We start from the raw sequence: 54,713 nt of genomic DNA, 5'->3' as shown, positions 1-54,713 counted from the left end.
CGCTACGCCAAACGCGCATCCCTCTACCAGGCCAGCCTCGTCCTCATCGCCGCCATCATCTGGCTCCCATGATCGACAGGACAGGGCCTAGACCGACCTCTCAGACGATGCGCGCGCCGTTGTCGACACCGGAGCGCGTCCCGGCCAGCGATGATCCACTCCGCCGGGACACTCCTCACCTCCTCCGGGAGACGCTCGTCCTACCGTTCCCGCGGTTCGTTGTCTCCGATCTCGACCGGTCGTGGGCTCGGCATGCCGGGGCCTACGGTGCCGGTAATCTTCTGCAGCCGGTTGGCCTGTTGCTGTTTGTCCGCAAGGAAACGCAGCGTCAGGTCGATCCCCTCGAACTCCCCGATCCAGCCTTCGGCTTGTGCTCGTTCCCGGCGCAGGACCAAGTCCTTCTCCAGTTCGGCGAGCCGGGGCAGCTTCTTCGGGTTGACGTTGAGCATCGGGCGGCGGATGCAGGCGTGCTCGTGCTGGCATGGCGTGCCGTAAGGGCGCGCACAAGACCCGAGCTCGACCTTGCGCTTGTCGAAGTGCTCCTCGAACTCGACCATCTCGTCGTCGGTCGCCGGCCGGTATTCTTCCGCCGGTCGCTGCTGGCCTCGGCGGGCGAGGAAGGCCTGGTAGTGGCGGGTTACGTCGTCGTCGAAGACGGCGACGTAACCGCGGGTGACTTGCAGGTTGAGGTGGCCGAGCAGCGCGGCGCCGATGTGGATCGGCAGGCCGTTGTTGACCAGAGCGGTGGCGAACAGCCGGCGGAAGTCGTGCGGGGTGAAGTGCAGCCCGCGGAAGGCGGGGTCGGTTTCGCCGATGATCTCGCAGCGGCGGCGGATCGTGTTGAGGACAGTGCCGGTGCTGACCACCATGCGCAGCATGCCGGTCCGGCGCTGGAAGAGGTGCGGCAGCGGGGCTGTCCACTGACGTTCGTGGCCGTCGTAGCGGGGCAGAGCCAGGACGGGCCCGTGCGCGGTCAGGCGTCGGATGAGCACGGCGATGATGTGGAACAGCTCGGCCGAAGCGCGGCCTCGGCAATCCGGCGGTTGCGCGCAACCAGGTCAGCGGGACATCTGCCGCCGCTGGATCCGAGGTCTCAGCCGTCAGGGTCGGTGGCGGGTGGACGGGCCTGGCCGGGTGGCGGGCGTGGGTAGGAACAGGTCCACCAGATCGTCGAGGCGGACCAGAATCAGCGCGCTGGTCCATCCGGCCGCGACGCTGATCAGCGCTCCCGCCAGCGGAAGCGGATGGGGCCGGGTGACCGCGACCGTCACCCCGGCAGCAGTGGTCATCGCGAGCAGGATGGTGTTTCGTGTGACGTGTCGCCACCCGAGCGGCTGTGGGGTGGCGCCGAAGCAGGCGCAGCGTGCTCCCGTGTCGTGGTGCACCGCCAGTATCACGCCGGCGGTGAGGCCCGTCAGCAGCAGGAACGTGGCGGCGAGCACGAGCGCCCCGACCGGTCGCGCGGCGGGCCAGCCGGCCGTCAGGACCACCATCGACCAGCCGGTGCCGAGTACGAGTCCGAGTTCGGTGGTCGTGACGAGAAGAGCTACCGGGCTCACCAGGCGTGCGGGCAGTAGCGGCAGCGGGCGTAGTGAGTCGGCGAACGCGCGTTGGTCCGCAGGGCTGCGTATCTTGCTCCAGCTGGAGCTGGTGAACACCCACCACAGTGCTGCCAGTAGTCCGAGCGACACGTACGACATGACGGCCTCCGTCATTCCTCCGCCGCGCTGGAGAATTTCCGCGCGCCATCCTGGTCGGTGTGGAACTGCTGGTTCCGGTGCAGGTGGCGGACGACCACCCCCAGGAACTGCCTGGTGGGGAAGAATCCGCGCTGGCGGGAGTCGAGGCTGCCGGCCGGGTTGTCGCCGAGCAGGACCAGCTGGCCGGGAGGCACTCGGCTCTGCAGCGGCCAGTGCTGGAAGGCGCACACCTCGGGCGGTACCTGGTCACCGGGCAGCGCCGCGACGCGTTTGATCATCGGTTGGCCCGGTCGGTCCGATGCGTGGTCCCGATCGATCACCACGATGTCGCCGACGTGGACGCTGCCCGTGCGGCGCCGGTCAACCAGGACCCGGTCCCCGTGCCGGTGGCCGGGTTCCATGCTGCGCCCTTCGACGGTGACCAGCAGGAACCGTCGCCGCAGCCACCAGCCGCCCAGTGCGCCGGCCAGCAGTGTCACTGCCGCAGCCCAGCAGAGCGGGATCACTCCGCCGCCTGCGGCAGTGCCGGGTCGGGTTCGCGGTAGCCGCTGGCCTGCCGGACGAACATGCGGGCGTACTGGGTGTCGGCGGCCAGCAGGTCGTCGTGTCGGCCGGTTTCGGCCACCCGACCGTCGCGTAGTACGACGATCAGGTCGGCGTCGCGGACCGCACCGAGCCGGTGGGTGATCAGCAGAGTGGTTCGGCCGGCCCGGTGCTCGCGCATGGCGTGGTGGATCTCCGCTTCGGCGTTGGGGTCGAGACCGGCGCTCGGTTCGTCGAGGATCAGCAGGTCGCAGCGGTTCCGCAGGAATGCGCGGGCGAGGGCGAGTCGTTGCCACTGTCCGCCGGAGAGGGTCACGCCTACGCGTACGGTGTTGTTCTCCGCGCCGCTCATGAAGGTTCGGCTCAGGAGCGTGTCGTAGCCGTGCGGGAGGGTGTGGAGGGTGTCGTGTATTCCGGCCAGACGGGCGGCGTTCTCGATCCGCGCCCGGTCGGGCAGGCTGTTCAGGTCGCCGAGGCCGATGTTCTCCGCTCCGGTCAGGTCATAGTGCATGTAGTCCTGGAAGGTCGCGCCGATCCGTCGGCGCAGCTCGGCGGCCGGTATGTCCCGTAGGTCCACGCCGTCCCAGCGGATGGTGCCTCGGGTCGGGTCGTAGAAGCGGCAGAGCAGCTTGACCAGGGTGCTCTTGCCGGCGCCGTTGGCGCCGACCAGGGCGAGTGCCTCGCCGTGCCGGACGGTCAGGGTGACCCCGCGCAGCACCCATGGCTGGTCATCGTCGTACCGGAACCAGACGTCGTCGAGCTCGATGCCGGTGCGCAGCGGTGGTAGGACGGCCGGCCGGTCCGGGGCGGGCAGGTCCGGGCCGGCGTTCACCACGGCCTGGTAGTGGGTGAACAGCAGCAGGTTGTGGTGGGTGGTGGTGACGTCGGTGACCAGGCCGGCCAGGCCGCCCTGGACGGCTGCCAGCGCCGCGACGAACATGGGTACGTCACCGATGGTGAGTCGGCCGGTGCCGGCGGCCTGGACCACCCAGACCAGCCCTGCTCCGGCGATGCCGGCGCCCAGTAGTCCCAGCAGGGTCTGGATGAGCGCTTCCCGCTGGTCCATGTTGCGGCGGGCATGGTCGGAACGGGTTCGTTCGGTGAGCATCCGGTCCCGCAGGAAGTCACCGATGCCGAAGAGGCGGATCTCCTTCGCCGCCTGGAGGCTGGACAGCAGGTTGCGGTAGAAGAATTCGCGCCGGTCGTAGGGGCTGACCTGCAGTGCGGTTTCGGCGCGACGGCGGGACAGCCACAGTTCGGCCAGCAGTACCGGCACCGCCCCCAGCGAGACGGCCACCGCCATGGTGGGGCTGATCGTCACGAGGGAGCCGAGGAAGCCGCTCACCACGGCGACACCGCGTAGGAGGTTCGCTGCGCCGGCGACGAGTTGTTCCGGGGTACCGGCGCCGGCCTGCTGGGCCAGTTGGAGCCGGTCGAGGAATCGGGGGTCCTCGAACCGGGCCAGCCCGGTGAAGCCGTTCACCGCGCGGTACAGCTGGTCCTGGGCCGTGCGGGCGATCCGCCGTCCCAGTTCGGCGTGCAGATACCGGAGTGGGTGGGGCATCACTCCGACGATCAGGCTGGCGCCGGCCAGTCCCAGCGCCAGACCGATGAGGTCGGCCGTTCCCGGCTGGTGGTCGACGATCCGGTCGAGGACGAGTTTGGTCAGCCAGGCGGCGGCGATCGGCAGTGCGCCGGAGAGCAGGGTGAGCACCAGCACCGCCGCCAGCACCGGCGGGGAGGAACGGGCGGCGACCGTGGTGGCGCCGATCGCGGCGCGCCACAGTGTCCCCGCCGCCGTCCTGCCGGGGTCGGTCCGCCGGCAGGAGCGGCGGCGGAGGATCGCTCGGGTCACGGTCAGGAGGCCAGCCCGGTCGCCGATGCGACCGGCGCGTCGGCGGGTGGCAGCTGGTGGAAATCGAACGAGCTGGCGACGATCTGGTTGTCCCGGACCAGGACGAAGGCCGGGTAGCCGGTCAGGGTGAACGCCTCCCCCACCGGTCCGCCGACGTCCTCGGCCAGCACTGTCCCGGCGGGTCGTAGTTCGCTGACCAGTTCGGCCGAGGTTGCCGGGTCACCGACGACCACGGCGAGGACGGTCCAGCCGGCGGCGGCGTACCGGGGGGCACCGGCCAGGAAGTCCGGCTTGCGTTCCCGGCAGGCCGGGCAGGTCACGGAGAAGAAGCCGATCAGGGCTGCGGCCCCGACCGAGTCCCGGGACACGGGCTCGCCGTCGACGGTGGTGGTGGCGAACTCCCCCACGGTGGACCCGACGGGGCGGACCAGGTCCCGTTCTGCCGGCTCGTGCAGCGGCCGGTTGAGCAGTTCGGTGTGCTGGCGCAGCCGTCGGATCATGCCGAAGGAGAGCAGCAGGTTGAACAGGCACAGCGCCGCGACTACGACCAGTGCGGTCACCAGGTACGTCATGGTTCCTCCCCGTGGGTCGATCCGGCCGCCGGCCGGTCGTCCGGTGCGATGGTGGTCATTGTTCGGTGAGCAGGGCGGCGGTCGGGAGCCGTCGGATGAGGATCGCCGGGACCAGGGCGGCGAGCACGGTCAGCAGCAGCGCCCCGGCGGTCACGGCCAGCGCCAGGACCGCCAGCCGGCCGTCGAGGTGGCCGACCAGCAGGGCCACCGATCCGAGGCCCGCCACGGTCCCGAGGACGCAACCGAGCACCCCGAGGCCGAGGGCTTCGTAGACGAGCAGCCGGTTGAGTGCGGAGTCCGGCCATCCGACGGCCCGGAGGGTGGCGAACTCGGCTGACCGTTCCCGCACGTTGAGGTAGAGCACGTCGACCACGCTGAGCAGCCCGAACAGCAGCACCCCACCGACCGCGACCAGGTCCACTCCGCGTACCTGCACCGACACGGCCTGGCCGAGCAGGGAGCCCACCATGCCATCGTGGAACGCCCAGAGCGAGGCGGCGATCAAGGTGACCGCGCCGACACCGGCGGCAAGGCTGACCGCTCCGGCGAGGGTGCGGGCGGGCGCCCGTACCAGATTGGCCACGGCGAGTCCGGCGAAGGTCCGCCGTGGGGCGGACCGTCGGGCCGGCGCGGGGGCTGCCTGGAGCGCCTCGGCTGATCGGGTGCGAGCGGCCTGGATCGCCGGTAGCACGCCGGCCACCGCGGTGAGTAGCACCGCGATCGGTATGCACAGTAGGACGACGGTGCCGGAGACCTGGACGCCGGCCAGGTGGCCGAGTGGCCCGGACAGGCCGGCGCCGAGCAGGCCCGCGGCGAGGCCGAGGGTGGTGGTTTCGGTGAGGACCAGCTGGCTCAGTCGCCAGCCGGGCCAGCCGACGCAGGCCAGTATGGCCAGTTCGCGGCGGCGGGCGCGGACGGCGGTGGACACCGCGTTGCCGACCAGCAGGGCGCAGACCACCAGTAGCAGTCCGAGCAGCATGATGTTCTTGCGGTCGACGGCCGTGACGATCTCGGCGGCCACGCCCTTGCGGGTGCGGGCCTCGGCCACGGTCAGGTCGGGACGGCCGAGATGGTTGGCGGGCAGCAGCACGGGGCTGCGTACGGTGGAGCCGCCGAGCACGATCTCGACGGTCAGTCCGGTCTGGTGGACGATCTCGTCGGCCACGAGCCGGACGCGTTCCCGGGCCACCTCGTCGAACCGGTCGATGCCCGCTACCCGGACCCGGACGGAGCTCAGCGGTGTGTCCGCCGCCGGTGACCCGACGCTCTTGTACAGGTCGTGGGTGGCGGTCAGGGTGGTCAGCAGGTGGGGTGGGCGGGGCGGGTAGCCCAGCGGGTCGTCGCCGGGTAGTAGTGGACGGTCGGCGAGCAGTTGCCGGGTACGGGGGTCGCCGCCCACCGGCGCGGCCGGGCGATACAGGTCGAGGGCCTGCTGGGCGGCGCCGCCGGCGGTGGGGAGGGCGTCGGGTGCGAAGCTGCCCACGGGGGTGATCGACCACTCCTCGCTCTGCCCGTTCAGGATGATCGGCTCTCCGGTGCCGACGCCGCCGGTGCTGAACCAGGCGTCCCGCCACAGGTCGTCGATGGCCTGGTCGGTGGAGCCGGGTTCACCGGCCCGGGGCAGTATCCGGCCGGTGCCGTCGGGTTGTGGCGTGTAGGCCGGTGGTGCGGGCCGCAGCAGGGTCTGTACGCCGGACAGGGGGGTGTTGCCGGCCAGGGCTGCGTCGAGTCGGGCCCGGTAGAGCTGTCCCAGGTCGTATGCGGCCGCCTGTGGGGGTGTCCTCGTCGAGTCGTGCAGCAGTGGCCACAGCGCTTCTGTTGTGGAGCCGGGCACCCGCCGGGCGGTCTGGCCCGTGAGTCGGGACACGGCGAGGTTCATCTGCTCGTCGACCGCGAGGTCCGTGGCGGCGAGTACCGGAAGTGCCCGGCCTGCCGGGCCGACCGGTGTGAACGGGGACGTCGATGTGCTCCTGGTTGCGGGGCCGATGGTGTCGGAGCCGGTCAGGTAGCGGCCCTGGCGTACCGCCCGGTTCAGGCCGGCCAGACGTGCCTCGGCCGCGGGGTCGATTCCGGCCACGAGCATCGGTACGACCGCGGGTAGCCGGAGCTCCAGTCGGGCGGTGGCGGGTATGGCGGCGGCGGGGCGGCCGAGTGTGATCACGGACGCCAACCGGAAGGTGCCGTCGGGGAGCAGCTGGTAAGCCTGCAGCGCGCTGATCTTGGTCCGTTGGGTGCCCGGTTCGAAGCTGCCCACGGCGGTCGCACACACCTGCAGGCGCCGCCCGTCGGGCTGCACCTCCAGGGCGCCTCCCCCACCGGTGCCCGGGCACTCGGCGGCGGAGGTGGTCTGGTCGATGCGGGTGCCGTCGGTGTAGACGAACACGCGCTGGTCGCCGCTGATCTGGGACAGTGGCAGCAGGGGGCGGCGGGACACGTACACGTAGGTGGGGGCGGCGGCGAGCGTGCTCAGCCCACGATCTGCGCTGATCCGGGGGGCGACCTCGATGACCTGCCGCTCGGCTGTCCGGTCGACCTGGTCGGTCACGTCGACCCGCAGGTCGGGTCGGATGTCGGCGAGCCCGAGGACCGCCAACGGGGCGGCCACCTCGACCCCGGGGATGCGCTCGATCCGCCGCCACTGGTCCAGAGTGATGCCGCCGTAGGCTGCGGTGGGCCGGTCCTGGTGCAGCAGACCGCCGCCGGGCCCCGACGGGTGGACCAGGATGTCGTACGACGGCCGGAATTGACCGTCGATGGAGCCGCGGGCGACCAGCCGCGAGGTGGCTGCGACACCGGTGAGCACGGTGAACCCGGTGGTCGCGACCAGCACGGCGGCGAACACCGCCAGGCTCCGGCCGCGGGTGTGCCGTAGCTGTGACCAGACCATCCGCAACATGGGTGGGAGCTTCTCCGCTCAGGCAGTACGGGCCGTCCCGGCCGACCTACGGCCGGCCGGGACGGTGTCGTAATCGCTATCGCGCGTCAGGTCAGCAGCGCGTGGTGGTGGTGCGGCAGTAGCCGCAGGTCGTACCGGTGCTGTCGCAGCCCTTGCAGCAGTCCCGGACCCGGACGTAACCGCTGGTGCAGCTGCAGTACTCCGTCCAGCAGCTGCAGGCGGTGCTGGCCGCCTGTGCCGTCAGCTTCGGAACGAACATGCTGAGTACCCGGTCCGCTGCCGCTTCGAGCATTCGTACCATTTCCACTCCTTCTGATCGAGCTGTCGATGAGCGTTGTAGAAATTCGTGACGCTGTCGGTTCCCGATCGCCTCACCCCCGTTTCCGCGCCGATGCGTCGGCGCTAGACAATCCGCCCGTCGTGAATCTCGACGGTCCGGTCGCAGCGGTCCGCGAGGGACGCCTCGTGGGTCGCCATGAGCAGGGTCATGCCGTGCTCGTCGCGCAGCCGCCAGAGCAGATCGATGATTGCGGCGCCGGTGGCCGAGTCCAGGTTGCCGGTCGGTTCATCGGCCAACAGCAGCCGGGGCCGGCCGACCAGGGCCCGCGCGATGGCGACCCGCTGCTGCTGACCGCCGGAAAGCTGTCCGGGCATGGCGCGCTCCCGGCCGGCCAGCCCCACCTCGGACAGCAGGTTCCGGGCCCGGTCGACCTCGTCGGGCCCGGCCCGGAACGGCAGCAGTGGCGAGAGAACGTTGTCCAGCGCGGACAGGGCGGGCAGCAGGTGGAATCGTTGGAAAACGAAACCGGTCCCTCTGCGGTAGTCGGCGAGCCGCCTGCCCGACAGAGCGGTCACCGCCACCTCGTCGACCTCGATGCGGCCCTCGTCGGCGCGTTCGATCGCGCCGATCAGATGCAGCAGGGTGGACTTGCCCGAACCGCTCGGGCCGGTCACCGCGACGGTGGCACCCGCCGGCACGTCAAGGGTGATCCGGTCGACGCCGACGATCGTTTCGTCGCCCGAGCGGAACCGCTTGACCAGGTCGGCCACCCGGATGGCCGCTCCCCGAGTGGTGGTTCCGCCACTGGCGCTCATCGGCCACCCGGCGACGCCAGCGCGACGGCGGTGGCCGGTCCGCGTCCGGTGCGGATTATGGATGCAGAAGCGCGCAGGAATCGAAAATGCAAGAGCAACTGTCTCATCGCCCAGCCCCCGTATTGCTCGGCATGACAAGTGAAACTACATGAGTGACGGTCGATCCATCAACCGTCACTTTCGAGAGGACGGAACGCCGCCGGCGCCGGTGGAGACCTATCCAGTTGAGTGGATCTCCGCCCTGCCGGAGCAGTGCCGGAAGGATTTACGGGCGCCTGGTTCGTGAACAGCGTACGGATGACGCCACCCTCGGGAGCGCGGAAGACCACTCAGGACCCGGTCGCCTGGTATCTGCGGAGCGCGGGGGTCTGCTGCACCGCTAGGTGACAGGTGTAGTCACGCGGCCTGACTGGCCGGCGGGTGCATGATGGTCTCGAATTCAACGGGGGTCAACCGGGACAGCGACCGCTGCCGTCTGCGGCGGTGGTAGGTCCGTTCGATCCAGGTCACGATCGCGATCCGTAGTTGCTCGCGGGTGGCCCAGGATCGTCGGTTCAGGACGTTGTTCTGCAGGAGGCCGAAGAACGATTCCATGGCGGCGTTGTCGCCGGCGGCGCCGACGCGGCCCATGGAGCCGGCCATCCGGTGACGGTCCAGAGCGCGCTGCATCTTCCTGGATCGAAACTGGGCGGCCCGCGGTCGGTGTGCAAGACACAGCCGGCCAGGTTGCCGCGGCGAGCGGCGGCGTTGTCCAGCGCGGCGACCGCGAGGCGGGACTTCATTCGGGAGTCGATGGAGTAGCCGACGATGCCGTTGGACCAGACGTCCTCGATCGCGCAGAGGTAGAGCTTGCCTTCGCCAGTGTGGTGTTCGGTGATGTCGGCCAGCCACAGCCGGTTCGGGCCGTCGGCGGTGAAGTCCCGCTGGACCAGGTCGTCGTGCACCGGCGGTCCGGCCTTGCCGCCCTTGCCGCGACGTCTGCGTTTGCCGAAGGCGCTCCACCAGCCGTTACCGGAGCAGATCCGCCACGCGGTTCGGTCGGCCATCGACTGCCCGGCGGCGCGGGCCTCGTCGACCAGGAACCGGTAGCCGAACTCCGGATCATCGCGGTGAGCGTCGAACAACGCGTTGGTCCGATACGCCGCCACCTGCTCGGCGGTCGTGACTGGTCGGGCCAGCCACCGGTAGTAGGGCTGGCGAGCGATCTTCAACACCCGGCACGTCACCGCCACGGGGATCCCGTCGGCGGCCAGCTCGCTCACGAGGGGGTAGAGCCTTTTCCCGGCAGATGCGCCTGCGACAAGTAGGCAGCGGCCCGGCGCAGGACCTCGTTCTCCTGCTCCAGCAGCCTGATCCGCTTGCGCGCTTCGCGCAGCTCGGCCGAGTCACTGCTGGCCGTCCCGGGCTCGGCGCCGGCGTCGCTATCGGCCTGGCGCAGCCACTTGAACAACGTCATCGGGTGCACCCCGAAGTCGTTGGCGATCTGCTCGACGGTCACTCCCGCCTCACGGTTACGGGCGACACGCACGACATCATCCCGGAACTCTCGGGGGTAGGGCTTGGGCACAGCGACATCCTTCCAGCCTGCCCATAGGGCAAGCCATCTCAGATGTCACCTATCGGTGCAGCAGACCCTTGCGCCGACGGCAATTGCTAGTGTCGCGAACATGGTCGCAATGCGTTGCTTCGTGATCCGTCGTCGCCGGCTTGGTTCTTCCTGTTGGTTGACAGCCATCATTGCCGTCGTTTCGGTGCCTGTAGCCATTGGTGCCCTCCATGTGCTCGAAGGTTGAGCCGACGAGGATCAGCATCCCGTGTGCGACAGCCAAGGGCCGACTCGTTGCACAGGCTGGCTTCGCTTGCAATAAATGCGTTGGGGTGTGCGGGCGGGGAAGGCAAGCGGCGCTCTGCCTACCCCGACCAGGCAACAAGGGCCAGCACCTGCGCCGACTCGTACTGCCCCGTCAGGGCCTCTCGCAGCTTCGCGGCTGCCGCACCCTGGCCGTCGGCGTCCGCAGCGCGGGCCAGCTCGTGCGCGGCGTCGGCCAGGCGTACGGCCTTCACGGCGTACGGAGGGAGGGCATGAATCTATCGTGCCAGTGGCTGGCATCTCTCGCTGATCAGCTGGCACGTCCTGACCGGCTATCCGACCGGCCAGGGTCGACCAGTGAGCACCCCCTGGCGACGCGTGGGTTCCAGGGTGAATTCCGAGCCATCGTTGCCACGCTGTCTCACGATCAGGCTGCCAGAGCGGAGTGGAAGACCTCGTGTGGTGTGCGCCAGCCGAGGTGGCCAGACGCGCCGGTGAGCGGTACGACAAGTTTGGGACCTCGGCGCCGCATGTCCGGTGGCCGATCAGCGGCGAGCTTCGGTGCGGTCGATGTCAGACCGACCTCCGCACCGCCGCAACACCGCAAGCCACCAGGAATGTGACCGCCATCAGTCCGATCCGCAGCCAGGGCACATCCCGAGTTGGCCATACGCCGATCGACATCGCCAAGGCCAGCTGTGAAAGCAGAGCCAGGCAGATAATGACGCTGAGCGACCGATAGGTGTTTCCGAAATCGGACCAGAACGCCCAGGTGCCGTAGATGGCGGGGACTGCCATCAGCAGGCTCAGGCCGATCAGTGGGACGGCCAGTCTCCATCGCATGCGGGCGTTCACCGCCCCTGCTCCCGGCCCTCGCTGGTGGCGCTGTCGAGAGGCTGCACCTCGACGGTTAGCGCCGTGCCCGCTTCACGAAGCTGCTGCGCCTGCCGTTCCCATTCGGCGCGCTCGTCCCGCGTGAGGGCGTCGCGCTCGTTCAGCGAGGCCGTGAAGGCGTCGTCTAGTGCAAGGCCGTGCCAGGAGAACGCCGCCGCCGTGCGCAGGTCCGCCTCGCCGTGCAGGACGGTGCGGGACAGGGAGCCCAGCGGGTCGTTGCCGCCGCGGTTCTTGGCGAGTGTCGTGAGGACCGCGCGGGCTAGCGGCTGTTGGTGGATTTCGTCGGTCATGGCCTATCCCTGCTGTCCGGGGTGCTGGTAGGGCGTCAGGTCGGGAAGTGCGGCGACGGCCGCGCCAGCCTGAATCATGCCAATGGTGCCGGCGATCGCCTTGAAGGTCGCCTCGGCATTGCCGTAGAAGGCAGAGATTTCGTTGTAGAGGTCGTACGCCTGCCACGCGTAGTAGGCGGCGACGCCGTAACCGACGACCGGCCCGACCCCGGTCTCGATGGTCGCTGTGCCGACGGCCGAGGCCAGGTTGATGACGATCAGGACGTCGATGAGCTTGGTGATGAGGCCGCTGACGACGTCGAAGAGTTGCTTGGCAGCCTCGGCGGCCTTTGTGTAGAGCTCGGCGTACTGGTCACAGGTCGGGTGCAGGGCCATGGCGGCGTTGCCGAGCTTGAGCTGGAACTCCTGCTCGGACTCTGCGGCCCGGCCGCGCCAGACCTCCGGTACGTCGCCGGCGGCGGTGACGAGGTTGCGGCCGACGTCGAGTAGGGCGTCGCCGATGATCCGCCAGGCTGCGGCGCAGTGGATGTAGGCGTCCCAGTCGCCGCTGAGCTGCTTGGTCCAGTCCTCGAACGGGTCGTAGCCGAACAGCCATACGCTGACTTGGCGCAGCCAGGCAGCTGGGCTGATCAGATCCGCGAGCGGGTTGATCTTCCACATCTCGACCGCGGTGGCGTAGTTGGGCGCCACCAGTTTGCTGGTCGGCTCGGCTACATCAGCGAATGGGGACCGGGGCGCGGTGGGCCACAGGTCGGGACGGCCGGTGCTGAGCGAACTCCACACCGCTGTCGGATCTTTCGCGCCCGGATAGGTCTGGTCGAGCCGGCTTGCCGAGTCCGCGTCGGAGGTGGCGTAGGTGCGCTGGGCAAGGTTGATCTGGGTGGCGGCGCCCTGGGTGACCGTCGCCAACCGTTGCAGGCCCTGCGTCATCCGGTCGTACACCAGCTTGTGGGGGCTGGCGAAGATGACGAGCAGGCCTTCCGCGCCGAAGGTCAGGTCGCAATGCCGCTTGACGTACGCGAGTGTGTCGTTGACGTCGCCGGATGCCCGATGCAACGTGTTGTACAGCCCGTTCAGGCCAGCCGGATCTACGTAGAAGCCGCTCATGTTCCCCCGTTGAACGTCGTTCGGCTCTCGTGCGAACACGAACCGTACTGGACTGTGATCAACAGCGTCAACGAGTCTCCGGCACCCAGTCATTCACCGGACACGAGGCGTCACGCGCGGGGAGGCACGGCGAGTGGCGATGGGAGGGAGAGGCGTTCAGCAACTCCTCGGAGAAGTCGGCAGCGACATCGAGATCGACTGCTGCCGCTGGTCGTGGCAGGGGCTTGGCGTGACGGCTGCGTGTAGCTGAGGAGGGAGCCTTATCGATCAGAGCGCTTCGGCCGACCGGCCTTAGCCCCCTGGTTCCTGGCAATGACATCAAGCAGAAAAGGGGTCGCCGTCCGCGACTTGAGGTGCCTCATGTTGTCGAATTTCGCTACACCGTCGGCTCCGCGCCGGACGGCAGGCCGCTGCGACCGAGCGCGATGATGGAGCACCGGTCGACGGTGGACGGCCGGACCCGCCCGGCTCACCCGATTTTCCCGCCCGCCTCCGCCTCCGTCGGCGCACCGGGCTCAGCGGATCGGTAGCGCCTTTGTGCCACCGCCCTTGATCGAGCGGGTCACCTTCAGGCCCCCCGACCAGTAGAAGCAGCGGATCCCCCGGTCACCGCGCGCCCACGCCTCCGCGGCCGGCACCAGGTACGAGGTGCCTGTGCGGTAGCGCAGCACGCCGTCGACCGGGACCTTCGCGTACCGGGCCACGAGGGCCCGGCACTTCGCGTGCACGCCGTCCTCGTCGCGGCTCGCGTCCGCGTACGAGGTGTCGGGCGCCGTCCACGAGCCGACGTACTCGAACGTGTGCGGCCGGGCGCAGCCGGTCTGCTCGAAGGCGCCGTACCGGTCCTCGTTCAGGCACCCGAAGGCCAGCGGTGACGGGCCCTTCAGCGCGTCCCGCAGGCTGCCGGTGTGCTGCACCGGGTGGTCGTCCGGATGCCGTTGCGCGGAGCCGCCGTCGGCCGTGTCCAGCTCAAAGATGTCGCACCGGAACCAGCGACTGCCACCCTGCCACCCGCCCGGAGACGGGGGCGCGACCTGCACCGTCAGGCGAGCGCCCCGCCAGTCGCCACCGACGAACGCGGTCGCCTTCGCGTCGCATTCGGCAAACGCCGGTCGCAGCACCGCCGAGCCCACCGGCGGCGGGTTTTCCCGTTCCGCTACCGCGCCCGTGAAAGTGCCCAGGTAGAAGGTCTCCAGCAGGTGCTGCCGCGTGCAGTCGACCGGCTGGTAGCTGGTCAGGTAACTCGATGGTTCGGGAATCACGTGGCAGTCGCCCACCTTCGGGGTGAACTGCACGGCCGCCGCGGCGGGCCGCCAGTCGTCGGTCAGGTCGCCGTCCAGCCCGGCCGGTGCCCCGCACCCCGCCATCGCCGTCACCGCCCCGGCCAGGGCGGCCACCGCCACCCGTACCGCCCACCGTCGCATGACACCCTCCCCGTCGTGCCGGCGCAGCATATGCCACCCGGAGGCATCGCCAGGGTCCCCGTCCGTGGTGTGACATCCGGCGGAGGCCAGGCACTGAGAGGGCGCGGGCGGCCTGTGACGACCCCGACGGCGAACGGCTCAGAGGCGGTCCCGGTCTTTCGGCACACCGCATGCTGACCACTTCCGCCCCGCGCAAGACGCTGCAGCCACTTATCTGGCTGCTCCCCACGTGCTTCCCGATCCCCGGCGGGGCTGCCGTGGGTCCCCGGCACCTAACGCTCTACTTCGCCGCGTTTTCCAAGGTGCAGCACTAGTGTCTTGTCTCTCAGCGTGACCGATGGCCAAGACGGCGGCCATGGGCCGGCGGCATGAGTACATGCCGGCTCGCCGAGGACAAGCCATCGAGACGGCCAGTGGCGTTGCCACAACGCGATGGGTTGATAGCTCAAGGTGGCGTCGACGATGTCCTCCGGGGGCGCATCGGCCAGCTCCGGTGGTGGAAAGAAGATCAGACTGCTGACTCGTGGGTACAGGACGTGACTGTGCAGCAGGCGAACGTAGTAGTCGGTGCCATCGTCGGCGCGCTGTATCCGGCGGACGATCTCGATCAGCTCGTCGCGGGTGACGTTCTCGACCTTCGGCGAAGCGGGTCGGACCGCCTCGATCGCAAAGTCCTCGACGTTACGAGACTTCCAGTAGATGCGGAAGTCGTAGGCGGTGTAGGCGTGGCCCGTGCCGGCGTTGAACGCGGCGATTGCCGAGTCGGCCGACTCGCCGCGCTCCAGCAGCTTCGCGATGGTCGCTACGGCGGTAGACAGGTCGGCGATGCGTTGCTCCGGGGCCACCAGCGGGCAGAGTTCGGGACGCAGCTCCATCAAGACATTGTCTGTGGACCGACCCGCATAATCTCCTCGGCGCACCGCCCGCCCATCAGCAGTGAGCGGAGGTCGTCGCCCGCCTGGCACTCGGAAGCCAGCATGGCAGAGGCCTTCGGATCCGCCGAAGCGGTCACCGCCCAGGAAGCCCTGGTCAGATGGCTGCCGGTGGGAAGGCGACGCCGCCGAACTCACCGACCTGGAAACGTTGCGCCAGCCGTTCCCGCACACCGATGCATTCAACCCCGCAGGCGACCTGCCGGATCCCCCCAATGAGGCGGACTTCGACTCCGAAGCCAAGTTCAACGAGGCTGAAGACGCTTACTGGCAGCAGCACGAAGCCATCGCCTTCTCGCCCGAACACTCCATCGGGCTGCTTTATCTCTGTCACCTCGGGTGCGCCTACCGCGAAGCCCTCGTCATCAGTGGACCAGCTCGCGGTCAGATGTGGGCGGACGACACCGCCAGCGACGGCGGGTTCCGGCCTCTGCGCGAGCCCGACGGGAGCCCGACGGGCTTCACGCGCTGGTACCGAGGCTGGCTCGAACAGGCCGAAGAGCAAACCCAGTCCCGACCAAGCCGGAACGCTCTGTAGCACGGACGGCGGCAGTTGAGCGCATCTGGTCGTGGCCCGCGTAAACGCTTCGCTGTAATTAGTGAGCGCCCCCAGTGTTCACTCTCCTTGATGCCCTATGCGCATGCCATGCAGAAGCGGGCGAAGGGTCGCGCGGCGAGCCGTTCATCGCCGATCGGCTGCCCGCATCGTTCGCAGACGCCGTAGGTCGCCTCGTCCACCCGACGCAGCGCGTCGTCAACGTCGGCGATTCGCTCCCGCGCCCCGGCCAGCAGCGCGGTCAACTGGGCGCGTTCGAAGCCGATGGTGGCACCCTCCGGGTCGTGCTCGTCGTCAGCATTCGAATCCCGCGATGCCAGGAACAGCGCCTCCAGATCCTGGGCCAGCGTCGCCGCCTCAGCCTCCGCCCTCGCTCGCAGCCGCAGCAGTTCATCCCGGACCATATGTGTAGCCTAACGGCCTCCAGCCAGCACAGACAGGCCATGGAGGGGACGCGCACGGGTGGCGGCATGAGCGGATGTTCCCGTGTCCGAGGCGCTTGCGGCGGTGAGGCAGCATGATCGTCGTGCAGACGGTTGTCGCGCTCCGGCGTTACCCGCTCAAGAGTGCCCGGGGTGAGGTTCTCCAGGCGGCTGATGTCGAGCAGACCGGTCTGCGCGGCGACCGGAGGTGGGTCTGTATCGACTGCCAGGAAGGGACGGTCGGCAGCGCCAAACATCCACGACGATGGGGGCGTCTGGTCGATGTCGGTACGAGCATGCGGGATGACGGCCCGGAGACGATGTTGACGCTGCATGTCGACGGCACCTCGCTGCGAGCCGGAAGCGCCGCGGCGGATGCCGCACTCAGCAACCACCTGGGCCTTCCGGTGCGGCTGAGCCGCGAGCTGCCGCCCGACGCGAGGCTGCACCGGACGTTGCCTGATGACGTCGGCATGGTGCCGGATTGGATGGCCGGTGCCCGGCCCGGTCAGGAAACCATCACGGCGATCGCGGGCGCGGGGCGGGTCGGCCGGTTCGTCGACTTCGGCGCCGTTCATATCGTGACCACCGGTGCGCTGTCTCTGCTGGGTGAGCGCATGGGAGGTGTCAGTGTGGCCGCGGCGCGGTTTCGCCCGAACCTGGTCATCGAAGCACCGCGTGACCCCGAACCGGGGCAGGAACTACGTCTGGGCGATGTCGTGCTCCGGGTGGTCCTGCCCACTCCGAGGTGCGTCATTCCCGGACTCTCCCAGGCCGAGCTGCCGGCCGACCTCTTCGTGCTGAGCGCCCTGGCCCGGCACTACCGCATCCCTGTGGCCGGGCTAGGGCGGGCAGCCTGCTTCGGGACCTACGCCGATGTCGTCCAGCCAGGCCGGCTCCGACTGGGGCAGCTCGTTCGCTAAAGACCCGTAGCTGGTCGCCGACGTCCTCTATTACGCAGATGCGGTCGTCGTAGCGACCGCTCGGCGGCAACTTGACTGCGCGACGCTGATCGCCTGCCGCCGGAAAACCGATTGGCCCCTGTTGCGCTGGCCTGCGACGATCCGCCGATGTCCCACAACACCAGGCAGCGTCGGCTTGCCGCGCTGCGCGCCTGCGACCAGATCCTTTCCGGCATCCGGCCCACGACCATGAGGGAGCGGCTCGCGGACATGGACGCAGGTGGTGATCTGGACGGTCAGCCCGACTTCTACTGCGACGGCCCGGTGACCATGCTGGAAGAACGCGTGGCGAATTTGCTGGGAACCGAGGCCGCCGTCTTCTTCCCCACCGGCACGATGGCCCAGCAGGTCGCGCTGCGCTATGGCGCTGACCGCAGCGGGCACCCGACGGTCGCTCTCCACCCGCTCGGCCACCTAGAGGTGGACGAACGGCATGCCTACGCCCACCTGAGCGGCCTGCGCAGTACCTGGCCGACCACCGCGCCCCGCAACCCCACCGCCGAGGAGATCACCGCGCTCGCCGAGCCCGTGAGCACCGTCGTCATCGAACTCCCGCTGCGCGATGCCGGCTTCGTCCTCCCCTCCTGGGACGAGCTCGCCGCCGCATCCGCCGCAGTGCGCGCCATCGGTGCACGCGTACATTTCGACGGCGCCCGAATCTGGGAATCCACCCCACACCTGGCGCACACCCTCAGCGAAATCGCCGACCTCGCCGACAGCACCTACGTCTCGTTCTATAAGACGATCGGCGGTATCAGCGGGGCCGCGCTCGCGGGCACCACGCAGCTCGCCTCCTACGCCCGCATCTGGCGGCACCGCTACGGCGGCGAGGTGTTCCAGCAGTGGCCAGCCGCTCTGAGCGCACTCGCCGGTCTGAACAGGGAGCTGCCGCGCATCCCCGAGTATGTGCGGCACGCGCGGACAGTCGCCGCGGCACTCACCGCGCTTCCCGGCGCGCGGGTGTATCCAGAACCTCCGCACACCCATCGATTCCGCCTCTGGCTACCCCACCGGGCGCAAGCGCTCAACGACGCTGCGCTGGCACTCGCCGAGGAGGAAAAGGTGTGGTTTGTCGCCGGCTGGCAGGAAACAAACCTACCGGGCATGGCGATGACCGAGATTACGGTCGCCGCGCCCGCCCTCGAGTGGACCACCGACGACATCGCCGAGGCTGGTGAGCGCTTCCTTGGCCGCGTCGTCGATCATTGACCATCACGTGCCTGCCACAGCGGTGCTCGGCGAACTCGCGCATCTACGCTGCGGCCAACACGTCGATCACCTACCGGCGACCGCCGGCGAATTGGCCCCAGTACAGGTGCCCTCATCTCGGCAAATCCGTGCACGTGATCATGACCTCGGGAAACATGGCTACGAGCTCGGGCACCAGATCGATCATGGCGTCGGTCGGACCGATGCCGTTGGCCGCGTCGGCGCTATCGTGCACCGCATGCGCGTTCCCGGTTGGCTCGACGACACCCGGACCTCCTACGACACCGTGGCGGTCAGCTACGCCGACCTGCTCCGCGACGCCCTCGCCCGCGAACCGTTCCAGCGGGGCATCCTCGCTCTCTTCGCCGAACTGGTCCGCGCCCAAGGGAACGGGCCGGTCGCCGATGTCGGCTGCGGCCCCGGCCGGATCACAGCCCACCTGTACAGGATCGGCCTGGACGCGTTCGGCATTGACCTGTCACCCGCGATGATCGACGTGGCCCGTCGGGACCATCCCGGCCTACGCTTTGAGGTCGGCTCCATGACGCGCCTCGAACTGGCCGACGATTGCTTGACCGGCCTGCTCGCCTGGTTCTCCCTGATCCACGTCCCCGACGACGAGGTCCCAACGGTCGTCGCCGAGTTCCACCGGGTGCTGCGGCCCGGCGGGGTCATGCTGCTCGGGTTCCACGCCGGTAATGGCAGCCGGCTCAAGACGGAGGGCTACGGGGGACACCCGATGAACGTCTACGTGCACCGCCGCCCACCGCACCGGGTCGCGGCCTGGCTGGACGCCGCCGGCTTCACCGTCGAAGCCGAGATGATGCACCGTCCTGCCCCGGACGTCGAGGGCGGGTTCGTCTTCGCCTACCGGTGAGATGGCCGGCGCGAGCGCCGCCGGACCCACGACGGCGACCGCGACCATCGGCTCGAAGCGTGCCATCCACCGGCCGAACCCCCACATCGAGAGCGCCACCGCCATCGTGTACCCGTAGGGCGCCGCCGCGTGTGGGCGCCGGTCACGTCAGCCAGCAGATTCGCCGTGCCAGAAGAATCAGTAGCAGCGTGCCGAACGCGAGCGGCGCGACGACCGGCCTGATCAGGATTGCAGCGGCGGGTGCGCACCTGGGCGACGTCACCGCTTCCGTCCGTCGCGTGAGCCGGTCGCGCAGTGCGCACCAGGCGGTGTCGGCAAGGGCTCGGGCCGGGTCACTGGGGGGATCAGTTCGCCGATTTTGTCGCCGTAGCGCTCGCGGTGGTGCGCACGCCCTCGTAGAGCTGTGAGCCCTTTTTCGGCGAGGCGGAGCATGGCTGTACGCATGCGTGGTCGGCAACCAGATGAGGATGGAGTAAGCCGGGCCTGTATGGTGGGCTGCCCTTGCGGCCCGGCTAACCGTGTTGTGGCTCGGCCGGCAGCGGGGCCAAGCCGACGGTGAGGCCGGGGCGGGCCAGCACCGTCCCGTGTCGGTGCGCGGTGGCATGATGCTCGGCATGTCCAGCCAGATCGATCTTGCGGCGGCGGCCCGTGAGCACCTACCGGCTGACGTCGCCGACACGTGGTTGTCGCTGCTGCGGCCGGGAATTCGGCTGATCAGTGCCGATGACGGCGACAGGGCTGCGGTCGGATACCTGGGCGGTGAGCCCGAACTGCCCGACGAGCTGGCGTGGCCGGTCTGGGAGGGGCACGGGTCGTTGAGCTTCATCGCCTCCGTCGACTGCGCCGCGCTGCCACGAGTGGTCGGCGAAATGGGGCTGCCGGCCGACGGCCGGCTTCTGTTCTTCTACTTCGACGGGCAGTACGACGGTGGTGAGGCAATGGTCTTCGCCAGCGATCCCGAGTCTCAGGCCGGCGCCCGCGTCGTGTACGTGCCTGCGGGCCGAGCCAGTGCACAGCGGGCGACTCCAGAGGGCATCGAACCCTACAAGCGTATTTGGCTCACCTCGCGTGCGGTGTCGACCGCACCCTCATACGACCATCTCGTACTGCACGACGCGTTCGGGGCCGACTTCAGCCAGGCAACAGAACCCGAGCACCCGCTTCGGCGCAGGGAATTCTGTTCGGCGATCAGCAGCGGCGAGGGCCCGCTGCACCAGCTGGGCGGATACGCCTGGCCGGTGCAGGGCGACGTCGAGTACGAGGTCGCGCAGGCGGCACTGGGCGGCAGCGTCGACTGGCGAGACCCGGCACTCGCCTCCGAGGCCAGCCGATGGCTGCTGCTCGCCCAGTTCGACAGCGACGACAACGCGAACATGATGTGGGGCGACATGGGCATGCTCTACTGGCTTATCCGACCCGACGACCTCGCTGCCCGGCGATTCGACCGAGCCATGTTCACCTGGCAGTGCTGCTGACCGCGGTCTGCGGCAGATGCGGATAGCTGACCTTGGCGAGCGACAGTCCTCGACTAACGCCACATCCAAGCAGCGTGTCGGGCGCGACCATGCCGCGTTACGCGGTCACCACCGCGGTCCACGCACAACTCGTTGGTCGCGTGATCGATCCAATAGGTCTGCCCGGCGTCGATGAAGGTCGGTTCTTGCAGGTAGAACCAGGGATCCACCACGTTGACGAGCATCAGCCGATCAGCAGTCACATGGTTCACCACGGCACCTCGTCGAGCAGACATCGCACTGCACGTACCCGGTGATCATATGCCAGCCGACGCTTCCGCAGTTTCGCGCTCATCGGCAGGATCACGCGCCCGCTGCCAGGCCCTGCGTGACGCACTGCGGCGCCCGGACGGCGGCAGAAGCGTGCACTCGATCAAGACCGACGACCGGCAAGTGGAGCAGCGCCTGAACGCCGACTACCGCAAGGCGATGGCCAAGCGCTGATCACCGGTACCCCGGTGGCGGGCAATGGGGTACGGCGCTGGGGCTACCGGCTCGTCCCGCTCGCCTTCATCACCATCGGAAGCCTGATCCTGGCCTATGCCTGGCCGGCGGCCTGGGCGATGGCGAGAGTGTGCTGGTACTCGCGCCAGTGGGCCAGTTTGCCGTCCCGCGTCCGCAGCACCCCGATGAACGGCGCCGAGGCGGTTACCCCGGTCGCTGTGTGAGTGCCGACCAGTTCGTACTCGACCACGATCACCTCGGGGTCAGCGGTCTCGTGGACGACCACATTGCGGCAGTCGTCGAACCGGACCGGGAACACCGCCCGGCCCCCCTGCGTGTACTCGAGCACCCGCTGCTTGCCTTCGGTACGCGTAGGGCGACCGGGCGCGGCAAACGGTGTCTCGATCACCACATCGTCAGCGAGCAGGTCGGCCTCGTAGGTGGGCCGGTTCGCGAGCCACTGGGCACGCATGCTGTCGAAGATCTCGCTTGGTGTCATGTCGTCCTCCCTGGATAATGAGTCAGCACTCGACTTGCACCGCCGAGAATAATGAGTGGAGACTCATGTTGGTAGAGGGGTCGCCGCTGCGTGCCGACGCGCAGCGCAACCGCGCGCGCATCCTGGACGCCGCCGAGGCAGTCTTCGCCGAGTTCGGGCCCCGATCCTCCACCGAGGAGGTGGCCCGGCGGGCCGGCGTCGCCATCGGCACGGTTTTCCGCCACTTCCCCACCAAGGACGACTTGCTCGCCGCGATCATGAAGCGACTGCTGGCACAGCTCGTAGAGGAGGCCGGAAAGCTTGACCTCTTCGCCTTCTTCACCCACATGGTGGCGCAGGCCGCAGCGAAGAAGACTGTCGTCGACCTGCTTGCCGGGTCCGGGGTGGACATCCGGCTGCCCGACGCAGTGGGTCCCCTTGAGGAGGCGGTGGGCAGGCTGCTGAACCAGGCCCGAGCCGGCGGAGTCGTCGCCGCCCCGACACGGCTACCCGAAGTGATGGCGCTCCTTGCCAGCGTTTGCCAAGGGGCCCTGCACGGTGGATGGGACGAGCAGCTGCAGGCCCGTACGCTCGCGGTTATCTTCGCTGGCCTGAAGCGCAACTGACCGCCAGCCTCGTGGATCAGACCTGCCTGACCCCAGCGGCCGGGCCGCCCGACGCACCTTCCAGTGCTTGCTCGAGCATCAGCACATCGGCATGAGCGGACGTCGTCGGCCTGTGAAGCGGAGCCACCGGTGCTGACGCTTTCGGGCACGCCGCAGAGGTCACCGCCCAGGAAGCCCTGGTCAGATGGCTGCCGGTGGGATTCGAATCTCAGTTGCCGGAATCCCCACCGACTTCGCCATGGCGAATCGAAAGCCGCACGTCGATGGAGGACGGCCCCCCGGTGACTGGCGTCAGCGGACCCAGGACGACAAGCCGCGGCAGCCAGGCGGGGAGCAGCCAACGCTGACCACTTCGGTCTTCTCTGGGAGGTCACGCCGCACCGCTCGCCCACATCACCGCAGGTCGAAGGCCTCTTCCCTTCCCGGGATCGGTGAGCACTTCGGGCGCGGTGACCCCTTAGCCAACCTGCACCCAATCTGCTCCCACTTGCAATGCCGGGACACCCAGCAGCTCCTTACGGCCCTGACCTGCGCATACTCCCCCGCCAGGCAACATAGATTACCGTCAACTGCTGTGCTAAACCGCAGAGCACTCCGGTGTGAAGCAGGACGCCGCACCGATACTGACCTGCGGAAACGAGAAGCCGCAGCTAGGGGTGAGTGCAGTTGCGCATCGTTGGGGGCCGTTCCGTGCAGTTGATGGCCGTTCAGTGCACCCTGTTGCTCCCAACCTGCTCCCCCGATCCGGTGCTGGTGGCCGCGCTCCGGTCGCCAGGCTGAGATGGACGGTCCTGCGGGTCGTTCAGCAATGGATCGTGGCCGCTGGCCCGAGCGGCTTTGGCTGACGCCGACGGCCGCCAGCCGACCATTAGCCTCAGGCGCTCCCGACCTGCTCCCACAGCCGGCCGTCACCGGCCGCACTCACGGAAGCCGCGCCTTGGCAGCGGCATGACCGGATGTCAAGATCGGGCGAGGACTGCAGTTCAGTCGCGCCCACCGCACGCGGGGCGGGCTTGTAGGGCTGATGCATGCCGCGTCCTGCCCGGTTATCGATCCCGATAGTGGTGGTCATTGGAGCCGTAGAGGACGAGGAAGCAGGGCGTGAGGTCGCGGAGCTGCGGCAGGAGAAGGAGATCCTGCGCAAGGCGGCCGCCTATTTCGCGAAGGAGATCGGTGACCAGCCGCTTCCGGTTCATCTCCTCCCACCGCGTCCACGTTCGGCGTCAAGCGGCTGTGCCGGGTCCTGGCGGTTTCCCGCTCCGGGTTCTACCGGTGGGCCGCGAGCGGGCCTGCCCGGCAGGCTCGCGCCGCCGCCGAGGACGTCCTCGCCGAGCAGATCAGGATCATCCACGCCGACTCCGGTGGCGCCTACGGATCCCCGCGGGTGACCGTCGAGCTGCACGCTCAGGGTGTGCGGGTCAATCGCAAGCGGGTCGAGCGGATCATGCGGCAACGCGACGTGGTGGTCGGCACCTGCGCCGCCGCAAACGCACCACCATCCCTGACCCGGCCGCACCGCCGGCGCCGGACCTGATCCACAGGGACTTCACCGCCACCGCACCGGGATCAGCGGTGGTGCAGCGACATCACCTACCTACGCGTCGGCGCCAGCTGGCTCTATCTGGCCACGGTCATCGACATAGCCACCCGACGACTGATCGGCTGGTCGATCAACACCCACATGCGCACCGCCCTGGTCATCGACGCTGTCAACGCCGCGGTCGCCGCCCGCGGCGGCCAAGTCACTGGCGTGATCTACCACTCCGACAGGGGTGCTCAATACGTCAGCAGAAACTTCGCCGACGCCAGCCAACGACACGGCATCCGCCGTTCCATGGGGCGGATCGGCTCGTCGTTGACAACGCCCTGGACGAGGCGTTCTTCGCCACGCTGAAGCGTGAAGTCGACGTCGACCACCGCCGTTGGAACAACGAGGCCGACGCCCGCCGCGACGTCTTCCGGTAGATCGCCTTCTACAACCACCGACGCCGCCATCCGCACTCGGCTACCTCAGCCCCGCCGACTACGAACAGACGCTCGTACCGACTACGCTGCCTCAGGTCGCGGCATAACCCGGTGTCCACATCCCGGGGAACCTCAGACTACAACGATCTCGGTGCGGCCCATTTCATGGCCCGCACCCACCGCGCACGACAGGCCCGCCGACCTCATCGGTCAGCTCCACCAACTTGGCTATCAGGCGATCGTCACCCCGGTCCAGTGAGGTTCATTTTCGACTCAGACCCACGCTCAAGCCTGCCTCGATCTTGCCCACGGTCAACGCAACAGAGCCGTCCTGAGTCAGTCCGACGGTGGCGATGAAGGTGGCTCCCTGAAGTCCCGAATCTTGAAGTACTTGCTCGCCAAATCCGGATTGTCCTTGATCGCCTTCGCCGGACGGCGCGCGTCGGGCGGGTCCTCTTCCTTATTATATTTTACGCCCTGACCAAGCTGCCAATTGCCGGCGCTTGAATTGACGCCCGACTCCAGCGGCCACAGATTCGAATAATCGTCGAATCCACCCAACGCCAGGTCCCAGACGTGGTCCGCGTCCCAGCCTCTGCCTTTGAACCCGTATTTCTCCAGGGCTTTCCGAAACGCTGCCTGCATGCTCCCAGATCGAGGCGTGGCGATTCCGGTAATGAGGAAGACCTCACCCACCCTCGGCCAGCGCCTTACCCCGATGCCCTCGCCATGGGGAAGAATCGCCCGCTCGGTGCGACTGAAAGGCTGCGGCCCCTTGCCTATATCGAGGTAAATCGGGTCGGCGTACCAGTGCGGCGGCTTGTACCAGCTCATCAGGATCGGGTCGTCCCGGGTTCCCAGGGGCTCGCGGTGCTTGCGGCGCTGCCCACTTGCTCCGCCACCCGGCTGCAACTCCTCCTTCTTCTCCTCCTTGTCTTTCTTGCTCTCTAAAGCTTGGGTTAGGAAGTCCGTGGCGTCCTTCTCGCTCGGGTCGTCGGAATCGTTGCCAAGCGTTAGCTCGACCTTGGTATCACCAATCCTCGCCATGATCGAATTCGCAAGTGGGTTGCCTCCCGGCTTCACCTCGCCCGCATCCCCGCCGCGCTTGTTCTCGATCTTCAACCTCGGGCTCAGTGGCCAAGTCTTGTCGAGTGGCGTTCTAGCCACGTTCCAGCTCTTGTACCAGTCCCATTTGCCCAATAGTTGGGTCCGGAGATATGCGTTGAGCAGCAGTTCCAGCTTGAGGTTTGCGGCCAGATCCAGTCTCTTTTGGAAGTCAAGGTCGCCGTTCTCATAGTTGATCTCGATCGTGGGAGGAGGGCCCTCTGGGTGCACCAGGCCGAGATCGAGTTCGACGCTGCCTTCGACCCCGGCGTCGAGCGCGATAACGCTGTACGTTTTCGCGATCTCCGCATCGACCGAGAGTCCGGCGGCGACGCCAAAGCGCACCATACCTCCGACCGGCGCGTACAACTGGGCCGACGCCTTGAATGGGCCTTTGTACACTGTGTGGAGCGCCGCCAACCTCGCCACCGGACCACCAAAGATGGCGAGGGCCGCTCCTGCCATCGGCGAGATGGGGGCGGCCAGGACACCGGCGACCGGGGCAGCTACCGGCGAGAGTGCACCGGCAGCCATAATCATCGCCTGCTCCCTACTCATGCCGAGGCGCAAGTTCTGTAGTTCGACTGGCCCGAACCATGCGTTGAAATAGGCGAACGCTCGTCCCCGCGCCCCAATCGAGACCGTGGCAACTAAAAGCTCCGGAATCGGAATGGTCATGACTGTCGCGGCGGCGATGTCCTTGCTCCAGACCTTCGGCTTCTCGGTCCGGTCGTAGATGTTGACATTGCCCAGCGGGATTTCGACCTCACCGAGCGGCCCGGAAGGCCCGGCCGGTGCCTGACCGGGAAGGGCCTGACCGGGTAGTGCCTGACCGGGTAGTGCCTGACCGGGTAGTGCCGCCGCGGGTGCGCCGGCCGGGCCGATCGCGGCGTTGCCCACGGTCGCCTTTGCTTGGACGGCACGCTCTCCGAGGCTGCCGCCGGCGGTCGCGGCGGCGGGTGCCGTCGGGGTCGCCGACGCGCTAGCTGGTGTCTGCTCGGCGGTTTTCGGGCGGGTGTCGTTGTCGGGTTTTCTGTCCGTGTCGGCTGACGAAACGCCGGTGGCCACGATGATCAACCGATCTGGGCCGGTGTCAGCAGGAAGTACAGTCTGGTCGGGCAACCCTCGCCGGGAAAGCGGATCGACATTGGCCTATCCGGTGGCCCCAACCACTCCACGTGGCTGCCGCCGACGCTGCGGCGCAGGCCACTATAGATGGTCGCACAGTAATCGGCTGCCACGGCCTCCTGGTCACGCGGGACCCGCGTCCAGGCAACCGATTCCAGGCCCACGGGGGATGACGTGTCGCACCGCTGACGCACTTCCCACGCGTACTCGTTCAGCGCTCCTCCAATTTGCCCGATGAGCTCGCGACGGTCCGAGTCACTGTTGAAGTCGATGTCCGCCAGCACGTGGAACTGTTCTCCGGACTGGTCAACGTCGTCTACGTTGCCCGACCGCACCGCATCAGCCAGGGCCTGCCCGCCGTCGCCGCAGGCGTCGACCGCGATCACCTGGACGCAGTCGTGCACCTCCTCATATGTGATCAGGAATATCGACGCGTCCGTGCCGGCTTCCAGTTGGTCGGCGGGCGGGTTGACTATGAGGTCTCCGTCGCCGTCGTCGGCGAGCGTGGCCACGCCGGCGCACGCGTAGACGAGGGCCAATGCCCGGCCCTGGCCGACCTTGACCGGTGCGGTGGCCGATCCCGGGACGACGCCGTAGCCGGCGAACCGGATGGTGTTCGCGCCGCCAGCGTCCGTGTAGTGCCTCTGCCACGCTGCTGACTTGGTGAGCAGGTTGGTGGTCCCCGGCTCGAACTCCACCACGTCGACCTTCCGCCACGGGATTTCCTCCCCCGCGTTGCCACGCAGCAGCGCCTCCAAATCCCGCGCCTGCCCCTCGTCCGCGGCGCGGAACAGCCACACCGCGACCCGGCTCGGTGCGACCGACGGCGCGTCTACCGGGCCCTCGCACTGCTCGTGAAGGCGCCGGCGGAAAAGGACCCAGTCCTTCGTCGCCCGGACCTCGGCTGATGGCGTGGCGGGAGGCGGGAACAGCCGCCGCACGCCGCGCTCAACGTATGTTTTGTCGTCAAGGTGCAGTGCCGACAGGATCTGCAGCCCCAAGACGGCCACGGCGTGGTACTCGTTCTTCGGTTCGGCAATCGTCGGGTCCTCTGTCCCGTCGGCGGCGCCGATCTGTCTCGTTCCTCGGGGGTACGGGTCGCGTCGCAGCGCCGCGCCGAGCGCTGCGACCAGGGCGTCGTCAGACGATCCCACCTGGTCGATGTTCAGCAGCACCCCCCGCGCATGCACCGGAGAGCCCTTCCAGGCCGCTGCGGCGATCCACCTGCGCCGTCGGCCCCGGCTTCTTCGCAGGTCCGGGCCCGTTTCGAGACCGGCATCGGTGACCGCAACGACCTCGTACCCCTCCAGCGCCATCCGGTGCGCCACGAACTTGTGTTTGAACGTTGAAAATGCGTTTGGGTGATGGGTGTTGCTCATGCGGGTTTCAACTCCACCGCTCACTTCTAGCTCCACCTGTTTCCCTGCTGTGCTGACCAAATCGCGGCCACGTTGGATTCGGCCGTCCAGGCGACTCGTCATGGCCGTCGAGGGTTGGCCCGGAAGGATTATTTCGAAGGTGGCGTTGAACGGGGCGCTGCCCAGTTCGGGCAGCGTGAACGGATCGACTGGAACCCACACCGACAACAGCGTCGCGACGACCTGCTCGTCCGTCGTCTGCGGCAGTGAGACCACCCGCGCGAAGGACCGCTTGGCGCGGTGGGCGACGACGCGTTCCAGGATCGCCGCAGCCACTTCGCGGACGGTGGCCATCGACGGCGCAGCGGTACCGATGTTCAGCCCGTCAAGGCTTGCGACGAACTCGGCCAGACCGACGGGCCGCCCGGGGGGCGCGGCGGTCTGACCGACCAACCGATGGATCAGGCTCTGCATTCCCTCTTTGAGGGTGCTGACGGCGACGACGGTGGCATCGATCGCCTGTCCCGGTTCGACCCGAGCCACGCCGTGGAACTGGAGCTGCCCGCCTCTCCGCGCGGCCGAGTCGGTCAGTTCTTCGCCGCAGAGCTGCTCGCTCTCAGGCCGTACAGGGCGGGGCCGTCGCTCCGTGCCGACGGCGATGTCGACCGCTAGGCTCACCCCGGTGCCGGTCGCGCCGACCGGGTGGAGGGTGCCGTCGGGAACTAGTACGTCGACTGGTTCCCGGGCGTCTGGATGCTCAATGCCATGCAGCAGCGAGATGCGGCGCATGTGGGTCGCCCGTTCCAGTTCGTGCGCGATCTGGTCTTGGCGGATGGCGCACAGTCGCAGGTCGACGCCCGGTCCGAGCAGGTTCTCCATCTGACGGCGCAGCGGGGCGCCGGTGGACAGGCAGACGGGCAGGTAGCCCGCCGGTGGCAGCTCCACGAACCCGTTGTCCAGCAGGACCTGTGCGGATGTGGACGCCGCTGGGGCAGTCTTGAGTGCTTGGGTCACCCGCGCCTTGAACAGGTCCGCCGTCCGCGCGGCCGCCGGCGGGTGCCCGGCCCGTGACAGCTCATCGACGAGCTGCTCGATGACCTGGGCGGACCGCTGGAGGAGGGCCCGCGCGGGGTCGCTGGGCCGATCCGCGCCGACGCCGTGCTGCAGCGGCGCTGGGAGGGCTCCGTGCAGCTCGGCGAGCTGGCACTGAAACTGCAGCACCTGTGCCAGGAACACCGGCCAGGGCCGCAGCTCGAGCCGCCCGTCCCAGTACGACCGGGGAGGGGCGGTCATTCGCTCACGGCGTGCAATCCAGCTGTCGAGCAGGGTGATCTGGGCACCGTCCCAGCCCAGTACGGCGAGGGGTACCACGTCGGCGCCGGCCAGCGGCGCACCGGCGGCCGGGGGCGCGCCGGCACACCACCGGTGCAGTCCCAGCTCGGCTGCGGACAGCAGGCTGCCGCCCTGCTGCCACTCCTCGGCGAAGTATGCGGCCGCGACCTGTGAGCGCAGGTGGACCTCGGGTCGGGTAGTGCCGGGCAGGGCTGGCAGAGCGGCGCTGAGCACGAGCGGCCTCAACGACAGCGTGACCCCGTCCACCAGGTAGGGGGCGTCGGTGGGGGTCACGCAGGCGTCCGCGCACAGTCGCCCGAACACCTCGGTTTCCCCGCACATCTGCTGAGCCTGGCTCAGGCAGACCAGATACAGCGTGGTGGTGCCGACGACGGTGCCGGAGGTGGCCACCACCGAACGGGCACAGGACGTGAAGCCGACCGACGGTGTCTCCACCACTGGGCTGTCGGGGGCGGGCGTCAAGAGCGCGGTAGCGTCGGCCTCGACCGCCTCCGGCAGGTACAGCATTCGGCCCTGCGGGTCGACGGCCAGACCGGCGGATAGGCCGAGCCGGGTGTCGCTCCGTTTGGAGACGTCGTAGCCGTGCACCACGCCCGGCCCGCCGGCACGGTTGGCGAACTCCACGTACGCCCGCTGGGCGCGGCGCTCCTGGTTGAGATCGGCCGCGCGCAGGAACCGGCCGTCGAAGTAGTTGAGGCCGACCAGCGGCGTGTCCGTGGGGACGAACGTGAGCCCCGCCGGGCCACCGGTGAACACGATTCCGGGTGGATTAGTGGTCATTGCCCCACTCCTTCGGCGAGGATCTCGACCACGTCATGGCCGTCGTTGGCGGGGGCCGCTGGATCGCCCACCCGGCCAGCGAGCGGGATTGGGCGTCGGTCCACCAAGCGGACCAGCGGTGTGGGACCGGTTCCCCGCAGCACCAGGCGGTACGACCGCTTGGAGGTTGGCGGGGTGGGCAGTGTGAACTTGATCAGGGCTGGCGTCGGCGGCTGCCCGGTGTGTTGGCGGGTGAAGGTTGGGTTCAACTTCAGCCGTGGGTCCCACTTTCGTTTGGCCACATGGGTGTCGAAGGCGTGGACCTCGAGGGCTTGCTCCACGGTGCCTTCCTCCACGTCGTGCGTGAGTTCGATGGTGACCTGCTTGCCGGTTCGCTGGATACGGAGCACTTGGGGCGCGTGCGGGTCTTCCACCGGTCGCCGCCCCGGGGAACCGGCGAGCAGTTCTGCGATCAGCTCTTCGATGACCCAGGTCGGCAGGTGCGCGCGGCGTACGGACAGGTCGATCGTGTCGGCTTTGAGCTGCCAGCCGTCGCCGAGGCGTACCAGGGCGAGGCCGGGGAGATCGGCCAGCAGGATCTCGCCGGGCTCGTCCTCTGGGTAGAGCCGGGTGCGTTCGGACAGTCGTGGCACGAGTCCGGGTGGGCCGAGACAGGCACCGACATCGGCCGCGACTTTGCGGAAGGCCTGCAGCCAGCCGTCCGGCGGCACGGATGTCCCGTCCGGGCAGACGCGGTCGCGGACCAGTCTGCGCAGCGGCTCGAACACCTTGTTTCGCTCGTCTGGCGGCATCGGCGCGGACGAGTCTTGCGGCCGTTCGTAGGGGCGCAGTTCAAGGTGCGCGAATTCGAGGATCCGGGAGTACTCGACCGCGCTGGTCGCCTGGCCGCAGGTGTCGCCTATGGACGGGACCGGGCGGGACAGGCAGTTCGCGTAGCGAAGCACCAGTCGGGCGTCGAACGTCTTCCGGTCGGCATTCCCGCCCGGCTGCACCGCGCCGTTCTTGACCTGCTCTTCCAGCCAGTCGTGGACGTTGAGGCACATCGGGGCGCTGGAGTACACCTCCCGGCCAAGCCCGTCGACCGCGAGGCCGGGTCCAACCAGCAGCGTCGGTTCGTCCTCGGCGACGTCGATGCAGTAGCCCCATACCACGCCCTTGCCGTGCTGCCAAGCCTGGTGGAGTTGCAGTTTGCCTCTTGGGTTGGCGGCGAGCACCTGGAAGTCGGAGACGCCGAGCAACATTCCGTAGTGCACGGCGAGCGACGTGAACGGGTCTGCGGCGGGCCCGATGGCCGGCGGCGGATCGGTCATCATGGTGACTCACTCGGTCGGGGCAGCGCGGGTACGCGGAGGTCGCCGCCGTCCGGTATCGCCGCCGCCTCGTCGCGCCGGGCCCGCAAGTCCTCGGCTGCCGCGTCCTGGTGCAACTGAGTGGTCAGCTGGGTGTCTAGGGCCTCGGCGTAGGCGGCCTCGGCGGTGGTGAGGTCGTTGGCGAGCTTGTGCGGGTCGGTCAGAGTCGCCAGCCGCTTCACCGTGTCGGCCGCCTGTAGCGCTTGGACGGCGAGCGTCATCATGTCGGGCGGCACCGCCACCTCCCACTTGTCGAGGATCTTCACCAGGCTCGGGGTCAGCGCGGCGGTGGCTTCGCCAAGCGTGGCCTCCGCGGCGGCTGCCGCCTCGCGTTCGGCGTTGACCGAGTCGTCGGTGGCCGGGTTGTACGCGGGGTTGAGGGCCTTCTTGGGGCCGGTAATCGCGGCCAGCGCTCCGCGTGCCGACCGGGCGGAGACGAGGGCGTCGCGTACTGCGTGCTCGTTGGCGGCCGCGCGGGAGTGGGTGGCTGCCTTGCCACGTTTGTCGATCCGGGCTTGCACCGCGGTCGTCGGCGCGGGCCATGCCACGACCTTCTGCAATACCAGGAGCGCGGCGGCGAAGTCGGCGGGCGCGTCCTGCGCGGCCGCCACGGCCGACCTGGCCCGGTTGTAGTCGTCGCCGGTCTGGGCGACCGCGCCGTCGACCTTTGAGCGGGCGGCGGCGGTCGCGTTGACAGCGGCGGCGGCCCGCATCACGGCCTGCTGGCGCTCCTCGATGGTGTTGAGCCCGTCGGCCACCCGGGCCTCGACCAGGTGGAACAGGGTAGCCCCGCCGAGCAGCGTCGTGAGCCGTTCGGTCATAGCGGCGGTCAGCACGGTGACGGCCGGGCTGCCTGCCTTGGTCACCGTCTCGACGACTTTGGTGGTCAGGGCGATGCGCCACTCGTTTGCGGCCGCCGCGTCCTGCTTTGCCTGCACCAGTTCCGCTGCCGCCCGCGCGGTGTCGCCCTTCGCCTTCTCGTTTGCGGCGGTGACGCGCTTCACCTCGAGGTCCTTGGTTGCCGCCGCCTCTTGGGCCGCCGCGTGCCGGATGGCCAGCGGTCGCTGGGCGAGTAGGTTGTCGTCGAGGTCTAGTTCGATTTTGTGCCGGTCGGCGCCCATGGTGGCGGCGGCCAGTTTCTGCTGCAGCGTCGACGCGGCGGCCTGCAGCGCCGCCAGGTCGATCCCTGTCGACTTCTCCTCCGCCTCCGCCGCGGCCTGTTCATCCCGGAGTCCGTTCAACTTCGCGCTGAGTGTGGTGACAGTCTGTTCGAGTCGGCTTACCTGGTCGGCGCGGAGGTCTTTCACGGTGACCGGTGCGGCCATCGCGGCGACTCCTTTCTGGACGATGGGTGGATCGGAACGCCCGGCGGTGGACCGGGGAACGCCTGGCCGGCCTTGACGTACTCGCGGCGGATGGCGTGAACGAGGTGCTCGGAGCCGATCCCGGCACCGCCGTCGCCACCCGCGTCCGTATTGGCGGCGGCCAGGAACGCGGCGGCGACGGCGGCGTTGCGGATTAACGCCCCGGAAAGGTCGTACAGGGCGGCCAGTTCGCTCAGGTCCACCGCGGGGTCGACGGGCGCGGTAGCGGGAAGGTGCCGCCGCCACAGCGCCAGCCGGGCCTGCTCGTCTGGCGGGTCGAACGGGATGATGAACTCGATGCGGCGCGCGAAGGCGGCGTCGAGGTTCTGGCGCAGGTTGCTGGCGAGCACGGCGACGCCGTCGAGGCGTTCCAGCCGCGACAGCAGGTACGCGGTCTCCAGGTTGGCGTATCGGTCGCGGGCGTCGCCGACCTCGGTGCGCTTGGCGAAGAGTGCGTCCGCCTCGTCGAACAGCAGTGCCGCGCCGCTGCGTTCGGCGGCGTCGAACACGGCGGCGAGGTTCTTCTCCGTCTCCCCGATCCACTTCGATACCAGCCGGGACAGGTCGACCACCAGCAGGTCGCGGCCGAGTTCGGCGGCGATGACCTCGGCCGCGAGGGTCTTGCCGGTACCGGGCGGCCCGCAGAACAGCAGCCGCAGTCCCCGCGCCCCGTGCCGACCGGGCAGGAACCCCCACCGGTCGACGACCACTGGCTGGGCGCGCATCCGGTCGACCGCCTCGCGCAGTTGGCGCGTGCGGTCCGGCGGGAGTACCAGGTCGTCCCACGCCGCCTGAGGGTGCCTCAGCACGGCGCCAGGCGGCACAGCGTCGGTGGTATGGGCATCGACGGCAGCGGTGAGTTCGCGCCGCAGGTCGTCGGATGCCAGCGGACGGTCCAGCAGGGCGGCGCGCATCCGCACGTCTGCTGCCGCCACCGCAAGGTCACCGGGTTCGATCGAGGCGGGGCCGATGGGTCGGGCAGGGTTGCCGAGTTCTGGCAGGGCGGCGACGGCGGCGGCGTGCCGGTCCGCCGGGTCGAGGGCGCCTGCGGGTACGGTCAGCGACTGCCTCGGCCATGTGGCGGCGGCCGTCTCGCGGGAGACCACGAGCAGCGGTACCGACCGCTGCGGCACCGCGAGTTCGGGTGGCACGGTGAGGTCGAGCTGACCGACTGGGGTGTCGTCGGACCACAGCACTGGCACGACGTCACGGGCGAGGGCGAGGACCAGCACGGCGGTGGCCAGGTCGGGGTCGGGCCGGCGGGTCCGCAGGACGACCGGTACCCGCCCGGAGGCTGACACCAGGGCGGCGAGGCGCCCGGCGAGCGGGCCGGGCCGGTCGCCGGTGGCGAGGACGGTCACCGGCGCTTGACGTTCGAGGGCCAGGTGGGCGGCCCGTACGGCCGGTAGTTCCAGCCAATGGTCCAGCCCCCACGAGGGAGCCGGCCGGGGGTCGGGCACGGCGTCGGTCGGCCAGCCGTCGAGCCCGGCGAGTGCCTCGAACAGCAACGGCGCTGGCCTCAGCGTCCGGTCCGGGAAGGGCCCGGTGCCGTCGGCGGTGATCGCACGTACTCGCGCCAGCGGACTGCCGGCGAGCGCGGTGCGCAGCCTCGCGCGGGTCGCGACGCCGGCGAGGAGCCCCTGCTCGGCCAGCGTGCCCGCGAGACCCACCGTGGGCCATGGCTGGCCCTCCGGGTGCAGGGCACGCAGAATCGCGCCCACCCCTTCGTGGTGGTGCCCGATCAGCGAGAGAACCATCAGATCACGGTCGAGCGGGCCTAGCGCCAGCCCTGCCACCAGGCGGTCTACCGGCTGCCAGCCACCGGCGGGCAGGTCGAGGCAGCTGCCGTCCACCTGGCCGGCGGCTGCCGCGCCGGGCAGCGACCGCAGGAACCGCGCCGCGGTCTCGTCGCCGAGCGCCTCCAGCGCGACGCTCAACCGGCCGGCCATCCGCGCGAGGGCGGCGTCTAGCCGGTCGGGACATGAGTCGCGGGTGGGAAGCAGGATCGCCTCAGCCATAGCGGAACCGAACGACGCAGCCCAGCCACGGCAGGTGGCCGGGATCGAGATCAAGTCCGGCGCGGCGCGCCTCGATGCTCACCTCGTCCAGGTCCAGTCGCACATCGATCCAGCCAGGGTCGGCTTCAACCTCGGCGCGCCGCCTGCAAGTGGCAAACAGCAGGGCACGCTCGGCGATGCTGTCGTCGACGCTCAGGTGCCGCCGGAGCGTGGCGACAACCCGGTCGGCCTCATCGTCGATTGGATCGTCGACAACCGGTACTGGGCGCGGAGGTTCGCGGTCGGGCGGCAGGCCGCAGAAAGCCAGGACAGCCGGATCGTCCGGGGCGGTGGGCCCGCCGTCGGGCACGGCCCGCGCGATGATGCGGCGGGCCAGCGCGTGCAGGACTGGCCGCAGCGCTGGGCCGTACCGGTCCGGGTCGGTGGCCACCCGGTCGGGCAGGCCTACCTCGGCGACCAGCGGAAGCAGGAACAGCAGTCCACCCCAGCCGGTTCGCCACGACTGCACGCGGTGGTGCGCCGGCGCGGCGACCGCACCGGCTTGCGCTCCATCCGCCGGGGGCGCTGCGGCCCGCAGGTCGACCAGGGTCGCGACCGCCCCGGGCGCGGCGGCGGTAAGGGCCGCCGCCGGCTCGACCTCGAGGACCGCAAGCGCCGCCAGTGACCGCGCCACGGCGATGTCCATGTGGGCGTCATCGAGCGTCGCGGCGTGGATCACCGACCGCTCTGCCACCAGCTGGGCGAGCCGCGCCGAAGCGGTGCCGTAGGTGCCGGGTGTCGGCGCGTCCGAGCCTGGCGCCGGGGCGTGCGGTGCCGTGTTTCCGTCCATGGCGGGTTGACCCGTGGCGCCGGGGGGCTGATCCACGGCGGCGGGTACTGGGCGCTGGGCCGCGGACGGTGGGCCGGCCGGCATCAGGGAGGCACGGAACGCGGCCTGGCCGTTCCAGCCGGAACGCGGCGGGGCCACTGCGGGGGACAGCTCGACCGACCCGCCGGCGGACAACCATGCCCGCTCGGTCAGGTCGGCCAGTGCCGCGGCGCCGGCAAGGGCGACGAAGCGGTCCAGCCGGCCGGCCGCGGCCGCCGCCACGACCAGTGCCACGACCGGTGCGGTCCCCTCGGCCTGGGCGTCGGCCAGGGCCAGCCGGAGGGCCTCGCCGTCGATGCTGCCGTCGACGGCGCCCCCCGGCGGCCACAACCGCAGCATCTCCCACGCCCAGGCCCGGCCCCGGTCATCGGCGAGGACCGCGGTGACCAGGTCTCGACGGGCATGCGCCCGGCAAAGGAACCGCACCACGTCGGAGCCGCCCGCGGCGAGCGCGGCCGTGGCGGCGTCGGCGAGCGCCCGGCCCCAACCGGCGACCAGTTCGGCGTCGGCGAGAGCCCAGTTCATCCGGTGGTCGACAGCCAGCCGCCGTAGGCACACCAGCATGTCGCGGTCGTCGGCCGTGCCGGTGAGGGCATCTTCGAGGGCGTCGTCGCGCAGCCGGGCGACAAGTCCGTCGAGGCGGCGACGGGCCGCGCCGTCGGGGTCGGTGTGGGGGTGCCAGCGCACGGTCAGGCGGTCGACGGTGACGCTCACGAATCGATCACCGTCCCCTCGCCGAGTCGGGCGCCTCCGGCACGGATGCCGGCCCGGCCGCGACCGAGGATCGTCGCGGGGCCGGCCGCGCTCGCGCCGACCACCGCCGGCACGAAGCCAGAGCTGGGGCCGACGATCGTGGACACCTCCAAATGCAGGCTCACGCCGACCCGCATGCCGACGCCCACCGTGCACACGCTCGCCACGGTGTGGGCTGGTCGGTGAAGGTCGAGTAGGTCGCGGACGACGGCGAGCCGGTCGCAGTCGAGGTCGCCGGCGATGAGCACGGCGAACCGGTGCGCGTGCAGGCGGAACGCGTCGGCCGGCGAGGTGTCCGGGTCCGGCGCCACCTCGCCGCCGACGCGCAGCGTGCTGCCTACGACGGCAGAGGCCGGTCCCGGGTCGCCGGTGTCGCCGCCGACGAACGCACCGCCGGAGCCGCGCAGCCGAAACTCCTCGACGATCGCCACCGGGCACTGGAGGTAGATCTCGAGCAGGCGGCGCAGCCCCGCTACCGTCCCGCGCTTGCGGTAGAGGCAGACCGCCTCGGTCAGCAGCGTGCGCCGGGCGGCGGCCTGCCACCGCTCGTCCAGGGTCAGGCCGATCAGCGAGGCCAGCCACGGCAGCAGTTCCTCGGGGGCGCCGCGCGGGTCGAGCAGCAGGTCGCGTTCGCCGGCCCGCCGTTCCATGTCGGTGAGCAGGCCGTCGATCAGCGCCAGGTAGCGGCGCAGGAACGACGCCGCAGCCGGGTCGCGGCGGTAGCTGCGTGGCAGCTTTCGCAGCAGGTCGTGGCTGGGGAACTCGGCCCGAAGCGCCCGGATACGAGGCGTGGCACGGCTGGTGCCCGCCAGGCCGAACCGCACCCACAGGTACCGTCCCGGCAGCGCCGACACCGGCGCCTCGTACACCTCGTAGCGGTCGTGTGGATCCAGTGGGGCCCACGGCAGTTCCCGGCCGGTCTCCCGGCGGTGCAGCGGCTGGGTGCGGGCGAGCAGGGTGGTCGCCGTGTCCGGCGGTGTGATCGGGCCGGTGCCGCCGTCGGGCGGGTCGTCGGTGGTGGCGAACCCGACGGTGAGGTCGGTGCCGGGTGGTACGCACGCCTCCACGAACACGCGTCCCCATGTCTGCTGGTAGGCCAGGCTGTCCAGGGTGTAGGTGTCGACGTACCCCCGGGGCAGGTACGCGACCCGCTCGGTGGACGCGACGCGTAGCGCGGTGCCGTTCCAGTACGCGATCCGCCCGTCAGGGGTGCGCACGATTCCCCGTCCGTCGTACCTGGTTGCGAGCAGCGGCACGTCCGCCTTGGCAGCGCCGTCGACGACAGCCCAGGTTCGTAGTGGGCGGTCGGGCGGCCCGGCGGCCACCACCCGGTGCTCGCCGTCGAGTTCAAGGTCGGTTGCACCCGTCACTGCGATCGGGGCGTGCAAGGTGGAGCCGGTGACCGAGGTGATCCAGGCGCCACCTCCGTCGCGCAGCAGCAGCCATACCGTCCCGTCCGGGCCTACGGTGACCCGTGATGGCACCGCTGCCGGTGGCACGCCCGCCAGTGCACCGGTGTCCAGCACCACCTCGCGTGGGGTGCCGAGGGCGTCGACCTCCGCCAGCGGGTGCCGCCGGGACGCGGTCACCACGAGCACCGACCGTCCAGCGGCGGCGAGGTCGACCGGCGGCCAGGGCAGGGTGATCGTGCGTAGCAGGCGGCCGTCGGCGAGGTCGACCACCGCGACTGTGCCGGTCGCACCGTCGAGAACGAACAGGTGCTCGTCGGCGTCGGTCGCCAGCGCTCGGGCCCGCAGCGGCCGTCCGAGTGCTGCGCCGACGGCGATGAAGCCGGGCCGGCCAGGTGGTGCTGCGGGGGGCGGCTGCTGCGGGCCGAGCAGGTCGACCGGGCCGGCGCCGGCCCGGCGGGGCCAGGGGACTCGCTCGATCTGTCCGCGTTCGGGCGCGCCGTGGTACAGGTGGCCGCGGTCGAACGCCAGGCCGGCCGGCTCGATGTCGGGCTCGGCTGGTGGAGGCCACTGCTCGTCGGGCGGACGAGGCTGGTGCTCGAGCAGCACGTCGCCGGTGACATGGTCGACGACGGTGTTGTGGTGGAAGCAGCGCCGCCACTCGTCGGCGCCGACGACGGGCGCGATGCGGCGTCCGGCCGACGCCGGCGGCACTGTCGGGACGGCGGTCATCAGCATTTGTCCCTGGGTACGGGCACCGGCACGGGGGCGGGGGCCGGTGGTGGTTGCGGGCCGCCGGTACCGGGGTCGGGGGCGGGGCCTACCACCACGGTGACCTCGGTCAGCTCCGGTACCTCCCAACCCGCCAGTTTGACGGTGCCGGGCACCGGCTGGGCCGGTTGCAGGTCGGCGACCTTCAGCTCCTCGACGAACTCCACGCCCTCCACCTGAAGCACGGCTGCTTCTAGTTCCGGGCCGTGGACCCGGTGGCCGAGCGGCCAGCCCCGACCGTCCGGTCCGTACGGCGGCAGCGGCGCCAGGTACTGGCGTAGCACAAGTTCTACCCATCGGCGTACGCCGATGGCGCTGTACCCCTTCTTCACCGCCAGCCCGACCGAGATCCCTACCCGGTGGTAGGTGGGCGGTATGACATACAGCTCGGTCGTCACCAGCCGCCGGGCGTCCAGGTGGCGGCAGACTGCGCGCAGCAGCGTCGCGTCGGCGCGCGGGGCGTTCGGGTGCCGGGGGTCCTCGGTGGGCCACACCACGACCGACACTACGCCGGCGGCGTCGAAACTGCGGCTGGTGGGTTCGAAGCGGGGGAGGCATTCGGCGCGGCCGACACCGGGGATGGTGGCCAGTTCGCGGAAGTCGTCGGCGGTCACCGCGCGGTCGTGGCGGACCAGTTCTCCGGGGATGCGTTCCAGCGCCCGGGCGATGGGTTCGGCGTCCTCGCCGCCCGTGGTGGACAGGGGGTTGGTGACGGTGACGTCGGGGCCGTCCAGCACGGTGTTGATGTCGCCGGGCTTGACCAGACCGCGCCGCCCGCCGCCGTAGCGGTAGGTCACGGCACGCACCGGCGCCTGGGCGGGCAGGACGCGCCCTCGCACGCTGTCGCCGCAGCGCAGGCGGCCGGCGCCGGGGTCGAGCAGCAGGTGGCAATCCGTTCGGGTGCTGGCGGCCAGCGTGTCGACGATCGTCCACTCCACCCACTTGTCGCCCTGGAAAACCTCCACCTGCAGCGTGCCGGGCACGACGGGCGCATTGGCGAGGGCCAGTTCCTGGCCGCTCAGCCCGACGCCCACCCCGAGCAGCTCCGGCGGCGCCTCGGCGACCTGTTCCACCTCGGCGGCGTTGACCCCGATCCAGCGCAGCCGTCCGAGTTCGGGCACTCCCTGACGGGGGAAGGCGCGCAGCCAGAACAGTACGGGTGGGCGGTCGGCCAGCGCGGGTGGCCGGTCGGCGATTCCAGCCAAGTCGTCGTCAGGCGGGGTGAGGCCGATCTCGTCCAGTTCGGCGGCCGGCAGTTGCAGGGCGATGACGCCATCGTGGCGCAGCCCGTCGGTGGTGTCGCGCACGACGTCGACCGGCAGGAAGATCGGCGTGCCGTCGGACGTGGTGGCGGTCGTGGTGACCTGCCAGACGAGCGTCGTATCGATCCGACCGGTGGGTCCCGGCTCCGGCGTGAGCTGCTGGGCCGACTCGTCGCACGGTTCGACCTCGTCGATCGTCGTGTACTCCGCGTCGGTGCCGACGCCGAGCACCAGCGGGGCCCGGCCGAGCGGTCCGTTCACGCTGAGCAGCGCCGCCGGGTCGACGCCGGCCGGCCGGTCCAGGGCGTGCACCGCGACCCAGAGGCACCGGTCGACGGCCCTCGACACGTCCAGTGGCTGGAACCCGGCGGCGGCCTGGTCCTGGCCGAGCACCTGTTCCTCGTACGGCTCGGCCTGGTCGGGACTGAGGTCGGCCGCGTCGAGCACTCGCTGGTACTCGTCGATCAGGATCGGGTCGGTGGGGGCCGCCGCCACCGCTTTGATGGCGGCGCACACCTCGACCGGCAGTACGTTGACGTCGTTGAGCACGCGGAACGGCACCTCGCCGGCGGCCACTGCCGATCCGAGGGTGACCTGGGCCGGCTCGCCGGTGGCGCGTAGCGGGGTGAACGTGACCAGGCCACGGGCGCTGCGCGGCGGGTACGGCGACACCTGCAGCAGCCGCAGCAGCCACAGTCGGGTCTGGTCGGGGATCTGGTTGAACCGGTACAGCAGGCTCTCGCCCAGGTGCGCGACGAGTTCCAACAGGGTGATACCCGGGTCGCTGGGACCCCGGTCGGTCCACTCCGGTGCGTACACGGGGATGCGTGCCAGCAGTTCGTCCCGCAGCTGCTCGTAGCTGCGGTCGTCGAGCACGGGGGATGGCAGGGTCATCTCAGCCACCTCCAGTCGGGCCGGAGAGCCCGAGCGGTACCCGCAGACTGTCGGTGCTGCGGTCGCGGACGTGGGTGTAGCCGATCGACACGAGCACGACGGCCGGGTCGTCGGTAGGTGCAACGTCGACGTCGGTGACCACGATTCGGGGCTCGAAGGCCCGCAGCGCCGCATCGACATCCCGGGCGATGGCGGCCCGGGTGGCGGGCGTGTTGGGTTCCATCAAGTACTTGCGCAGGCCGCAGCCGAAGTCGGGGCGCATGACGCGTTCGCCGGGGTCGGTGTCGAGGATGAGCAGGATCGACTGGCGGATCAGTGCGGGGCCGCTCTGCCAGTCCAGCGTGCCGTCGCCGGCCGGTTCGGGCGGGAAGCGCCAGCCGGTGCCCAGCGGGTCGGAGACGATCACGGCCGCACCACCTTCGAACGGCTTATCCGGGGGGCGAACACGCGACCGGGCACGGCCGCCTTCGGACGCTGGGCAAGCGCGCTGCGGGCGAGGACCGCGTACATGCGGTCGTCAAGCTTTCCGTTCTTGTGCGCCTGCTTCACCGCGCCGGCCAGGGTTGTTCGCGCTGGCGTTCCGGTCGGCTGGTAGCTGATGCCTCCGAGCAGCTTGGTCAGTGCCTCATCGACCTTCGCGTCCCTTGCGATGGTGGCGGCCACCGCGCCGTCGATCTCCAGGCCGCCGCCGAGCGCCTCGAACTTTCCGGCCAGGTCTGCGTCGATTTTCACGTCGGGTGGAATACAGAAGCGCAGTAGCAGCAGGGACCACAGCTGGAAGACGAACACGAGGATCGGCAGGAACAGCCGGAACACGAAGAACGCCACGATCGTCAGCAAGGGGATGGCGAAGGAGCAGATCTGGATGGCGGTATTCTTCTTTGCTTCGGTTGCCTCCAGGTTCTTGGCGGTGAAGGCTAGCTCGGAGTTGACCGGTGACCGGAACCGTACGCCGCCGGTCCCTCCTGGGCCGAGCCGGATCGCGTCGGCGTGCAGTTGCCGCAGGTCGGGCATTTGCACAGTGACCGGTCGGTTGGCGGTGCCCTCCAGGTCGAAGTGGGCGGCGAGCTGGTATGCCGGGGTCGGTTGGGACCAGGTGACCGGACAGTGGCAGTGGGCGCCGTCGCGTGGGCATTGCGACCGGTGCCGGCGCACGAAGCAGCGGATTTCGTACACGGCATCTTCATCGAACCGGGCGGCGCCACGGTCATCCACATCCGAGGACCCGGTCGGCACGACTCCGAAGTAGATGGTCTCGCCGGTGGCGTCGTGGCCTGGCCTGGTTGGGTCGGCGACCAGCGGGGTAAGCGGGTACGTCGCCTCTGTGATCTGCTCGGACACCTCCTCGACCGACGCCCACTCCCCGATGCCGGCCAGGGGTGTCACCTCCGGCGACCCGGTGCACGCGGGGCGGGGCACGAGCTTGCCGTCGCCGTCGACGCCGGTGGGGATCCAGCCCTGCAGCTGGCGGACCGCACCGGCGCTACGGGCCCAGGTTTGCACGACGGTGCGCGCCTCGAGTTCGGCCCGGTCTGCAAGCCGCAGGCGGGCCTCCAGCGTGGCGGCTCGCAGGCCGCCGGTCTTCTCGCCGGCCCGCAGCGCTGCCATCTGCTGCTCGATCACCTCGCGGCGGCGTCGGAGCGTGCTGTGGCGGCGCAGCGCGCGCTGCAGCTGCGGATCCGGCTGCCGTGGCAGGTCGGTGGTGCGGCGGCGGACCACGAACCCGGCCTCGCACACATCCGCTCGGCAGGCGGTCGGGAAGCCTGCGACGTCGCAGTGCAACGAGCACACGACGAGGTAATGGCGGTGGTGCGAGCCGAGGTACAGCTTGCGGCGGCCTGTGCCGCGCCGGGTCGGAATGCGGCCGTACCCGTTGCTGGACAGCGTGAAGACCTCGTCGGTGTCGGGCCGGAACTCCAATCGTCGTTGCGGGTCGGCCAGGAACATGTTGACCAGATCCGGTGAGTCGTACTTTTGCAGCACGGGTGCGGAGGTGCGGACCGCGCGCCGGTCCGCGGGGCGGCCGGGGCCGGTGGGGTCGGTCGGGTCCCGCAGCGGCCAGTGCCACCACGGCGCCACCAGGTGCCAGTCGTGGCCCACGTGGGTCTGCACCGTGGCGGTCACCAGACGTTCCCCGCGCCGGGGGTGTAGCTGGGTGACACCACGCCCACGCTGGCGATCATGTTGGTGCAGGTCACGATGCCGTCAAAGGCCGCGGTGGGCGCGTGAACGTTGAGCGCGGCTGCCGTCACCTCCACGGTCGCGTTCGCCCGCACCTGGATCTGACCGGCGGCGGTGAAGGTGACCGTGGAGCCGTCCTGGTGGGTGACCGACAGTTGCCGGCTCGCCTCGTCGAGCACCACCTGGTGGCCGTTTTCGGTCTGCAGTGTGACCTTTGACCCGGCGGCGTTGTCGTCGAACTCTAGAAGGCTGCCCGACCGGGTTTTGATGACCCGTCGGTCGTTGGGGCGGGTCGGGGTGACCGGCATGGTTTCGCGGCCGTTCCAGCAGGAGCCCACCACGTAGGGCCGGCGCAGGGCTCCCGCCTCGAACCCGACGACGACCTGTGTGCCGACCTCCGGTAGCGCCAGGAATCCCTGGTTGTCGTCGGCGTACGGGGTCAGCAGCGTGGCCCAGGCCCGTACGTCGGCGTCGGCGTCGCCGAGCCACGGGTACCGCACCTGGATACGGCCGAGGCGGTCCGGGTCCACGATGTCGGTGACGATCGCCGGGTACAGGCCAAAGTAGGAGTTGTTGCTTTGCACTGCGGGTCCTCCGTCTCTCATCCCTGGTTGACGGTGGGTCGTTCGGCCTCGAACCTGGTCCGCAGCCCTTTGGCCAGGTCGTAGCTGTGGTGTACGCGCGTCACGTAGTAGCCCGGACCGTCGAAGGGGCGGCCGCACCGGGTGAGGGTGAGCTTGCTGCCGACGACGAGTTGCGGTGTGCCGGTGGTTACCCCGTGCACCCGCACGAACCGGCGGGACCGGCGCAGCATCTCCGCCCGAGCCAACGCTCGCGCCTCGGACTCGACGAGCGGGACGTCGCGGACGCTGCGCCCCGGCAGCACTCCGAACGCCCGCTGCAGGGTCTGCGGGCCGGTGCGACCACCTGACACCTCGGCGTCGACGGTGGTTGCCGGGGCCTGGGTCTCGATGGGAGCCCGCGTCGCGGCGTTGTAGCCGGACACGTGCACAGCGCTGCACTGTTCGGCCAGGTCCGCCCGGACGGTCACGCTGATCAGGTCGCTGCCCCGCACCAGAGTCACTACAGTGCCGGGCCGCCGGTCGCGGGTGGCCAGGTGTAACGCGCCGTCCATGGCCCATACTTCGGCCTGGATACGTCGGGCCCGTTCCCTCAGGAACGCCAGGTCGCTCTGGTTGACCTGCTGCACCACGTCGTATGTGGGTCCGTCCGCGGCCACGCGGGGCGTGAGCCCGTGCCGGGCGGCGATGGTACGGGCCACGTCAGCATCCGAGACCCTCACGTAGGTTGCCGAACGCTGGGTCATCCGCAGCCGCATCAACTCGTCCTCGGCCAGCATGCTGACGTGCGGCACGTCACCCTCGGCGAAGTGGACCTCCAGCGCCGACACGGTGCCGGTGAACACCACCTTCTCGTTGCCGGGGGGGCCGAGCGACACGGACAGCCGCTTGCCGAAGTCGAGTGGCTGGCCGTCGAGGTATTCCACAACGTCGGTGGTTGGCCGCTCGCGTGGCGCGCTGGCGAGGACGTGGGCGCGCAGCGTGCGCAGGCCCTCGACGTCCTCCTCGACATCGAGGCGGACCAGGTCGCGGCCGAGGTCTGGTTCGCGGGCGCCGTTGACGGTGAACACGGGAGCTGTCGCCGCGTACGCGGGTGCCTCAACCATCGAAGCCCTCCCCCGCGACCCGCGCCCGGCGGCGCTCCTCCTCCTCCGCCTGGCGGCGGTACTGTTCGTGCCGCTCCCACACCGACGGCTGGTCGCCGCCTGCCGGCGGCTCTTCGGCCATTCGCTGGACCTCCACCTGCGAGGTGATCTCGCCGACGTGGACAGCCATCACCCACCTCCACAGCTGCGCCCGCATGCGCGCCTGCATCCGCACATTGGCGCGGCCGCAGCCGCCGCCGGGACGGCTGCCAGTGCACGCCAGCCCGGCACCGTCGGGTCGTCGGTCTGCGGAGGTAGCGTGCCGCCCGAGGCGACCGTGCGTCCGCGCACGTGCACCAGCCCCGTCGAGGCGGGGCCGGCGGCGGCCAGCCGCGGCCGCAGCGGCACCCCGAACCCGAACGTAACGGCCCGGCGGTCGGCGACGGGCAGGCCAGCCGGCTGCGGGGCGCGGTCGCCGGCGCGCACGGTCACGGCGGCGCCGGCTGCGGGGGGGTCGGCGGCAAAGGCGTTCCGGTTGCGCTCGGCCGCCGCCCCAGCATTGTGGGCCGCTGCCCGGTCGAGGGCGCGGGTGAGTCCGCCCGCCGCGGTCAGCGCGGGACCCCCCGCCGGGGCGCGGGCGGGCACCGCGCCCCCGCCGTCGCCCGGGCGGTCGTTCGCGCCCCGTTCGGACCGCCCTCTGAGGGCGATCTCCACGCCCAGCCCGGCGTCCAGCGACAGAGACGCGGAGAAGTCGATGCGCTGGCCGGCCTCTAGCCGTACCGGGTCGGTGATGCCCTGCAGCCCTTTCCAGGCGCGTGGGTCCAGGCCCATCCGGTTGGCGAAATCGGGTGCGCTCTCCCCCGCTAGTGCGGTACCGGTGCGGTCCGGCGGCGGGGGCGTTGGCGGAACCTGGGCACCGGCCCCACCGGCACCCGGTGGCACCGGCGGCGTCGCGCCCGCCCCGGTGTTCGTCCCGGCTCCGGCGAGATTCGCATCGAACTCAGGGTTCTGCACCTTGATGGTGACCGCGCACTTGGCCCGCAGCGGCGTACCGCTGGCGGCGAAAAAGTCGAAGTCGGTGTTGAGCGCTGTCATCACGCCGACCACCGAGAACGTGCCGTAGGTGAATCGCAGCCGCGGCGGCACCGACTTCGCCTGGGCCATCTGCGGCAGCACGAACCGTTCCAGCTGGCGGGTGCGGGTGCGCACGTCGACCGGCGCCTCCGTGGTGCCCTCGTCGGCGGTGTCGTAGACCAGGTCGAAGGTCAGCGTCGATGTCGACCCCTGGTACTGGGTCTTCTGCCGCCCGGCGTCCTTGCCGAAGTCGGCGGTGCTGGTCATCTGCACCCGTAGGGTCGCCGGGTTGATTTGCACCTCGATGGGGTTTCCCACGTTCTTGGGCGGGTTGGTTGGCTGTGGCGACACTTCCTGCAGAGACGCCTTCTTGAACTCCATCAACTCGCCTCCAAGCGCAGGCCCTCATGGGCGATCTGCAGCTCTTCGATAGCCACCTCGCCGGTGCGCGCGTTGAGCTGTGGTCCGACCACCTTCGCCGGCAGTCCGCGGGTGAAAGTCCAGACGGCGACGGGCTGTTCGTCCTCGTCGAGTACGGCGATGGTGCCGTCGTAGCGCCGCAGCGGGCGCACCCCATCGACCACGTCCTGGAACCACCGCCACAGGTCGCCGTCGACCCGGCCGGCGGCCGGATGGAGCATGCCGCGCCGCAGGACGATTCGGGTCACCTTGGCGCGCCCGGCTCGCTGGATGACGCCGTTGTTCCGGCCACCTTCGACGTACTCGGCAACGTCCATCTCCAGGTCCAGGCCGGAGCACTCCTGGAATGCGCCATCCCCCAGGGTCCCTCCGCCGGGCGGCGCACCCGGTTTCGGCGACGGCGACAGGGTCACGCGGAACCGGAACGCGCGGGCGAATAGGTCAGCCATGGCGGATCACCCCCGGCCCGACTGACAGGCTGGTCTCCGTGGCGCCCTCGGCATTGATCGCGACCCGCACCACGATGAACTCTGCGGGTTCGGACGGCGCGACTCCCACCTCGACCACCACCCGGCCCACACCGGGACCGGAAGCGACGTGCACGAACCAGGATGTCTCCGGTGTGGCACCGGCGAAGGCACCTTCGGCGGACAGGTCCGCGAGAAGCTGGTCGAGCTGGCGCTGCAGCCCGGCCCGCAGCTGGGTGCCGTCGGGTTCGAAGACGGTCCACTGCAGCTGCCGTCGCACCACCCGTTCGATGAGCAGCAGCAGTCGCCGGGCGGTGAGTTGCCGCCACGCCCGGTCTGTGGCCAGGGTCCGGCATCCGGTCAGCCGCACCCCGTCCGGCTCGGGCAAGAACACATTGACGCCGAGACCATGCAGTTCGGTGTGCCGCTCGCCATCGACCCGTTCGGCCACGTCGACCACGCCGAACGCGGGCTCGTTGGCCGGACCGCGGCTGACGCCCTGACGCAGCTCACACCGGGCGATGATGCCGGCTGCCACCGCCGACGGCGGCAGGAGTAGCAATGGACCGGTTGGGTCGCGCCGAACAGGACGTCCGGCAACGCGTTGCGCACCGGCGGGCGCAGGCTCATCGGCGGGGGCGCGTAGCCACGGGTGGTAGGCCGCCGCGTGGGAGGAGTCGAACGAGCTCCGCCAGGCCAGTACCTGCCGTGCAAGCAGTCCCGGCGGCACGTCGAGCAGGGCGACCAGGTTCAGCCGCTCGGCGACGGCGACCAGCCGCTGCTGAAGCGCCACAATACGCTCGAGCACCTTGGGCGCGGTGGGGTCCAGCCGCAGGCTGGCCAGCCCGGGCCCGGGTGCACTGCCGGTCGCGCGTGAAGGGGTCGCCGGGCGGCACGGGCGGAACTGCGGGTCAGGCGCAGTCGCCGGGGCCGGCGGGGCGGGCGGCAGCCGCTCGGCGCGGTAAAGGTCAGGGACCACCACGGTCGCGGCCCCGGGCGCGCCGAGCAGGCAGTCCAGTCCCTCCACGCCGGTGTCATCGCCATCGGTCAGACGACCGAAGAAGTCCTCGGGCGTGATCAGGTGCCACCGGTCGGCTCCGCAGTAGCCCCGAGCGACCACCTCGGTGGCCGCCGGGTCGACCAGTTCCACCTGCCCGCCGTCGTCGCCAAGCACGTCGACCAGGCGAGACTCCCGCCGCACTACATCGGGCAGGAACCGCGGATGTGCGGGGTGCAGACCCAGCCCGGGGAAGTGCTCCTGGCGCAGCCGTGCCGGGTCCTCGTCAGTCACCAGGAGTTGGGCGGTGACCAGTTCGACCACGGCCGGTCCGGCCATCACAACCGGCCGGTCGAGCACGGCAACGAGATCGTGGCGCGGATCACCACGTCGGCCGACCCGGCGCAGGGCGGAGACGAACGCGACGGCGACGCGCCCAGCCGAGCGAATCCGCAGCAGCGCGCCGGCCGGCAGCGACCCGCCGGGGTCCAGGCGCAGCGTCGACTCGGTCAGCGGCTGGGCGTGCACCGGCCGGGACGGGAATGTCAACCGGACGACCAGCCGGTTGCCCCAGGAGCCCTCGTTGCGGGCCCGGAGGGCCAGCGGAGCGCCGCCGGTGACGCACACCGGTGAGGAGAGCTGCAGACGCGCGCATCCAGGGGGTGGTCGGCCGACGTTCGGCCGATCTGGTCCCCGATGGACGATCCGTACGATGTGGGCGCGCCGGCCGCCCTGGGCGAAAAAGGTGGCAACGGCGTGCGGGAGCAGGCCCTCGCCCTCGAAGCCACCGAAGCGCTCCAAGTATCCGTCCCAGCTGTCGACGGCGACTGCCACGGACCGTGCGTACGCGACGCCGGCCTCGACCAGGGTCGGATCGTCGACCGGCTCCCAGGCAGGGCCGCGCGGGGCGACACCGACGAATGCGACCTCGTCCATCGGCTCGACGACCAGCCGCGGCGCCCGCGCGGCCGACGCGAAGTACACGCCTGGCGCGCCCAGCGCGAACGGCGGCGCGCCTCCCGCCACGCCCGCGATGTCCACCGTCACCGGTCCGCCCCCGTCACTCGTACTCGATGCCCTCGTGCACCAGGTGCAGTTCCTCCAGCGCTACCTCGCCGCCGCCCTTGGCGGCGAGCGTCGGGCCGACCCACTTCTTCGGCTGGGCGTTGCGCAGGACGATGTTGAGCACCTCGTTGCGGGACTCGTCGAGCATCACGATGGTGACGGTGCGTGGCTGGTACCGGCCGTCGCGCACCGCCTTGATCCACTCGAAGATGTCGGTGGAGCCGACCAGGCCCCGCTTCAGCGTGACCTCGTCGAGCTTGAAGGTGTTCGCAACCTTACGCATCGTGTTGAACTTGTCGACGCCGGTGCGGTATTCGGAGAAGTTGATCTCGTTGCCCAGGCCGGACACGTCGGAGAACCCGGCCTCGATGGGGCCGCCGCCGTCCACGTCGCCGAACTCCACCCGAAAGTTGAATGCCCCGTACGGGTTGTCACGCTTGGCTGCCACGGTCCGTCTCCTCTTGTCAGCCGCGGGCGTCCGCGGTGAACTGTCCGATCCGGAAGACCACGAACTCCGCCGGCTTCACCGGCGCCACCCCGATCAGACAGATGAGCCGGCCATTGTCGAGATCGTTCTGCGTCATGGTGGTGCGGTCGCAACGTACGAAGTACGCCTGGTCGGGAGTTGTGCCAAGCAGCGCTCCGTTTCGCCACTGGACCTCGAGGAAGTCCTTGACGGTGCGGGCGATGTTGCGCCACAGCGGCTCCCCGTTCGGTTCGAACACCGCCCACTGGGTCGCCTTGTCGATGGAGTGCTCCAGGTAGATGAACAGCCGCCGCACGTTGACGTACAGCCACTCAGGGTCCGAACTGAGCGTGCGAGCGCCCCACACGCGGTGACCACGACCGGGAAAGAGGCGCAGCGCATTGATGTGCTCAGGGTTCAGGACCTCGTTGCGGCCCTGGTTGATGTTCATCTCGAACCGCGTCAACCCGAATACAACCTCGTTCGCCGGTGCCTTAAACACGCCACGCGCGACGTCGGTGCGCGCGTAGATCCCGGTGACGAAGCCTGACGGCGGCAGGCACAGCTTCTGCACCGGCACCCCGGGCACGGTCGGGCTGTTCGGGTCAAGCACCTCCACCCAGGGGTGGTAGAGCGCGGCGTACTTGGAGTCGAAGTTGCCGCGGAACGCGCGGATCTCGTTCATCGACGCGCCACACGGCCCGTCCACCACCGCGATGCGGTACTTGCAGGCCTCTGCGTGGTCTATCAGATATTGAGTGGCAACCTGCCGCTGCTCCGGCGTGTCCAACGCACCGGCATCGGGCAGCGCGACAATGGCGATGTCGTCCACCTCCGCCAACGCTTCCAGGCCAGTGGCCTTACGCTCGGCCACATCAGGGTCGGCCGGCTTGCCCTGAAGGTCGTCCGGCCCCGGCGGCACCCCGTCCTTTCCACCCTCGAGCCGGAACGTCCTGCACGGCTTGCCGTCGCCCACCAGCCCCTTGAGCAGCCAGATCGGGTTCGTGCTGGTCGAGGTGAAGTCGTAGTCGAACCAGACGACGCAGTCCTCGTCCTCCGGGTCGTCCAGCGCGAGGATCTTTCCGATGGCGCGGGGTCCCGACGGGTCGAGGTCAAGCCGGGGGTAGTGGTCCTGCCGGTCGTCGTCGACCGCCACCGTCACCGACACTTGCACCGGAAGCAGCCACGCGGAGACCGCCGGCGGCGCCGGGTTGCCCTGGGCGTCGAGGAATGTCTGTGTCTTGTCCGGGTTCTTCCGAACGATACGCAGCCGGGTGAAATCGATTGGGGTGAGCGGCCCGGGCAGCTGGTCAGACTGTGGCACGACCTCGAGCACAGATCCGTCACCGACAAGGTTGGCGCACGCGGCACTGCCCGTGTGGAGGCCTACGTCGCCGCTGCGTACCGCCTGCACGGTAACCGCGACGTTGCCCGCGTAGCCCGGCCAGCGGGCCCGTAGCCGCGCGACCGACGGTGTCGGCGACGGCACCGACACGTCGATGGACGCCAGACCGGCGTCTCCTGAGACGGGCCTGTAGACGCGGGAGATGTACAGGCGCCGTCCGCCGTTGAGGAAGAACGCGCGGGCCGCGTGGGCGACGTACGGCAGCCGGCTGGTATCGAGCGGCTGCAGCTTGCCGTAGATCCGCTCGAACTCGACGTAGCTGGTGACGAGCCTGGGTTCGGTCGCGCGCGGACCGCCGGTGTACTGGACCGGTCCGTACCGGGTGACCCCGGCGAAGCCTGTCGTCGAGGTGGGCACGCCCTCGATCGACTTCGACCGGAAGCTAGTCTCTTCGACGAACACGCCCGGAGCAAGGTACTCAGGCATGGTCTTCCTCTCAGGTAAGGACGAACGGCGGTGGCCGAGTAACACCGCCGCGCCAGCACCGCACCGTCTGCACGGCGATCTTTGTGTAACCGGCGGGGACGGCGGCGCCGGTGCTCACCCCGTCGGCCGGGTCCAGGTTTCCCACCGGTTCAATCGGCAGGTGCCACAGCGGGTCCTCCCGGCTGTCGGCCGGCGAGTCGACGGGCGTGCCCGACGGCGGCAAGGGCCGTGCGCGCACCACGACCTCGACATCGACCGTCCGGGCTGGCCGCTTGGCCAGTTGCAACGGCAGGGCGCCGATGACGAGCACGAACTCACCGCGGTCGTCGCCATGTCCGCGCCACCGCACCGGCCCGTGGCCAGCGGTCGGCCGTGCCTCCACCCTCACCCACGGCGCCGGTGGGCCGCCGGCTCCCCAGGTGACCCGGCCGCGCAGCACTGTAGCGCTGGGCAGGGCACCGTGGTCCGCTCCGGGAAATAGCACCGGACGGCAGGCCCGCCCCGCCAACGGCCGCGTCGGGTCGATGTCGTGGCCTCGCTCAAAAGCCCGCACTGTAGCGAGGTGTGGTACCGGCACCGACAGGCGCCGGGGCACGTATCGCCGGCGTGGGTCAACGATGCGCAGCACGAGGCGCGGCCGATGGGTGGAAGGGCCCCCGAAGGCGATGGCGAATCGACCGGACGGGTTGGGCCGGATCCTCGGTAGCCCGATTGCGTCGTCGGCTGCCGCGATCGCCGACAACCGAACGGGATGCGGCCGCGGCACATCTTCCAGGTGCAGGTCGAGCCCGTCAAAGACGTCTCGCCCGCTCAACGCGTCGCGCGGTGCGATGCCGAGCCGAAGCCGCCTGACATGCTCGTCCCACACCGGTGAAAGGATCTCGTTCACCGCGTCGCCCCGACCGTGCGGGCCCCGGCATCGGCCAGGTCGGGGCGCAGGCCCTGAACGTGGGTCAGGACGTCAGACAGAGGCACCCCATCGCGGGTAGATACCACCACGACCCTGGCGACATACGGGATACTGAGCCGGAAGTCGCAGGTCAGGCTATCGAACGTGCGCATGAGGTCATCGGTCGAGATGTCCTCGAGATAGAGCTGTACCGCCTCGTTCGCAGTCCAGTCACCGTCCGGGTGCAGCAAGGGGCCACTCAGCGCTCCCAGCTCCTCCAGGAGCTGAATGGCCCGCCCGATGATCTGGTGCTCGTGTTCGGCGTTGTCGGCCCACGCCGTCAACAGGAAGTGCAGATCGACCGGTAGGTGCGCCCGCCCGTCCACCGCACCTACGGACGACCAACTAGCCCTCATCGTCTTGTTGAGATCCACCCGATACAGGAGCACCGACAACGCCGGGCGCACCAACGTCGACGAAGCGGTGTCGAAGTCCTCGGTCCGCACCAGCCGAACCTGGGTGGCATGGGTCCTTACCGGCTCCTCGGCGGCGAAGCCAGCAGCGAGTGCAAACTCGATGCTCTTGCCGACCGCCGCGATGCTCCGGAAACCCGCCACGAGAAGAGACTGTATCTACGCCGTCTCGGCAATGTCGTCGCTTTCGCCGGTTTTGTCGCTTCCTCCTGTCGGCATCACTGGTGCCACCGTCTACGGATGCCGAGGCGCGAGGGACAGCTTGAGGAGCATCCATCTCAGCAGGGCGAACACTTCGGGGCCGCCGAAGAGGTCACCGAGCAGGAAGCCCTGCTCAGAAGGTTGCTGGCGGGATTCGAGTCTCAACCTCCGGGAGCCACACCGGCGCCACCACGACGGCTCCCAGAGGCGCGCGTCGATGCGGCAAGGAACTCATGACCGGCGTCAACGGGCCGCAAGACGAACGCCGGCACCAGCCACGCGGGGAGCAGCCAACCCTGACCACTTCGGTGTGAAGCAGGACGCTGCACCGACTCTGACCTGCGGAAACGAGAAGCCGCAGGCAGGGGCGGGTGCAGTTGCCTGCAGTCGGATGCCGTTCGGTGCGGTTGAGGGCCGTTCAGTGCACCCCGTTGCTCCCAACCTGCTCCCCCGATCCCGGGCCGTGACCCGGGTTGCTGCGGCCAGGCTAAGACGAACCGTCCTGCAGGTCGTTCGTCAGAGATCGTGGCCGCTCACCTAAGCGGCGCCGCGCCTTGTCAGCGGCTAGAAGCATGCGCTGGCTTGACCTTAAGTCGGGTTGAGCTTGAATAGTGCTCGTCGATCGAGAGAACGGAGTTACTCGGATGATCGACCCCACGGCGGCGATCCGCCTTGCTCGCCCCAGCGGTGACCTAGCAGCCACTGAACGGTTCTACGTTCAGGGGCTCGGATTGCATGTGCTCTACCGTGCGGCCGCCGACTCTCCCGACGAGCATGACTTGGTCATGCTCGGCTGGCCACAGGCATCATGGCACCTCGAACTTGTCGGAGGACCCAACCTGCAGGTCTCACCGTCACCGACAGCCGAAGACCTGCTCGTGCTGTATCTGTCCACGCCGATCGACGAGTCCTTGGTCGCCAGGCTTGAGAAGGCCGGCGGCCGGCGGATCGCCCAAGGCGCGTACTGGGACCGATGGGGTGTGACAGTGGAGGACCCCGACGGGTATCGGCTTGTCCTGTCCAGCCGCGCCTGGTCCAACGCCACGTAGTCGACTGCACGCCCGCTTCTCGGCAGAGTCGGACGTGTCCCGCACTCGGATCCGCCAACGCCCCATCAGCGGCAGATCCGGATGCCGGGATGCGGCACTGATCATGGCATCAAGCCACGCAGAACTCGTTGCCCTCGAGGTCATGCATGACGACGTGCCCAAGGACGTCGCCGTACCACTCCTCGCAGACCACCGTCGCGCCGGCGGCAACCAGCGGCACTTTCTGCCGGATCAGTCGGGCGCGCTCGGCCATGTCCCAGGGGCCTGGACCGGCCACCCGGATATCGATATGCACACGGTTCTTGGCGGACTTGCCCTCGGGCACCTTGAGGAAACCAATGGCAGGGCCCCGGCCGTCCGGGCCGACGATGGACGCGTTGTCCGGCTCGTCGAAACCGGATTCCTTGACATAGCCGAGGGCCAGCGCCCAGAAAGCAGCAACCCGCTGGGGATCGTCGGCATCGCATCCCAAGGTCCAAAAAGTCGCCACGGCGCCAACGTACGCGAGCTACGACACGCTGTCATCGGCACGTCCGCGCGTCGCCACCCGTGGACAGCCGGCCGCGCTCCGTGACCCGCGGTCCGCGGCAAATGTGTGCACCTGATCATGGCCTGAGCGCGCATCTTGACCTCAACCAAGGTGCAGCTTGAACACTGGTCAGGATGCTGTCTCACGTAAGGGGTACTACACATGCGCGCAATCCAGGTGGCTGCGTTCGGCGATCCGGATGTGCTGTCGCCCGTGGAACTGCCTGACCCGGTGCCCGGACCCGGTCAGGTTGTCGTCGGCATGGCCGCAGCGGACGTCATTCTCCTCGACACCCTGCTTCGCGGCGGTTGGGGGCAGGACTTGTTCCCGCGGACGTTGCCGTACGTGCCGGGTGGTGGCGGAGCGGGCGCGGTGGTGGAGACCGGCGACAGGGTGGACCCGACATGGACCGGTCGGCAGGTGGTCGTACGGACCAGCACCGGTTACGCCGAACGAGTCGTCGCGAACGTCGAGGAGATCATGCCGGTGCCTGACGGCCTAACCATCGAGGCGGCCGCGGCGCTGGTGCATGACGGCGTGACCGCGCTCAGCATGGACCGGCTCGGCATGCCGGAGAAGGGCGAATGGGTGCTGGTTTCAGCGGCTGCCGGCGGAGCCGGATCACTGCTGGTGCAGCTAGCCGTCGACGCCGGAGCGCGGGTGGCGGCGGCCGCGTCCAGCGACGTCAAACTGGCACTGGCCCGCCAGCTGGGCGCGGAGGTTGCCATTGCCATTCCCCTCGTAGCGTGGAGGCCAGAGCTTGAGGGATAAAGGTTCATGGCTGAGACGAGACGCCAGTTCGATCCGGAGTTCCGGGCGGGCG

Annotated in this window: 46 protein-coding genes and 2 pseudogenes; 10 read left to right on the top strand and 38 right to left on the bottom strand. The window is 69.6% G+C overall.

Annotated features, from left to right (window positions below; translation table 11 throughout):
* Positions 1-200 precede the first annotated feature (200 nt).
* From ABZS80_RS30990 to ABZS80_RS30925, 14 genes and pseudogenes are all read right to left on the bottom strand, one after another.
* Positions 201-878, bottom strand: a complete 678-nt coding sequence (locus ABZS80_RS30990; protein WP_355061459.1) for a tyrosine-type recombinase/integrase — start codon at positions 876-878, stop codon at positions 201-203.
* 222 nt (positions 879-1,100) lie between these two features.
* Complete coding sequence (locus ABZS80_RS30985) at positions 1,101-1,700, bottom strand: MauE/DoxX family redox-associated membrane protein (protein WP_355061457.1); 600 nt, start codon at positions 1,698-1,700, stop codon at positions 1,101-1,103.
* Positions 1,701-1,711: 11 nt separating this feature from the next.
* Positions 1,712-2,179 carry a S26 family signal peptidase gene (locus ABZS80_RS30980; RefSeq protein WP_355061455.1) on the bottom strand — a complete coding sequence of 156 codons (468 nt, stop codon included), beginning with the start codon at positions 2,177-2,179 and terminating at the stop codon, positions 1,712-1,714.
* Between the two features lie 23 nt (positions 2,180-2,202).
* Positions 2,203-4,098: an ABC transporter ATP-binding protein gene (locus tag ABZS80_RS30975; protein ID WP_355061453.1), complete on the bottom strand. Its 1,896-nt coding sequence runs from the start codon at positions 4,096-4,098 to the stop codon at positions 2,203-2,205.
* A gap of 2 nt (positions 4,099-4,100) precedes the next feature.
* On the bottom strand, positions 4,101-4,670 hold the full coding sequence (locus ABZS80_RS30970; RefSeq protein WP_355061451.1) for a TlpA disulfide reductase family protein: 570 nt from the start codon (positions 4,668-4,670) through the stop codon (positions 4,101-4,103).
* A gap of 55 nt (positions 4,671-4,725) precedes the next feature.
* Positions 4,726-7,566 (bottom strand): FtsX-like permease family protein, encoded by a 2,841-nt coding sequence (locus ABZS80_RS30965; protein WP_355061449.1) that lies wholly within the window; start codon positions 7,564-7,566, stop codon positions 4,726-4,728.
* Between the two features lie 402 nt (positions 7,567-7,968).
* Positions 7,969-8,661 (bottom strand): ABC transporter ATP-binding protein, encoded by a 693-nt coding sequence (locus tag ABZS80_RS30960; RefSeq protein ID WP_355061447.1) that lies wholly within the window; start codon positions 8,659-8,661, stop codon positions 7,969-7,971.
* Between the two features lie 396 nt (positions 8,662-9,057).
* Positions 9,058-10,228, bottom strand: a pseudogene (locus tag ABZS80_RS30955) (IS3 family transposase).
* Positions 10,229-10,572: 344 nt separating this feature from the next.
* Positions 10,573-10,725, bottom strand: a complete 153-nt coding sequence (locus ABZS80_RS30950) for a hypothetical protein (RefSeq protein WP_355061445.1) — start codon at positions 10,723-10,725, stop codon at positions 10,573-10,575.
* Positions 10,726-11,044: 319 nt separating this feature from the next.
* Positions 11,045-11,326 carry a hypothetical protein gene (locus ABZS80_RS30945; RefSeq protein WP_355061443.1) on the bottom strand — a complete coding sequence of 94 codons (282 nt, stop codon included), beginning with the start codon at positions 11,324-11,326 and terminating at the stop codon, positions 11,045-11,047.
* Positions 11,323-11,655, bottom strand: a complete 333-nt coding sequence (locus tag ABZS80_RS30940) for a hypothetical protein (protein ID WP_355061441.1) — start codon at positions 11,653-11,655, stop codon at positions 11,323-11,325. The genes ABZS80_RS30945 and ABZS80_RS30940 overlap by 4 nt, the downstream gene beginning before the upstream one ends.
* A gap of 3 nt (positions 11,656-11,658) precedes the next feature.
* Positions 11,659-12,762, bottom strand: coding sequence for a hypothetical protein (locus ABZS80_RS30935; protein WP_355061439.1), 1,104 nt, complete (start codon positions 12,760-12,762; stop codon positions 11,659-11,661).
* Positions 12,763-13,277: 515 nt separating this feature from the next.
* On the bottom strand, positions 13,278-14,186 hold the full coding sequence (locus ABZS80_RS30930; RefSeq protein ID WP_355061437.1) for a septum formation family protein: 909 nt from the start codon (positions 14,184-14,186) through the stop codon (positions 13,278-13,280).
* 272 nt (positions 14,187-14,458) lie between these two features.
* Complete coding sequence (locus ABZS80_RS30925; protein ID WP_355061435.1) at positions 14,459-15,061, bottom strand: hypothetical protein; 603 nt, start codon at positions 15,059-15,061, stop codon at positions 14,459-14,461.
* Positions 15,062-15,269: 208 nt separating this feature from the next.
* Between ABZS80_RS30925 and ABZS80_RS30920 the strand changes: the two genes are divergently transcribed.
* Entirely contained in the window at positions 15,270-15,656 is a 387-nt protein-coding gene (locus ABZS80_RS30920) for a hypothetical protein (RefSeq protein WP_355061433.1), read from the top strand.
* Between the two features lie 95 nt (positions 15,657-15,751).
* On the opposite strand, the gene ABZS80_RS30915 is transcribed toward ABZS80_RS30920, so the two are convergent.
* Positions 15,752-16,078 (bottom strand): TraR/DksA C4-type zinc finger protein, encoded by a 327-nt coding sequence (locus ABZS80_RS30915; protein ID WP_355061431.1) that lies wholly within the window; start codon positions 16,076-16,078, stop codon positions 15,752-15,754.
* A gap of 113 nt (positions 16,079-16,191) precedes the next feature.
* On the opposite strand from ABZS80_RS30915, the gene ABZS80_RS30910 reads away from it, so the two are divergent.
* The 4 genes from ABZS80_RS30910 (at position 16,192) to ABZS80_RS30895 (ending at position 20,619) form a co-directional block, all read left to right on the top strand.
* Positions 16,192-17,019, top strand: a complete 828-nt coding sequence (locus ABZS80_RS30910) for an MOSC N-terminal beta barrel domain-containing protein (RefSeq protein ID WP_355061429.1) — start codon at positions 16,192-16,194, stop codon at positions 17,017-17,019.
* A 147-nt stretch (positions 17,020-17,166) separates the two neighbouring features.
* A complete protein-coding gene (locus ABZS80_RS30905; protein ID WP_355061427.1) occupies positions 17,167-18,267 on the top strand; it encodes a beta-eliminating lyase-related protein in 1,101 nt (366 codons plus the stop codon).
* 238 nt (positions 18,268-18,505) lie between these two features.
* Positions 18,506-19,144: a methyltransferase domain-containing protein gene (locus ABZS80_RS30900; RefSeq protein WP_355061465.1), complete on the top strand. Its 639-nt coding sequence runs from the start codon at positions 18,506-18,508 to the stop codon at positions 19,142-19,144.
* A gap of 614 nt (positions 19,145-19,758) precedes the next feature.
* A complete protein-coding gene (locus tag ABZS80_RS30895; protein WP_355061425.1) occupies positions 19,759-20,619 on the top strand; it encodes a YwqG family protein in 861 nt (286 codons plus the stop codon).
* Between the two features lie 53 nt (positions 20,620-20,672).
* On the opposite strand, the gene ABZS80_RS30890 is transcribed toward ABZS80_RS30895, so the two are convergent.
* Together ABZS80_RS30890 and ABZS80_RS30885 are read right to left on the bottom strand one after the other, a co-directional pair.
* The gene (locus ABZS80_RS30890; RefSeq protein ID WP_355061423.1) at positions 20,673-20,870 is read right to left on the bottom strand and encodes a hypothetical protein; all 198 of its coding nucleotides are present in this window, start codon (positions 20,868-20,870) and stop codon (positions 20,673-20,675) included.
* A gap of 326 nt (positions 20,871-21,196) precedes the next feature.
* Positions 21,197-21,601, bottom strand: coding sequence for a nuclear transport factor 2 family protein (locus ABZS80_RS30885; protein ID WP_355061421.1), 405 nt, complete (start codon positions 21,599-21,601; stop codon positions 21,197-21,199).
* A gap of 65 nt (positions 21,602-21,666) precedes the next feature.
* On the opposite strand from ABZS80_RS30885, the gene ABZS80_RS30880 reads away from it, so the two are divergent.
* The 3 genes from ABZS80_RS30880 to ABZS80_RS30870 all read left to right on the top strand — a co-directional run bounded on the left by ABZS80_RS30880 (position 21,667) and on the right by ABZS80_RS30870 (position 24,100).
* The gene (locus ABZS80_RS30880) at positions 21,667-22,206 is read left to right on the top strand and encodes a helix-turn-helix domain-containing protein (protein ID WP_355061419.1); all 540 of its coding nucleotides are present in this window, start codon (positions 21,667-21,669) and stop codon (positions 22,204-22,206) included.
* Between the two features lie 1,231 nt (positions 22,207-23,437).
* Positions 23,438-23,740, top strand: coding sequence for an IS3 family transposase (locus tag ABZS80_RS30875; RefSeq protein ID WP_355061463.1), 303 nt, complete (start codon positions 23,438-23,440; stop codon positions 23,738-23,740).
* 51 nt (positions 23,741-23,791) lie between these two features.
* Positions 23,792-24,100 carry a DDE-type integrase/transposase/recombinase gene (locus ABZS80_RS30870; protein ID WP_355061461.1) on the top strand — a complete coding sequence of 103 codons (309 nt, stop codon included), beginning with the start codon at positions 23,792-23,794 and terminating at the stop codon, positions 24,098-24,100.
* Between the two features lie 407 nt (positions 24,101-24,507).
* On the opposite strand, the gene ABZS80_RS30865 is transcribed toward ABZS80_RS30870, so the two are convergent.
* From ABZS80_RS30865 to ABZS80_RS30770, 20 genes are read right to left on the bottom strand one after another with little or no spacing between them, the layout of a single operon-like run.
* Positions 24,508-26,352, bottom strand: a complete 1,845-nt coding sequence (locus ABZS80_RS30865; protein WP_355061417.1) for a hypothetical protein — start codon at positions 26,350-26,352, stop codon at positions 24,508-24,510.
* On the bottom strand, positions 26,349-29,894 hold the full coding sequence (locus tag ABZS80_RS30860) for a hypothetical protein (RefSeq protein ID WP_355061416.1): 3,546 nt from the start codon (positions 29,892-29,894) through the stop codon (positions 26,349-26,351). Before ABZS80_RS30860 ends, ABZS80_RS30865 begins: the two co-directional genes overlap by 4 nt.
* Positions 29,891-31,207: a hypothetical protein gene (locus ABZS80_RS30855; protein WP_355061414.1), complete on the bottom strand. Its 1,317-nt coding sequence runs from the start codon at positions 31,205-31,207 to the stop codon at positions 29,891-29,893. The genes ABZS80_RS30860 and ABZS80_RS30855 overlap by 4 nt, the downstream gene beginning before the upstream one ends.
* Positions 31,204-32,568: a hypothetical protein gene (locus tag ABZS80_RS30850; protein ID WP_355061412.1), complete on the bottom strand. Its 1,365-nt coding sequence runs from the start codon at positions 32,566-32,568 to the stop codon at positions 31,204-31,206. Before ABZS80_RS30850 ends, ABZS80_RS30855 begins: the two co-directional genes overlap by 4 nt.
* A complete protein-coding gene (locus tag ABZS80_RS30845) occupies positions 32,547-34,625 on the bottom strand; it encodes an ATP-binding protein (RefSeq protein WP_355061410.1) in 2,079 nt (692 codons plus the stop codon). The genes ABZS80_RS30850 and ABZS80_RS30845 overlap by 22 nt, the downstream gene beginning before the upstream one ends.
* Complete coding sequence (locus tag ABZS80_RS30840; protein WP_355061408.1) at positions 34,618-36,207, bottom strand: hypothetical protein; 1,590 nt, start codon at positions 36,205-36,207, stop codon at positions 34,618-34,620. The genes ABZS80_RS30845 and ABZS80_RS30840 overlap by 8 nt, the downstream gene beginning before the upstream one ends.
* Positions 36,204-38,387 (bottom strand): phage tail protein, encoded by a 2,184-nt coding sequence (locus tag ABZS80_RS30835; RefSeq protein ID WP_355061406.1) that lies wholly within the window; start codon positions 38,385-38,387, stop codon positions 36,204-36,206. The genes ABZS80_RS30840 and ABZS80_RS30835 overlap by 4 nt, the downstream gene beginning before the upstream one ends.
* Positions 38,387-40,582 carry a putative baseplate assembly protein gene (locus ABZS80_RS30830; protein WP_355061404.1) on the bottom strand — a complete coding sequence of 732 codons (2,196 nt, stop codon included), beginning with the start codon at positions 40,580-40,582 and terminating at the stop codon, positions 38,387-38,389. Before ABZS80_RS30830 ends, ABZS80_RS30835 begins: the two co-directional genes overlap by 1 nt.
* 1 nt (position 40,583) lies before the next feature.
* Complete coding sequence (locus ABZS80_RS30825; RefSeq protein WP_355061402.1) at positions 40,584-40,988, bottom strand: GPW/gp25 family protein; 405 nt, start codon at positions 40,986-40,988, stop codon at positions 40,584-40,586.
* A complete protein-coding gene (locus ABZS80_RS30820; protein WP_355061400.1) occupies positions 40,985-42,706 on the bottom strand; it encodes a hypothetical protein in 1,722 nt (573 codons plus the stop codon). The genes ABZS80_RS30825 and ABZS80_RS30820 overlap by 4 nt, the downstream gene beginning before the upstream one ends.
* Positions 42,703-43,347: a phage baseplate assembly protein V gene (locus ABZS80_RS30815; RefSeq protein ID WP_355061398.1), complete on the bottom strand. Its 645-nt coding sequence runs from the start codon at positions 43,345-43,347 to the stop codon at positions 42,703-42,705. Before ABZS80_RS30815 ends, ABZS80_RS30820 begins: the two co-directional genes overlap by 4 nt.
* Positions 43,348-43,364: 17 nt before the next feature.
* Positions 43,365-44,450 carry a contractile injection system protein, VgrG/Pvc8 family gene (locus tag ABZS80_RS30810; protein WP_355061396.1) on the bottom strand — a complete coding sequence of 362 codons (1,086 nt, stop codon included), beginning with the start codon at positions 44,448-44,450 and terminating at the stop codon, positions 43,365-43,367.
* Positions 44,443-44,619: a hypothetical protein gene (locus ABZS80_RS30805; RefSeq protein ID WP_355061394.1), complete on the bottom strand. Its 177-nt coding sequence runs from the start codon at positions 44,617-44,619 to the stop codon at positions 44,443-44,445. The genes ABZS80_RS30810 and ABZS80_RS30805 overlap by 8 nt, the downstream gene beginning before the upstream one ends.
* Positions 44,619-45,884, bottom strand: coding sequence for a hypothetical protein (locus tag ABZS80_RS30800; RefSeq protein ID WP_355061392.1), 1,266 nt, complete (start codon positions 45,882-45,884; stop codon positions 44,619-44,621). The genes ABZS80_RS30805 and ABZS80_RS30800 overlap by 1 nt, the downstream gene beginning before the upstream one ends.
* Entirely contained in the window at positions 45,884-46,372 is a 489-nt protein-coding gene (locus ABZS80_RS30795; protein WP_189197108.1) for a phage tail protein, read from the bottom strand. The genes ABZS80_RS30800 and ABZS80_RS30795 overlap by 1 nt, the downstream gene beginning before the upstream one ends.
* Positions 46,365-48,428 (bottom strand): phage tail sheath subtilisin-like domain-containing protein, encoded by a 2,064-nt coding sequence (locus ABZS80_RS30790; RefSeq protein WP_355061390.1) that lies wholly within the window; start codon positions 48,426-48,428, stop codon positions 46,365-46,367. Before ABZS80_RS30790 ends, ABZS80_RS30795 begins: the two co-directional genes overlap by 8 nt.
* A gap of 19 nt (positions 48,429-48,447) precedes the next feature.
* On the bottom strand, positions 48,448-48,900 hold the full coding sequence (locus ABZS80_RS30785; RefSeq protein ID WP_189197106.1) for a phage tail protein: 453 nt from the start codon (positions 48,898-48,900) through the stop codon (positions 48,448-48,450).
* Between the two features lie 16 nt (positions 48,901-48,916).
* The gene (locus ABZS80_RS30780) at positions 48,917-50,749 is read right to left on the bottom strand and encodes a phage tail sheath subtilisin-like domain-containing protein (RefSeq protein ID WP_355061387.1); all 1,833 of its coding nucleotides are present in this window, start codon (positions 50,747-50,749) and stop codon (positions 48,917-48,919) included.
* 10 nt (positions 50,750-50,759) lie between these two features.
* A complete protein-coding gene (locus ABZS80_RS30775) occupies positions 50,760-51,638 on the bottom strand; it encodes a hypothetical protein (protein ID WP_355061385.1) in 879 nt (292 codons plus the stop codon).
* Entirely contained in the window at positions 51,635-52,255 is a 621-nt protein-coding gene (locus tag ABZS80_RS30770; RefSeq protein WP_355061383.1) for a DUF4255 domain-containing protein, read from the bottom strand. Before ABZS80_RS30770 ends, ABZS80_RS30775 begins: the two co-directional genes overlap by 4 nt.
* Before the next feature lie 701 nt (positions 52,256-52,956).
* On the opposite strand from ABZS80_RS30770, the gene ABZS80_RS30765 reads away from it, so the two are divergent.
* A complete protein-coding gene (locus ABZS80_RS30765; RefSeq protein ID WP_355061381.1) occupies positions 52,957-53,361 on the top strand; it encodes a VOC family protein in 405 nt (134 codons plus the stop codon).
* Positions 53,362-53,470: 109 nt separating this feature from the next.
* Here the strand turns inward: ABZS80_RS30765 and ABZS80_RS30760 are convergent, their stop codons facing one another.
* Positions 53,471-53,851, bottom strand: coding sequence for a VOC family protein (locus tag ABZS80_RS30760; RefSeq protein ID WP_355061379.1), 381 nt, complete (start codon positions 53,849-53,851; stop codon positions 53,471-53,473).
* A gap of 201 nt (positions 53,852-54,052) precedes the next feature.
* On the opposite strand from ABZS80_RS30760, the pseudogene ABZS80_RS30755 reads away from it, so the two are divergent.
* Positions 54,053-54,619: pseudogene (locus ABZS80_RS30755) on the top strand (NADPH:quinone reductase); the annotation flags it as partial.
* Positions 54,620-54,713: the final 94 nt, after the last annotated feature.

This window comes from Micromonospora sp. NPDC005305, from assembly GCF_040607315.1.
In the GTDB taxonomy this organism is placed as follows: Bacteria; Actinomycetota; Actinomycetes; order Mycobacteriales; family Micromonosporaceae; genus Micromonospora.
The sequence above is the reverse complement of the archived record's forward strand: the minus strand, read 5'-3'. Positions and strand labels throughout refer to the sequence as shown.

Bases quoted from the DNA above. Each gene is read 5' to 3' on its own strand.
- ABZS80_RS30990 (WP_355061459.1), bottom strand. From the start codon at position 878: ATGCTGCGCATGGTGGTCAGCACCGGCACTGTCCTCAACACGATCCGC.
- ABZS80_RS30985 (WP_355061457.1), bottom strand. From the start codon at position 1,700: ATGTCGTACGTGTCGCTCGGACTACTGGCAGCACTGTGGTGGGTGTTC.
- ABZS80_RS30970 (WP_355061451.1), bottom strand. From the start codon at position 4,670: ATGACGTACCTGGTGACCGCACTGGTCGTAGTCGCGGCGCTGTGCCTG.
- ABZS80_RS30965 (WP_355061449.1), bottom strand. From the start codon at position 7,566: ATGTTGCGGATGGTCTGGTCACAGCTACGGCACACCCGCGGCCGGAGC.
- ABZS80_RS30960 (WP_355061447.1), bottom strand. From the start codon at position 8,661: ATGAGCGCCAGTGGCGGAACCACCACTCGGGGAGCGGCCATCCGGGTG.
- ABZS80_RS30940 (WP_355061441.1), bottom strand. From the start codon at position 11,655: ATGACCGACGAAATCCACCAACAGCCGCTAGCCCGCGCGGTCCTCACG.
- ABZS80_RS30935 (WP_355061439.1), bottom strand. From the start codon at position 12,762: ATGAGCGGCTTCTACGTAGATCCGGCTGGCCTGAACGGGCTGTACAAC.
- ABZS80_RS30930 (WP_355061437.1), bottom strand. From the start codon at position 14,186: ATGCGACGGTGGGCGGTACGGGTGGCGGTGGCCGCCCTGGCCGGGGCG.
- ABZS80_RS30925 (WP_355061435.1), bottom strand. From the start codon at position 15,061: ATGGAGCTGCGTCCCGAACTCTGCCCGCTGGTGGCCCCGGAGCAACGC.
- ABZS80_RS30915 (WP_355061431.1), bottom strand. From the start codon at position 16,078: ATGGTCCGGGATGAACTGCTGCGGCTGCGAGCGAGGGCGGAGGCTGAG.
- ABZS80_RS30910 (WP_355061429.1), top strand. From the start codon at position 16,192: ATGATCGTCGTGCAGACGGTTGTCGCGCTCCGGCGTTACCCGCTCAAG.
- ABZS80_RS30905 (WP_355061427.1), top strand. From the start codon at position 17,167: ATGTCCCACAACACCAGGCAGCGTCGGCTTGCCGCGCTGCGCGCCTGC.
- ABZS80_RS30900 (WP_355061465.1), top strand. From the start codon at position 18,506: ATGCGCGTTCCCGGTTGGCTCGACGACACCCGGACCTCCTACGACACC.
- ABZS80_RS30895 (WP_355061425.1), top strand. From the start codon at position 19,759: ATGTCCAGCCAGATCGATCTTGCGGCGGCGGCCCGTGAGCACCTACCG.
- ABZS80_RS30885 (WP_355061421.1), bottom strand. From the start codon at position 21,601: ATGACACCAAGCGAGATCTTCGACAGCATGCGTGCCCAGTGGCTCGCG.
- ABZS80_RS30880 (WP_355061419.1), top strand. From the start codon at position 21,667: ATGTTGGTAGAGGGGTCGCCGCTGCGTGCCGACGCGCAGCGCAACCGC.
- ABZS80_RS30860 (WP_355061416.1), bottom strand. From the start codon at position 29,894: ATGACCACTAATCCACCCGGAATCGTGTTCACCGGTGGCCCGGCGGGG.
- ABZS80_RS30855 (WP_355061414.1), bottom strand. From the start codon at position 31,207: ATGATGACCGATCCGCCGCCGGCCATCGGGCCCGCCGCAGACCCGTTC.
- ABZS80_RS30850 (WP_355061412.1), bottom strand. From the start codon at position 32,568: ATGGCCGCACCGGTCACCGTGAAAGACCTCCGCGCCGACCAGGTAAGC.
- ABZS80_RS30845 (WP_355061410.1), bottom strand. From the start codon at position 34,625: ATGGCTGAGGCGATCCTGCTTCCCACCCGCGACTCATGTCCCGACCGG.
- ABZS80_RS30835 (WP_355061406.1), bottom strand. From the start codon at position 38,387: ATGACCGCCGTCCCGACAGTGCCGCCGGCGTCGGCCGGACGCCGCATC.
- ABZS80_RS30830 (WP_355061404.1), bottom strand. From the start codon at position 40,582: ATGACCCTGCCATCCCCCGTGCTCGACGACCGCAGCTACGAGCAGCTG.
- ABZS80_RS30810 (WP_355061396.1), bottom strand. From the start codon at position 44,450: ATGGTTGAGGCACCCGCGTACGCGGCGACAGCTCCCGTGTTCACCGTC.
- ABZS80_RS30805 (WP_355061394.1), bottom strand. From the start codon at position 44,619: ATGGCTGTCCACGTCGGCGAGATCACCTCGCAGGTGGAGGTCCAGCGA.
- ABZS80_RS30800 (WP_355061392.1), bottom strand. From the start codon at position 45,884: ATGGAGTTCAAGAAGGCGTCTCTGCAGGAAGTGTCGCCACAGCCAACC.
- ABZS80_RS30795 (WP_189197108.1), bottom strand. From the start codon at position 46,372: ATGGCTGACCTATTCGCCCGCGCGTTCCGGTTCCGCGTGACCCTGTCG.
- ABZS80_RS30780 (WP_355061387.1), bottom strand. From the start codon at position 50,749: ATGCCTGAGTACCTTGCTCCGGGCGTGTTCGTCGAAGAGACTAGCTTC.
- ABZS80_RS30765 (WP_355061381.1), top strand. From the start codon at position 52,957: ATGATCGACCCCACGGCGGCGATCCGCCTTGCTCGCCCCAGCGGTGAC.